The sequence below is a fragment of the Ruegeria alba genome, assembly GCF_022321465.1.
In the GTDB taxonomy this organism is placed as follows: Bacteria; Pseudomonadota; Alphaproteobacteria; order Rhodobacterales; family Rhodobacteraceae; genus Ruegeria_B; species Ruegeria_B alba.
Genome location: NZ_JAKOEM010000021.1, coordinates 1 through 57,274, shown reverse-complemented (window position 1 = coordinate 57,274; position 57,274 = coordinate 1). Strand labels below are relative to the sequence as shown.

Below are 57,274 nucleotides of genomic sequence, written 5' to 3'. Positions count from 1 at the left end.
TCGAGAGCGGTTCGTCCAGCAGGAAAATTCGCGGCTCGACTATGGCAGAGCGGCCGATGGCCAGTTTCTGCATTTCGTTCACCGACAAGCTCGAGGCCGGTTGGTCCAGCCTGTGCGAAATGCTCATCCGGTCGGCCATAGCTTTCACCCGGCGCTCGATTTCGGATTTTCCGACCTTTTTCACCTCAAGCCCATAGGACAGATTCTTGTAGACGCTCAGATGCGTGAAGATCGCGTAGTTCTGGAACACGAAACCGATATTGCGGTCTTGCATCCGCACGTGGCCCAGGTCCTGGTTGTCGAACAGGATCGCGCCTTCGGTGGCGTCTTCCAATCCGGCTATCATGTTCATCGTCGTGGTTTTGCCACAGCCCGATGGGCCCAGCAGGGCAACAAATTCACCCTCCTCGATGTCAATGGAGATGTTGTCGACGGCGGTGAAATCGCCAAAGCGTTTGGTAACGTTCTGAATCTGGATAGATGACATTCCCTGCCCCCCTTATTTCTTGGCCATGTAGGACAGGCCCTTGACCGCAAGAATGCTGAGCGCGATCAGGATCGACAGGCCGATGGTGGCCACATAGGCCCACTCCAGATCACCGAAGGTCTGTTTGTAGAGAAAGACCGAGATGGTTTCCGTCTGCACACCCGGTCCGCCCTTGGTCATGATGAAAACAAGATCGAAGATCTTGAAACATTCGACTGCGCGCAGCACGAGCGCGATAATGATGACAGTCTTCATGCGCGGCAGGATGATCTTGACGAAGTTCTGCCAGTTCGACCCGCCAAGAAGCTTTGCCGCCAAGAGCTGATCCGAGGGCACGCCCAACATCCCTGCCAATAGGATCAGGAACATCAAAGGCGTCCACTGCCAGATATCGGCAATGATGACCGAAATCATCGCGCGGTTCACATCCGTGAGCCACGAAAACTCTGCCGGCAGGCCAAGATGGTCATTGACTGGCCCAGTGCCCTGGAACAGCAGGAAGAACATCAGGCCGACGACGGCGGGCACGATCATCATCGGGGTCAGCATGATCGAGTAAAAGATCTTGCGCCCCGGAAACTTGTCGATGAAGAGATAGGCAAGCGCCATGCCTAGGAAGAATTGCGCGGGCACCGCTACGATCATGATGAGAACCGTGCGCCAGAGCGCCCCCCAGAAACGGGGATCGGTTATCATGAACCAGTAGTTTTCGCCCCAGTTGAAGACTTCCCATGCCTGATACCAGGGGATGCCTTCCAACGGAGTCCACCAGGTGAAGGACAGGTAAAGCTGCATCAGGAGCGGAAAGACCACGATGAACAGCAACAGCAGCAAGGTCGGCAAAACGAACCAGAAGCCCATGCGCGGCCCGTCGCGGGCGACCTTTTGCCAGTAGCCCATGGTGTCGGCATTTCCCGTGGTGTCAGTGAGGGTTTGATCGGTCATTGTTTCAGTGCTCCGAAGGTTAGGCCACGCACTAGGTGCTTCTGAATCATCAGGCCGAAGACGACAGGAGGAATGGCAGCGATCACGCCGAGGGCGGCTTTCATGCCGTACATCTGACCGCCCATCGCTGAGGTCAGAGTTGCCATGTAGACTGGCAAGGTGACCCATTCCTTCTGGGTCAAAAGCAGCGCCAGCAGGTAGTCCGACCAGTTGAGGATGAAGACAAACAATGCGCAGGTCGCCAGACCCGGTTTCACAATCGGTAGCGTGATCCGATAGAAGACCCGCCAGTACGAACAGCCCGCCACGCGCGCCGCGTCTTCGATCTCGACTGGCACTTCCTCGAAGAAGGTCTTCATAAGCCAGAAGGCGAAAGGCAGGGTGACGATCCCGTAGATCAGGCTCAGGCCCCACCAGGTATCCACAGCGCCGATAAAGGCCCACATCACCATGACAGGGATCATGACCGCCAGGGGCGGGAAAAGTCGCAATTGCAATACCGACAACGGCAGGGATTGCGCCAGGCCGAACCGTACGACTGCGTATGAAGACAGCGTGCCGCACACGACCGCGATAAGCGTGCCACAGATCGAGGTCACGAGGCTTGCGATCAACGGGCCTGAGATCGTTCGGTCGAGACTGACGACCAAACCCTCGGCATGACCGTAGAAGATAAACTCAAAATTCTGCCAGGTCGGGTTTTGGGGGAACCACGTCAGGCCAGAAACCGTTGTCCATTCCGGGTAGGGTTTGAAGGCCATCGTGACCATCCAAAGCAGTGGATAGAGCACGACTGCGCTTGCGAGCAAAACAAAGAAGTATTTCAGCGCCATGGCGCTTGCCGAGGTTTTCACGGGCCCACCCCCTATCATTTCAAGTGTTTTGATGTTCGGGGCCCGGGCATGTTTCCGGGCCCCGAAGACTTCCGACGCAGGACTATGCGTCGTCGACGATGGTAGGCCAGGTTTCGCGGCTCGCCTTGATGGCATCCACGATGCCGTTGCGACGCTGACGTTTGATGATCCGCTCCCATTTGCCTTGGGCGGCGTCCATTGCCTCGCGTGCCGTTTTCTGACCGGTGATCGCGGCCTGGATCTCCTCATCCAGGGCGTTGTCCAGCGCGGTCTGCCCGGCGAAGTTGATCGACGGAACCGACCGCGCAATCGTCGCCGGGATCGTCTCCATCGAGTACGGGTGGTAGGTCGACGCCACGAGCGGTTCCCTGAAGTTCGCCTGCTGGAACGGGTCGAAATATCCGCCCGGGTTGCCGGCCATCCAGGTGTAGGTACGAGTCGAGCTGAGCCACTGCAGGAAGAGATAGGCGGCCTCGGGATGGCTCGACTGTGACGAGATCCACGCGGTGATGTTGTAGTAGAGCACCGAGCGGCGGTTGATCTTATCACCGAAGCGTCGCCCGACAGGCAGGTGGCTTCCGATCATGCCGGTGGCCTTCGATTTCGGAGTGCCGTCGGCATTGAACCCGTCACCGAACTTCACCAGGTTGGTGTAGATCGCGGTGTGAGGGATCAGCAGGTTCCACATGGTGGCGTAGGCCTCGGCCCATGTGAAGGTCAGCGAGTCCGGCGGCGACCACTCGAAGGACCGCACGTGTTCTTCGGCGCATTGGATCCCCAGCTCGGTGTTCAGCTGCGGATTGGCTTCCGCATCGAAGAAGTGGAAGTTCGGGAAATCCATCGAGGCGAAGCGGGCATAGAAGGTCGCAAGACCCCAGAACGGGCTCATCAGGTTGCCGTTGCCATACATCGTGCCGTTGCCGAAATCCTTGCCTGTGAAGAATTTCGAGATGCGATCGACCTCGTCCCACGTGTCAGGTGTTTTCAGCTCTGCCCCGGTCTCGCTTAGGAAGGCCTCCTGCACACGCGGGTCTTCGTAAAGACCCTTGAGGTAGAACCAGGTCTGATAATCGCCGTCGAGCGAGACGGAATAGTAATCGCCGGCGTAGGTATAGAGCAGCTTCTCGTTTTCGGGTGTCGTCGTTCCGCGTTCGCGATCACCCCAATCGGGCTGATACCGCGTGACGAAATCAGAACAGTTGACCGCCCCGCCCGACGACACCAGATCGCCGGTCGAGTTCCACGGCCCGGTGTAGATGTCGAAAGACCCGCCGCCGGTTGTGACATCCTGCATCACCTTCTTGAAGATGTCTTCGGCGGGCGCGCCGATGATGTCGATCTCGATGCCGGTCTCGCGCTCCCAGACCTCCTTGGCTGACGGTGCCCCATCCGGGAAAGGTTTGGTGATCTGTCCGATCGCCCCGTCGGTCAGAAGCATGGTGATCTTCTGCGGCACGTTGCCGGCTTCGCGCAGCGCCTTGATGCCTTCAATGGCGCGCCCTTCCGACATGGTACTGTTGTACTGAAAGCGTTCGGCGCCATCAAAACCGGTCGGGCCGCCGGTCATGCCTGCGGCATAACCATTGGCAAAGGCCGGGGCAGCCATGAAATTCCCCAGCATTCCCATGCCGCCTGCCGCAGCCAGCGTTGCCGTGGAGCTCTTCAGGAACTCGCGGCGAGATGGTTGAATCACATTTGGTGTCTTAGATGACATTTTTCCCTCCCATTTGGACATCCAATGTTGTCAGGGAGAGATAAGCAACAAGTGTGCCAAGTCCTAACCGGGAGTGATCTATGGCTCGTCCAGACAGATCTAGCCGAGAATTTGCTCTGGCAAATCAGGTAGTTCGACCGTGTCACCATCGTAGAGTGCAAGGCAGACTTCTAGCGTGGTTATCAACTCGCGGATGTTCCCGGGCCAGTCGTAGCCAAGCAGCGCCTGCCTGGCTTCCTTCGAGAAATGCAGCGGTGCATCGGGCGAGACGACACGAGCGACCTGATCGATCACCCATGACTTGTCCTGGCGTTCGCGCAAGGCGGGGATTTGCAGGACGACGCCGTTGAGGCGGTAGAAGAGATCCTGGCGGAACTGTCCGGCATCGACCAGAGCCTTGAGATTTCGGTGCGACGCCGACACGACGCGCACGTCCACCGGCACCGGTTTTGTCGCGCCGACCGCCATGACCTCTTTTTCGGCCAGCACGCGCAGCAACCGCGCCTGCAGCGCCAGAGGCATATCACCGATTTCATCGAGAAAGAGCGTGCCGCCATTGGCCTGTTCGATCAGGCCCTTCTTGCCTTTGGCATGGGCGCCGGTAAAGGAATTGGGCGCGTAGCCGAAAAGCTCGCTTTCAATCAATGCTTCAGGCAATGCCGCGCAATTGATGGCCACGAACGGCCCCTTCTTCTTGCGCGCCTTGTGAAGCGCCTTGGCGACGAACTCTTTCCCGACCCCGGTTTCACCCTCAAGAATGATACTGATGTGCTTGTCCACGATCCGGGCAGCTTTTCCGGCCAGTGCAAGCATCTTGCCATCACCGCCGTGAATACGGGTCAGCGCATCGGGCATCGCCGGCTTCGACGCGACGCTGACCGATTTCACCGGCGCGCGCACATCGGCGAACATGATCTGACCGTCGGACATTTCCAACGCCTGCTCACCCGGGGTCTCTGCCCCCAGCAGACGGGGAATATCGTTGAAATCGAAGTCGAAGACATCCTCGAATGGTTTCCCGACGAAACCCTGGCGCGTTTTCCAATTCTGACCGAGCGTCTTGGCGAAAAGGCGGTGAGCGCCGTGCGTCAGGCCGGAAATCGTGCCGTCCGAGGCAACCGACACCGCGCAATTCGGGTCGACGCCCAGGAACTCCGAGGTCGTATTCAACCGCATGATCCAGTCGGACTTGCGGGAATTCATGAGGTTCGCAAGCTCAATTCGGCGCACACACGATTTCACAACTTCAAGTGTCAGCGCCTGACTATACTTTTCTGAAGGCGACATCAGCAAAGAAACATCTAGTACCCCGATCAGCGCGCCATCGACATGATAGATCGGGGCCGCTGTGCAACTCAGCGGCGTATGTGCCATGTCGAAATGATCCGTTTGATGGATCGTCAACGCTTCGCCAGAGGCAAGGCAAGCCCCAACGCCGCAGGTGCCGGCATTCGCTTCCGACCATTCCGAACCGATATATAGCCCCGCCCGCTTAAGTTCACGATCAACTTTTTCGTCGCCGATGAAATCGACTGTGACGCCCTTAGCATCGGTCAAGAGCAGGACGTAGCCCATCGAATTCACACGCCGGTAGAGATCCTCCATGCCGAAGCGCGCAATGGACAGTAGGTCCTCGGCCTCCTGACGGTGCTGGCGCAACGTGGTTTCCGGCAGGATCCGTGCTTCGCCTCTGTGTTCCGGATCGAGTTCGTGGTCGTTAAGGCAGCGAAGCCAGGATTGCACGACCTCGGGGTCGCGCTCGGTTGCTCTGCCTTCCGCGGCATCAACAATTTCCTGGACGTGCTTTTCAAACACGATTGTCTGGTTCATTTCGCCACCCCTCCCAAAGTGTCGAATGACAACCTACTGGGAATGTATCCCCGTAGGCGCAAATATCGTTATCATGCTTCGCAAAATAAGGCGACTCCTTACCGTAGAAGACTAGTTTCGTGGGGCGCGTGACCGTCATGCGAGCCCGTCGCATTTGAGACGGATTCGTCAGAGACCCCCCAAAACGGCTTCTGCGCCGGACACCGTGACTGCGGTTGCATCCGGCTCGACGGCAATACTCTCAATGTTGCTGTTCCGTACCAAAGCAGCGTACCGCTGGGTGCGCATACCAAGACCAAGTTCCGTTAGATCAAGCAATTGGTCCGCGGCCTTGGCAAAGACCTGACTTCCATCTGCCATGAAATGTACGTTCGCCGGTGGGTTCAGGCTGTCCGCCCAAGCTTTTACGACGAAGAAATCGCTTGTCGCCAGAATAACGATGTCGTCGACGCCCTTTGACAGGAACTTGTCAGCGTTTTGCAGATAACCCGGAACATGGTCATCTGCGCAGGTGGGCGTGAATGCGCCCGGCATCGCGACCACCAGAACCGTCTTGCCTTTCGAGAATTCTGAAAGGTCGATTTGCTTGATTTCGCCGCCTTCGAACTGCTGAACCGGCGTGGAAGGAATGCTCGATCCGACTTCCATGGAAACCTCCTGAAAATGTTGGATGTCGTCAAAGGTGATCATAGGCATCAAGGGCCTTGGCGGCGTAGACCGTGCCCGGCCCGCCCGACATTTCGACTGCTACAGCCAAGACTTCGACCAATGTGTCACGGTCGGCCCCATGGGATTTGGCTTCGTTCACATGGTAGAGGATGCAATCCTCGCATCCGCGTGCGGCTGCGATCGCAACGGCAATGGTCTCTTTCATCGCCGTGGAAATCTTCCCTTCCCTAGCAGCGGTATCTGCGAGCCCTTTGAAGGCCATCATGGTTTTCTGATCGGCTTTGAACAAACCCATCAGTCGTTTGTTGACCTCGGCCAGCTTTTCGTTATGTGCGCTCATGTTCTTTACTTTCTGTCATTGGATGTTCCCGTCCGGCGGGGAGGTCACCGGACGGGACTTGAGATGTGCTCGCTTACGGCCAGTCCGACGAGACACATCGACCGCACTTTTGCGCAGATGCGCCAGTGCGACAGGAGCAATCAGAGCTGAGCCTTGATCAGCTCGTTCACGCGTGCGGCATTCTCCATCATGACCATGTGCCCGGCATCCGCGATCACTTCGACCTTGGCGCCGCTGATTGCGCTGGCATGGCTTGGCGGAATAACGGCGTCCTCCGCCCCCCAGATCACGGTCGTCGGCACGCCCGACGCGGCGACTCCCGCAGCGATGCTCGCGCCCTGCTTTCCTTGTGAAAACAGATTGCCTTTGAGCGCGTCCAGGAACGCCTGGACACCATCGAGGCGCTTGTACTTCAGCAGATCATCCACCATCGAGCGGCTGACGAGGCTGTCATCGGCAAAGAGGTGTTTCAGCACCGGCTTCAACTCCTTGCGGGACGCCGCCGAAACAAATCCACCGATATAGTCTGGGTTGATTTCATCCCCCAGACCCGCCGAGCAGATCAGCGTCAGCGATGCCACTCGCCCCACATGGTCAATCGCCGTCTGTCCCGAAACCAGCCCCCCCATCGAATGGCCAACCAAATGTGCCTTTTCGATGGACAAGTGATCCATCAATTGAATGACGGCCGTCACCATCGTGCCAAGACCGGGGTTGTCGATGGACTTTACCGACCCGCCATGACCAGGCAAGTCAAGTGCATAGACCGGCGCATCGGCCGCAACCGCGTCCACGTTGAAAAGCCAGTTGTCGCTGTCGCCGCCAAACCCGTGAATGAAAATGACCGGGGTGCCTTCGCCCTCCCGCGTCAAATAGCGGATACGGCCGATTTCAAGGTCGGCTGTCTGATGGCTGGGAACTTCCTCTCCGTCTTCCTCGACCTCGGGCATCTCGAAGGCCGCAACATAGGCGTCGATCTCGGCATCCGAGACCGACGCCGGCGCCAGGACACCCAAAAGAGCCTGAACCGGATAAATCTCTCCGGCTGTCCCGACGCATCTGCGCAGGAGGCCACCGTCGGCGGCCTCCACGACATTTGCGATCTTATCGGTCTCGACATCCATGATCTCGTCGCCAGGGTTGATCTGAGTTCCTTCTTCCACATGCCAGGCGGCAAGGGTGCCCACTTTCATGGAAAGCCCCCATTTCGGCATCAGGATCGGTACGATTTGATCGCTCATTTGAGTTACGCCCCCATCGTCTTGCGCACGGCCTCTGCGATCCGGTCGGGCGACGGGATATAGAGGTCTTCGAGCGACGGTGAGAATGGCACGGGCGTATGCGGCGCGGTGACCATCTCGATCGGGGCTTTCAGCGCCTTGAACGCATCCCGCGCAACCGTCGCCGAGACGTCCGTCGCGATCGAACAGCGCGGGTTGGCTTCGTCCACGCAGACCAGTCGCCCGGTTTCCTCGACGCTCTCGATCACCGTGTCCATGTCGATGGGCGAAAGCGTGCGCAGGTCGATCACTTCGCAGTCGATGCCCTCCTTCTTCAGTGTTTCCGCCGCCGCCAGCGAATTCGGCACCATCAGGCCATAGGCCACAATGGTCACGTCGCTGCCTTCGCGGGCGATATTGGCCTCGCCAAAGGGGATCGCATAAGGCTCTTCCGGCACATCGCATTCGGAGGCGTAGAGGTTCTTGTGCTCCAGGAAGATGACCGGATCATTGTCGCGGATCGCCTGGATCAAAAGACCCTTGGTGTCATAGGCGTTCGAGGGGCAGACCACCTTGAGACCCGGAATGTGGGTGAAGATCGGTGTCAGCATCTGACTGTGCTGGGCCGCCGCGCGGAAGCCCGCGCCGCACATCGCACGGATCACCACCGGCGTTTCGGCCTTGCCGCCGAACATGTAGCGGAACTTGGCCGCCTGGTTGTAGATCTGGTCCAGGCAGACGCCCATGAAGTCGATGAACATAAGTTCCGCAATCGGACGGAGCCCGCAGGTCGCGGCGCCGATGGCCGCCCCCACATAGGCGCTTTCCGACAAAGGCGTGTCGATCATCTGCTTGGGGTGCTTGTGGTAGAGCCCTTTGGAGACCCCAAGAACCCCGCCCCAGGCGTCATCTTCGCCTGCGGCGCCCGCGCCGCCCACGATGTCTTCGCCCATCATGATGACGGTCTTGTCGCGGGCCATTTCCTGATCAATCGCTTCGTTGATCGCGTCTTTCATGCTCAGTGTACGAGCCATTTCTCAATCCTCCTTGTCTTGTCGTTAATAGGCGACGTACACGTCGGTGGTCAGTTCTGCGGGGCCAGGCAGCGGCGCGGCTTTTGCCTCTTTGACGGCCTCGTCGATCAAGGCGAGGACCTCGGCATCGATCGCGTCCAGTTCGGCATCGGTCAAAACCCCGGCCTCGGTCACTTTCGCGCGGAAGATCTTCAGACAGTCGCGGTTCTTGCGGTTGTCTTCGTTTTCGCCCGGCGCACGATAGGTCTGCGCATCGCCTTCGAAGTGACCAAAGAACCGGATCATCTTGCACTCAAGAAGCGTTGGGCCAGCCCCTTCGCGGGCGCGCTTGATGACCTCGCCCGCCGCCTCGTAGACGGCAAAGAAGTCGGTGCCATCGACGGTGATGCCCGGCATACCGAAGCCAGTTGCGCGATCGACGTAGGAGTCGGAGGCGACAGCGTAATCGACGGAGGTCGATTCAGCATAGCCGTTGTTCTCCACCACGAAGATCGCAGGCAAGTTCCAGATGGCGGCCAGGTTCATCGATTCCAGAACGGTACCCTGGTTCGACGCGCCGTCCCCGAAGAAGGTAATGCCGACCCCGTCGTGGCCAAGCTTTTGCGCCGCCAGTGCGGCTCCGCAGACCAGCGGTGCCCCCGCACCCAGAATACCGTTCGCACCCATCATGCCCTTGGACAGGTCGGCAATATGCATCGAGCCGCCCTTGCCCGCGCACGACCCGGTGGCCTTGCCATAAATTTCGGCCATCATGGCTTTGACATCGACGCCCTTGGCAATGCAGTGGCCGTGCCCGCGGTGGGTTGATGCTATGCGGTCATGGTCTTGCAAATGCATCATGATGCCGACGCCGGCGGCTTCTTCGCCGGCATACAGGTGCACAAAGCCCGGAATGTCGCCGCGGCCGAAATCGACATGCAAGCGCTCCTCGAATTCCCGGATCGTCTTCATCCGGCGATAGGCGTCCAAGAGCCCATCTTTCTCCAGTGGGAATGGGTTGCTCATGAGGTCCTCCCTTTTGTTACTGAGCGACATGAAGCGAACCATTCGCTTCCTTGGTGAGAAGCCCGTGCTTGGCGGCGTAGGCCATGCAATCGGGCACGTTAATCGTGCGGAAGGCATCGGCCTGAAGCCGGATGCTCACATCGTCGATTTCGCTGAAGGTCAGTTCACGCTCACCATCGAGCGCAAAGGAACCGGCCGAGACGCTGGGCAGGTAGACATCGTCCGGGACGATCGTTTCCACGGCGCCGATCCCGACCTCTTCGATCAGCCCCGGCGCGATAGGGGCGGTCAGGCGGGTCTTGGCCGTCTCAAGTGGGAGCAGGCGGACACGGCGTCCCTTTGGTGTTTCGCGATCCAGCGGTGCCAAAAGGCCAATAATCGAAGACATGCCGATCCCATCCGGTCGGCCAAATGTCACAAAAAGATCCCGAAAGCTTTCGGTCTTCCAGATCGCCCGCGCGCCGATGAATCTCTCCGAGACGACGGCGACATCGACCAGGGCAATCTCGCGCTGATCGTTGACGCGGACTTCCAGCCTCTTGTTGTAGGAAAATGCGTGGTCGCACGGCACCTGCCCTGTCACGGCAAGTCCGACAGCAAGGCCGGTGATCGTCGGCTCGCGTAGCTCAGGGAATGCGTTGTTGGTTCCCGTCGATACCCCCGCAATTGGGGTGTTACCGCACCTGGAGACAACGACGCGATTGGTTCCGTCGCCGCCCAGAACCACGATGGCACCAACGCCCTGATCATGCATCTGGCGCGCGGCTTCGGCGCTGTCGTCCGATGTGCAGGTCACCGGCATATCAAGGTAGGTGACCTTCGGAAAGCGCTGTCGGCCTGTCTTGCTTTCGCGCTCGATCGTGCGCATTAGCTGGGTCCGGATGCCGCCATTCTCGGGCATAATCACAACCTCGTCGACCCCAGTGGCCGAGAGCCCCGTCAGCATACGCAGAACGATATTGGCCCTGTCGTTGATCGGAAGATTGCCCGCGTGACTGACAATCCTGCGAATGTCACGGGCAGAAACCGGATTTGCAATGATGCCGACTTTGGTCACGGGCGACGCCTCCATTTACCCAGATAAAGCAACAAGTGTGCCAAGCGCCGGCCCGCGCCCTCCGCCCGTATCGAGTCAGTGCGGTGAGATAGGAAAAGCGAGGCACAGGACGGTCGGGCGCTTGGCGTCCCCGCAGTTGTCAGACCCAAGATCCGGACGTTGCCGACGAGCGTTGTCAGGCGGCTTCGGGCTCGACCTTGTATGGCATAATTTCAGGCAGACTGAGGCGCGCAACTCAGTACACGACCAAAATTACCGTCGTATGAGAGTGGCCAACGGCCGGGCGTCACCAACAAAATGGAGCCGCGGACCGATCGGACGGCTCCACGGCTTGCCTCATGATGGTCAGGGCACATGATCGCGTCGACCAGACAGCGGTCGCCAATGAGACGGAAACAGGGCGAACCCGGACGCCCGAGGCAGCACGGCCCCGGCGGCGTCCAGGTCCGGCCGACGTCAGCCAGCGGCTGTGACAGCGCGTCCGGTCAGCACCTTCACGAGGTTCGCCCGGTAAGCGCCATCCCCGTGCAAATCCGAAATTAGACCGTCGGCGGAGACCGCCAGGTCGGCAACCGCCTCTGCCGCGAAGCTGTCACTCAGGGCAACCTCGGCTTCCGTCCAGCGATGAACTCCGTCCTCGGATGCGCCCGTGACAGCGACCCTGACGCCGTCGGCGTATTTCGCGACGAACACACCCACCAGAGCAAAACGCGAAGCAGGCTGCGCAAACTTCTGGTAATGCGCAGCTTGCGGAATGGGCAGTGTCACCGAGGTGATGATCTCTCCCTCTTTCAGCGCGGTGGTGAACATTCCTTGAAAGTAATCGTCCGCCGCGATGTCGCGCGTGTTGGTTGAGATGGTTGCACCAGTGGCCAGTACAGCCGCCGGATAACAGGCCGCCGGGTCGTTGTTTGCCAGGCTTCCGCCAATGGTGCCGCGATGACGCACAGCCGGATCGCCGATGCGGCCCGCCAGCGAGCAAAGTGCCGGGAATGCGGTTTGCAGGTCCGAATTGCTGGCCACTTCCGAATGGGTCGTCATCGCACCAATCGTGACAGCTCCATCTGCGATCGAAATGCCGCGCAGCTCTTCTGCCCGAGAGATATCGACAAGGTCCGACGGGGCTGCCAATCGGGCCTTCATGGTCGGCAAGAGTGTCTGCCCGCCCGCCAGCAAGACACCATCTTCGGCCGAAGCCAAAAGCGATGCCGCGTCTGCAGTCGTGTGCGCGGCGTGATAATTTGCGTTGTGCATATCCTGACCTCCTCTATTCCGCTGCGATCCTGGCTGCGTTGATAGCCGCCCAGACCTTTGCGGGCGTCGCAGGCATGTTCAGATCATTGTTTCCGATTGCGCTGGTAATCGCGTTGATGACCGCAGGCGGTGTGCCGATGGCACCTGCCTCTCCGCACCCCTTCATCCCCAACGGGTTCGTAGTGCAGGTCGTGCCGTGATGAAGAACTTCGAAGTTGGGCAGATCATCGGCGCGGGGCATGGCGTAATCCATGTAAGAGGCTGACAATTGCTGGCCGTCTTCGCTGTATCTGACCTCCTCCAGCATGGCCTGCCCAACGCCCTGCGCGATACCGCCATGCACCTGGCCTTCGACAATCATCGGGTTGATGATCGTGCCAAAATCGTCCGATGCGACAAAGCTGACGATCTCGGTCTTGCCGGTCTGCGGGTCAACCTCGACCTCGCAGATGAAGCAGCCCATTGGGAAGGTGAAGTTCAGCGGGTCATAGAACGCCCCCTCCTTCAAACCCGGCTCCATCCCCTCGGGCAGGTTGTGGCCGGTATAGGCCGCCAGTCCGATCTCGTGCCATGCCAGTGACTTGTTGGTGCCGACGACCTTGGCCTGGGCGTCTTCGATGACAATGTCGGCCTCGGATACTTCCAGCAGGTGTGCGGCCAGTTTCCTGATCTTGGCCTCGACCTTGTCGAGCGCCTTGACTATGGCCGACATGCCGACCGGACCCGAGCGCGAGCCATAGGTCCCCATGCCAAACTGCACCTTGTCGGTGTCGCCATGCACGATCTGCACGCTGTCGATCGGCACGCCGAACCGGTCCGCCACCACCTGCGCAAAGGTTGTCTCGTGCCCCTGGCCATGGCTGTGCGATCCGGTGAGCACCTCGATCGTGCCGACGGGATTCATTCGCACCTCGGCGCTTTCCCAAAGCCCGACACCCGCACCCAGCGACCCGACCGCTGCCGAAGGCGCAATCCCGCAAGCTTCGATATAGCACGACATGCCGATGCCCCGTAGTTTACCGCGCGCCCTGCTTTCGGCCTTGCGCGCGGCGAACCCCGCCCAGTCCGTGGCCTCCATCGCCTGACGCATGTTGCCTTCGAAATCGCCGCTGTCGTAGTTCATGATGACCGGCGTCTGATGCGGAAATTCACGGATGAAGTTGATGTTGCGCAGCTCGGCTGGGTCCTTGCCCAACTCGCGCGCTGCGGTCTCCATCATGCGTTCGACGAGATAGGACGCCTCGGGCCGCCCTGCCCCGCGATAAGCATCGACCGGCACGGTGTTGGTATAGACCCCCAGCACCTCGCAATAGATGTTGGGAATGTTGTATGTGCCCGATAACAGCGTAGCATAGAGATAGGTGGGTACTGCGCTGGAAAAGAGCGACATATAGGCGCCGAAATTGGCCTTGGTCGACACCTTGAACCCGACGATCCGTCCTTCGGCGTCGAACCCCATCCTGGCCTTGGTCAAATGATCGCGGCCATGGGCATCGGTCAGAAACGCCTCGGTCCGGTCAGACGTCCACTTCACCGAACGATTGGTTTTCATCGACGCCCAAAGGCAAGCAATCTCTTCGGGGTAGATGTAGATTTTCGAGCCGAACCCGCCGCCCACATCCGGTGCGATCACGCGCAGCTTGTGTTCGGGTGCGACCTGATAGAACGCGCTGAGGACAAGACGCGCCACGTGCGGATTCTGGCTGGTTGTGTACAGCGTATAGTGATCCTCGGCCTCGTCAAAAGTGGCGATTGCCGAGCGCGGCTCCATCGGATTGGGGCTGAGCCGGTTGTTGGTGATATCCATCTCGGTGACATGAGCGGCATTGGCAAGCGCCTTGTCCGTCGCGTCCCTTTCACCGATTTCCCAGTCATAGACGATGTTGCCCGCAGCGTTCTCGTGGATCTGTGGCGCATCATCGGCCAGCGCCGCCGCGATGGTCGCGGCCACCGGAAGCTCCTCATAATCGACATCGACCGCCTCTGCGGCCGCGCGGGCCTGGGCCTTTGTCTCGGCGATGACGATGGCCACCGCGTCGCCGACATAGCGGGTCTTTTCGGTCGCCAGCGCCGACCAGGCGCCCATATTCATGGGGCTGCCATCCTTTGAGGTGATCGCCCAGCCGCAAATGATGTTGCCGATACCGTCACCGGTCAGTTCCGCGCCATTATGGATGGCAATGACACCGTCCATGACCATGGCAGCGCTGGTGTCGATATTCCTTACGCGGGCGTGCGCGAAAGGTGACCGCACAAAAGCGGCGTAGGCCTGGTTCTCCATTCGGATGTCGTCGGTGTATTTACCTTTGCCGGTGGTGAAGCGCTTATCTTCCTTGCGCTTTACCGGCGCGCCTATTCCCTGGCTCATTCGATTTCCTCCCCTTACATCTCGCCAGCGGCCTGGGCGATGGATTTCACGATGTTGTGGTAGCCGGTGCAGCGGCAGATATTGCCTTCGAGCTCATGGCGGATGGCGGCTTCATCGAGCGTTTTGCCCGCCGACTTGTAGCGCTGGACCATATCGATCCCGCTCATGATCATCCCCGGAGTGCAAAAGCCACATTGCAGCCCGTGATTGTCGTTGAACGCCTTTTGCATCGGATGCAGATCACCATTGGCCACACCTTCGATTGTTGTCACCTCGGCGCCATCGGCTGATGCCGCCAGCATCGTGCAGGACTTGATCGCCTTGCCATTGACATGCACAACACAAGCGCCGCATTGCGACGTGTCACATCCCACATGGGTTCCGGTCAGGCGCAGGTGTTCGCGGATAAATTCCACGAGCAAAGTGTTATCCTTCACATCACCGCGCACGGGCTTGCCGTTCACGGTCATCTTGATCTCAGACATTCATTCCTCCCTTGAGTTTTGCCTGGGCCGGGTTCTCAGCTGACCAGCTTTTTGAACCACCCCTTCTTTGCTGTTTCGTTGCCATCGCCCTCGGAAGGCCCTTCGATCTGCTTCTGAAGGTTCTCGAAGAACTGATCGGCCATCTTCCTGGCAAAGCCGTCGATGATCCGTGACCCGAGCTGTGCCAACTTGCCGCCAACCTTGGCTTCCACGTTGTAATGGAGCACGGTCCCTGAGCCCTCGGCCTCCAGATGAACCTTCGCACCGCCCCTGGCGAAGCCGGCGGCGCCACCCTTGCCCTCACCGCTCAACATAAGACTCGTGCGGGGCACCATGTTGGAGAGCGTTACCACTCCCTTGAATGTTGCTTTGACGGGCCCAACCTTCTGCACCACCGTCGCCTCAAACCCATCCTCGGGAGAGCCGGACATTTCGGTGCATCCCGGCACGCAGGCCTGCAGAACATCCGCGGACAGGATCGCCTGCCACACCACGTCCGTTGATGCGGCGATTGTTCTTGAACCAATAAGATCCATAAATCCCCCTGACCTTTTCGTTGATAGCAAGCAACAGGTATGCCAAACCGGTTGGGGGACATCGGTTATGGAGCCGCAATGCGACAGACACAAAGACAGGCGCAGACGCAGAAGCTGGCGCTGACGCAAACCATGCGCAACTCCCTGGCCCTGCTCGAGATGGGGCCTGACGAAGCCATCCGGGTCATATCGCGCGAAAGACGCCGGAACGCCTTTCTTGTCGCCATCCCGACCGGCGCACCGGGCGGCGGCAGTCCGGCCTATGATCTCGACGGGCCGTCGCAGGAAACCGCGCTCGACGACATCGGCAAGCAGATCGGACTGATCCGCTTGACCCGGCAAGAGTCCGAGCTGGCAATCGGGCTTTTGCACAGTCTGGACGACCGGGGTTTTCTTGCTGACAGCTTTGACGACATGGCAGGCTACCTTGGCGTTTCAGTGAACGACATCGCTCGGCTGGTCCCCCTCCTGCAAGAGCACGTCGATCCCCCCGGTCTTTTTGCCACCTCGCTTGCCGAGTGTTTCCGGCTCCAGCTTGAAGCCAAGAACCGGTTCGACCCCTTGATCGAGACACTTTTGGGCCGGCTCGACCTCGTGGCCAAACAGGACGTTCCGAACATATGCGCGCTGTGCGGGGTTGACGAGGAGGATGCTATCGACATGCTCAAAGACATCCGCAGCCTGGATCCCGCTCCGCTGGTCGACAAGCAAGACGTGGGGCACGTGCAGGGCGCACCGGAAATCATTATCCGGACCGGCGCCGACGGTGGCTTGCAGGCCGAACTGAACCAAGACGCCCTGCCCTCGATCCTGACCGACGACGGGCTGTTTTCAACGACGTTAAACACCGAAACAGACGGCAATGCCCAAAGCTACTATCGGGATTGCTACAGAAGTGCCGCGAACATGGTGCGCGCGATGCAGAAGCGTGCCAACACGCTGCTGGCGACGGGCAACGCGATCGCGCAGCGACAGGAGAAATTCATTAAATCTGGGCGCAGTCGGAACAAGCTGCCGCTCACCGTCGAACAGCTCGCATCCGAAGTGGGCGTCCACAAAAGCACCATCAGCCGCGCCTTGAGGTCTTGCCGCATCATGACGGATATCGGCACGTTTGCCGCCAAAGAGTTCCTGGCGCTCGGCCTTGCGTCGGACCAGGCTGCAGGCAAGACACGAGAGCAGGCACTACAGCGGTTGTCTCTTCTGATCATGACTGAGGACCAAAAACGCCCAAGTTCAGATGATCAATTGATGCGGCAACTGGAGACAGCTGGTTTCAAATTGTCACGCCGTACCGTGGCCAAGTACCGCAAGATGCTTGCCATTCCAGGGGCACATGCCCGCAAGGTCCTGTAGCATCTTCTTGAAAATGCCTGTCGCGCATTTCTGGTTTAGTGCGGCTTAGTCTAGAGAACCGCACAACAATGCTTCTCGGATACCTTCTCTGAGTTTCTGCTCTAAAGTTCGGGGCTTTTAGCTTGCGCCGCACCATCCAATTTCAATTGCTTGATCTTGTCCGTGACGATGTCGCTTAGCACATGAAGCGCGGCATTCCATTGAGGTGATATAAAACGATATGGCTGGGAAATACCAATTTCTGCAAAACCTTGGTGGTCAAGCAGATAATATGAAACGGCAGAACAGGTGTTGGGTAGCGAAAAAAGCATCCCTGATTTGTGCGTCAGTTGCGTGCTACCATACTCGAAACCAACGGCACAATCCCGGCCGGTCGACATGTTTTCCTTGAATTGCTCAACAACTTCCGGGGCAAGTTTCTCTCCTAAAGTGGAATAACTTGCGGCACCCCAACCCGCACCATGGCCGAATTCTGTAAATCCAAAGGCTCTATCTGAGGTTAACCCTGTGCCGAAGTAGTGCGTCGGCCTGATGAACTGTTTTAGAGGAAACGACCCGTAGACGTGAGCCGAGATTGGCTCGATGTTCATTGCCTTCCGGAAGGTCAGCGCCACCGTATGCCCAATGATGACGACGGTCATGTTGCCGTGGCCAATCTGGCCCGACACCGCGAGGCCATCGTGTGCTTCGAGGCGACGGGCGGGCAGGAATGGCGGCTCTGGTTCTATCTGGAGGACGCAGGCGTCGAGGCCCGCCCGGTGCCGCCGGCCCAGGTCAAGGTATTCGCGCGTAGTCTTGGAACCCGCGCAAAGACCGACAGTATCGATGCTGAACTCATTGCCCGATTCATGATCTTCAGACCCGACGCTGGACGAGCACTTCCGGCGGAACATCTGCGTCTTCTCAGGGCTTTGACCACCAGGCGGGCACAGGTGGTCGAGATGCGAAAGCGGCTTCTGGCGCAGATCCGGGCGCATCGGAAATCCGGAACTGCGGAGCTTCTCGAGGATATCGATTTGGAGCTGAAAGAGCGGCTGAATGTAGCAATCACCGAGCTGGAAAGCCGAGTTTCAGAGCTTCTCGGTCACGACAGGCGTCTCGTGGACACCACGCGGATCCTCCGTTCCGTGCCCGGCATCGGACCGGCAGCCAGTTCGACGCTGATCGCCGAACTTCCCGGACGCGGCGCGCTCACCGGTAAAAAGGTTGCGGCGCTGAACGGTCTGGCGCCAGTGGAGCAGGACAGCGGAACGCTGCGCGGCAAGCGCACCATCGTCGGTGGCAGGCGCGCCCTGCGGTATGTCCTGTTCCAGGCAGCACTGGTCGCCTCGCATCACAACCCGGCGCTTAAAGCCTTCGCAGATCGGCTCCGTAAAGCCGGGAAACCACACAAGGTCATCGTCACGGCCGTCGCGCGCAAGCTCGTCATCATCGCCAATGCTCTGTGCAAAAGACGGCGGGAATGCGAGCCCCGCCACCCCTGACAGATACAGTTGCTAAGCCCCTTTGCCGACCAGCCCCCTCGCCATCCAATCGTCAAAGATCGCCAGCGCCCGGTCCGAGAACGCGGCGTCGTTGATATGGGCATCGAGTTCGACCAGGTCGGCATTGGCCGGACAAGTGCTGCGGATCTCCTCGCAAAAGGCCGCCAGCCCGTCCGCATCATGCAGCGGCGCACCGGGGCGGTCCCATTCGTTGCAGCCCCCGGTGGGCAGCATCAACGCCACCGGACCCTTGGCGCCCGCCAGCTTGCCACAAATGGCGCGTGCGACATCGCGGCGCTCGTCCGCCTCCAGCACTGCCGAGGTCAACAGACGGTTATGGGCGTGGTTGGGCCGGTCGGCCAGCGCCGGGGGCGGCGCCTGCCAGCCGACATAATCGACCAGATCGTAACAACCCGGCGCCACCAGCTGCGGGATGCCCTGCCTGCCCGCATTGGTCATCCTGTCAGCCCCCGCCGAGAGGCCGCCGTAAAGGTGGTTTGCCACCTCTTGCGGCGCGAAATCGAACACCGCGGCAAAGGCGCCCTCGGCCGCAAGGCTCTCGAACGCGCGCCCGCCCATGCCGGTGGCGTGGAACACCGCCACCTCGTATCCGCGCGCCTCAAGCGCCGGTTTCAGGCTGACCATATAGCGCAGCACCGTCTTGCCAAAGCTGGTCATGCCGATCAGCGGCCGGTCGCGATGCGGCGCCTCGACCGCGCGCGCGGCCCCCAGCACCGCCCCCGCGGCCTGGCTGAGCGAGGCCTTGCAGATCGAATTCAGCCCATAGAGCCCCCCCGCCCAGAGGATCATCTGCACATCCGCCGGGATCCGCTCGGGCGGCAGCAAGGGTGAGAACGAGACGGTCGAGACGATGTATTTCGGCACCCCAAGCGGCAGTGCCGCGCACAGGTCCAGCGCCAGATCGGTGCCCATGGTGCCGCCCAGCACGATCACCCCGTGAATCCGGCCCGCACGATACAGCTCCAATGCCTTGGCCGCCGCACCGGCGGCCATGATCTGCATCGCGGCATTCTCGTCACCGCTGTCGATGGCCGCCTGTATGGAACTGCCGCCGGCCTCGGCCACCTCATGCTTGGAGACATCCGTGGGACGGGACGGATCGCCCAGCACGCTGACATCCATCGACAGCACGTCCCCCCCCTGCGCCGCGATCACGCCGGCGAGGTAATTCAGCTCGTCATCCTTGGTGTCATAGGTGCCCGCGATCAGGATCGTCTTGTCGCTCATCTCAGCCTCTCCTCCATGAAATCTCCGGCCAGCCGCAGCGCGGTGTCCAGCATGCGTGTCGATCTTTGCCGCCCGCCCGGTTCGTCCAGCCGCGACAGGATCCAGCCCGGATAGGTCAGCGCCCGCAGCAGCAGCATGAAATCGAGCGTGCCGGGGTCGACCTTGCGGCGCACGGCATAGCCCGCGCACAGACCCGCCCTCAGCCGGCCGTATTCGGGCTGGCCGATGAACTTGACCAGAACCGTCGCAAGGTCGAAATCCCGGTATCCCCAGGCGCTATCGTCGAAATCTATGAACGCCACGCGATCGTGGTCGACCAGCACATTCTCGGCGACCAGATCGGCATGGATCAAGCCCTGATCGGCATCGGGGGCGAACCCTTCGAACCCGGCCAACGCCCGCTGGCGGGTTGCGATCATCAACTGCCGCTGCTCGGGGTCGAGGTCAGGGTGTTCCCAGAACCGACCCCAGAGCGGGTCCGGCCCCAGCAACCCCGACCGCCGCCAGTCGGGACGCTGGAATCCGCTGGGCAGTGTCCAGCGGTCCGTCAGATCGTGCATCCGGGCCATCTGTGCCCCGATGGTGTGGCCCATGGCCTCGGCATCCAGTCCCGGCGCCAAGCGCCCCATTTCGCCCAGTGGACGGCCATCCAGCCATTCCAGCAGGCTGACATGCCGACCCTCGACCCGGCCCAACAAGGTGCCATCCACCTGACGCACCGGTTGCGGAACCAACAGTTCCGCCTTGCCCAGCATCTCCATCCAGGCAAGCTCCGAGTGCAACTCGGCCTCGCTCCGGTAGCCGGGACGGTGAAAGCGCAACGCATAGTGGCGCGTGCCGTCCGACACCTTCCAGACCTCGTTTTCCCGCTGCGCGGCCAGCTCATGACGGGCCCCGTCGAGGCCCCAGAGTCTCAAGGCATGGGCGAGGGCAAAGGTCACGGCACTAACGGCGTTTCGGACAGGACGGTGTCCAGTGTTTCGATCAACTGGTCTGCATTGGCACGGCTGAACGGCATCGGTGGGCGGATCTTCAGCGTGTTGTAATGGATGCCCAGGAAATTCAGCAGCACACCCCGTTGCCGCATCGCGTTGGCGACCCGCTTGGCAAAGGCGGTGGCGGGGGTCTTGTCGGCCCGGTCCAGCACCATCTCGGCCCCGAAGAACAGCCCCGATCCGCGCAGATCGCCGATGCATTCATGCCTCGCCGCAAGTTCGCGCAATCCCTCGCGGGCATACTCACCCACCGCGCGCGCGTTCTCCATCAACCCTTCGTCCTGCACCACCTTCAGGGTTGCAAGCGCGGCGGCCGCCGAAACCGGGTTTCCGCCGAAGGTGTTGAAATAGCGGAACCGCTCGCGAAACGCGGCCATGATCCCGGGGCTGGTCACCACCCCGCCCACCGGATGGCCGTTGGCCATCGGCTTGCCCAGGGTCACCACGTCAGGCAGAAAGCCCGCCTTCTGGTGACCCCAGAAATGGCTGCCCAGGCGGCCAAAACCGGGCTGCACCTCATCCGCGATCACGGTGCCACCGGCGCGGCGCACGGCCTCGATTGCGGGGGCGAGCCATCCGGTCTCCAGCGTGGGAAAGCCTTCATTGGCAAAATAGGGGCAGATGATCAGGCAGGCGAGCTTGTGCCCGCGCGCGGCCAGTGCCGCGATCTGCCCCTGCACGGCGGCGGCAAACGCTTGTGCATGCGCCGGACCGGGAACGCCGCCCAGGGGGCGATAGCTGTCGGGTGCGGGCACAAAGGCCATGTTGTCCCAATACCCGCCGGGCGGCGGATTGGTGCGCGACAGTTGCGATACCGCCGTCGTGTTGCCGTGATAGGTGTGATCGGTCGCGATCACCCCGGTGTTGCCGGTAACCGCCTGCGCCATGCGCAGCGCGATATCGTTCGCCTCAGAGCCTGTGCAGGTCAGGATCGCGGTGTCCAACGGCGCATCGAATGTCGCGGTCAGCGCCTCGACATAGTCGAGGATACCCTCATGCAGATAGCGGGTATGGGTGTTCAGCGTCGCGGCCTGCGTCGCAATGGCCTCGACCACGCGGGGGTGACAATGCCCCACATGCGGCACGTTGTTATAGCAATCGAGATAGGTGTTGCCGTCGCTGTCCCACAGCCAGACCCCCTGCCCGCGGACCACATGCACCGGTTCGTCATAGAACAGGCTGACATTCGGCCCCAACAGGCGCGCGCGCCGGTCTAGAAGGGCCTGGGTCTCTGGCGTCATAGCTGCATCCAGGCGGTTTTCAGATCCACGTATTTGTCCAGCGCATGCAAGCTCTTGTCATGGCCGTTACCCGACTGGCCGACGCCGCCCAAAGGCACGGTGCCGTCAGCGCCGCCATAGGTGTTCACATGCACCACACCGGCGCGGATGGCGCGCACCATCCGATGCGCGCGGCTGAGGTCCGAGGTCCACAGGCCGGAGGCCAGACCATAGACGGTGGAATTGGCCAGATCGACCGCCTCTGCCTCGGTGTCAAAGGCGCTGACCGCCAGCACCGGGCCAAACACCTCCTGCTGGTTCAGCGTCGCGTCGCGCGCCACACCGGTCATCACCGTGGGCTGCATGTAATATCCGCCCGTCACCTCCAGAATGCGCTGGCCGCCGAGCGCGCAATCGGCGCCCTCGGCCAAGGCGGTCTCGACAAAACGCAGGTTCTGCTCCAGCTGCGCCTCCGAATGCACCGCCCCCACGGTCGAGCCCAGATCGAGCGGGTCGCCCACCCTCAGCGCGCTGGCATGGCGGCAGAGCGCATCGACGAATTCGTCATGGATCGACCGTTCGACGATCAGACGCGAACCCGCGACACAGACCTGCCCCGAATTGCGAAAAATGCCCGCCGCCGAAACCTTGGCCGCATGATCCAGATCGGCCACATCACCAAAGACCACATTGGGCGACTTGCCGCCCAGCTCAAGGTAACAGCGTTTCAGGTTCGAACGGGCGGAGTACTCCAACAACCGCCGCCCGACCGCGCCCGAGCCGGTAAAGACCAGAATGTCGATCTCCATCGACAGGCCCATCGCCTCGCCCACTTCGGATCCCTTGCCGGTGACCACGTTGAACACACCCTCGGGCAGCCCCGCCTCCAGCGCCAGTTCCGCCAGCCGCAGGATCGAGAGCGAGGCGCTCTCGGCCGGTTTGACCACGATGGAATTGCCCATGGCCAGCGCCGGCGCGATCTTCCACGCGCCGATCATCAGGGGGAAATTCCACGGCAGGATGGCGCCCACCACCCCCACGGGTTCCTTGTGCACGAGGCCGAGGATATCGCCCCCCGTTGGCGCGATCTCGCCATAGACCTTGTCCAGCGCCTCGGCGTAGTAACGAAAGGTCCCGGCGGCCGAGCCGCTTTCGGCCTTGAAGGCCATCGAGATCTCGGTGCCGTTGTCGCGCACCCCCTGCACCGCAAGGTCCAGCGCCTCACCCTCGATCAGCTCTGCCAGGCGGGTCAGCACCTTCTTGCGGGCGGCGGGCGGCTGCCCCGCCCAGACACGGGCGTTGAACGCATGGCGCGCGGCGGCCGTAGCCCGTTCAACCTCGCGAGAACCGCCCCGCGCGATCTGCGTCAGAACGCTCCCGTCGATGGGCGAGATCACGTCAAGCGTCTCGCCCCCAGTCTCGACCCTGCCACCGATCACATGGCCGCGCGGGGGGATCACACGGGTCCGCAGGGCGTCGATAGCTGCCTGATCCATGGCGGGGTCCTCCATCCCAATCGGTTCATTATTCAAACCATCGTTTCATAAAATGCTTGTCATAGAGAAATCCCTGTGTCAAGCATGAGCCAAAGAGACCTGCCGCGACACGAGGGAGAGGACCCGATGAAAACCGCCAATTTCATCAAGGAGAACAACGCCCGCCAGTTCTGGCAGCCGATGACTCATCCCGCCGATGCCCAGGCCAATCCGCCCAAGATCATCACCGGCGCCTCCGGTGTCCGCATCCGCGATATCGACGGGCACGAGACGATCGACGCGGTCGGCGGGCTGTGGAATGTCAACCTGGGCTATTCCAACGACGCGGTGAAACAGGCGATTGCCGGGCAGCTCGACAGCCTGCCCTATTACTCGACCTTCCGCGGCACCACCAACGATGCCGCCATCGAACTGGCCTATGACCTGTGCGACTTTTTCGCCCCCGAGGGCATCCAGCGCGCGTTCTATACCTCGGGCGGCTCGGACAGTGTCGAGACCGCGCTGCGGCTGGCGCGGCAGTATCACAAGCTGCGCGGACAGCCCCAGCGCACCAAGTTCCTGTCGCTGAAAAAGGGCTATCACGGCACCCATTTCGGCGGCGCCTCGGTCAATGGCAACAACAAGTTCCGCACCGATTACGAACCGCTGCTGCCGGGCTGTTTCCATATTCCCGCCCCCTATACCTATCGCAACCCGTTCAACGAGACCGATCCGGCGCGGCTGGCGCAGCTGTGCGCGCAGGCGCTGGAGGACGAGATCGCCTTTCAGGGGGCCGAGACGATCGCCGCCTTCATCATGGAGCCGATCCTGGGCGCGGGCGGGGTGATCCCGCCGCATGAAAGCTTCATGCCGATGGTACGCGAAATCTGTGACCGCAACGGCATCCTGCTGATCGCCGACGAGGTGATCACCGCGTTCGGCCGCACCGGCGCCTGGTCGGGGTCGCGCCTGTGGGGGGTGCAGCCGGACATGATGTGCACCGCCAAGGCGATCACCAACGGCTATTTCCCATTTGGCGCGGTGCTGATCGGCGCGCGGATGACCGAGGTGTTCGAGGGCGACACCAGCGGCAAGGGCGCAATCAGCCACGGCTATACCTATTCCGGCCACCCGGTGGGCGCGGCTGCGGCGGTGGTCTGCCTGAAGGAAACACTGAAAGCGGATGTCGCCAGCAATGCCGCCGCGCGGGGGGCCGAGCTGTATTCCGGCCTGCAAGCGCTGGCCGCGAAACACGAAATGATCGGCGATGTACGCGGCGGTCATGGTCTAATGGCGGCACTCGAGGTGGTCGCCGACCGCGCCAGCAAGGCCCCCGCCAACGCCGCCACGATGAACACCGTCTACGAGACGGCGTACAGGGCCGGGGTGATGCTGCGGATCTCGGGCCCCAATATCATCCTGTCGCCGCCGCTGGTGCTGAGCGAACAGGATGTCGCGGACATCCTGTCGGCGCTCGATGCGGGCTTTACCGCGCTGGGTTGAGCACCGCGCCCCATCGATCGCAACAAAGGTTGTCCGGGCGGCATCCTCGACAAGACGGTTCAGGCAAAACCGTTCTCGCGCGCAAGCATCGCGGCATGGGTGCGGTTCTTGGCATTCATCTTCTTCGTCAGGGCCCGGACATGCATCTTGACGGTGGTCTCGTGCACGGCCAGTTCACGCGCGATTTCCTTGTTGGACCACCCGTTGCAGATGCCTTGCAAAACATCCTTTTCCCGGCCCGTCAGTTCCCATGGCGTTTCCTCTGCCTCACCGAACAGGAAATCGAACGGCGCGAATACCTCGCCCTCGACCATGAACCGGACCGCCAGCACCATTGAACGCGCGTTCATGGTTTTCGGAATGAATCCCGCAGCGCCAAGCGCCAAGGCATTCTCGGCAATCCGTCGGGACGCCGCGCCCGACAGCAGCGCCACGGGACGATCCGCGTTTAGCGAGATCATTCGCTTGAGACCGTTCAACCCATCCATCCCTGGCATGTCATAGTCGAGCAAGACCAGATCGAATGCACCGTCCCGTTCGACGATGTCACAGGCCTCACTCAGGTTGTCCGCCTTCTCCACCCGAACATCCATCTTTGCCTCGATAAAGGCACCGATGGTCTCGCGTACCAGATGGTGGTCGTCAGCAATCAGTATCCGCATGGGTATCTTGAATTCTTCAAAGCCTGTTCAACCGAGTTGTCCGATCGTATTCGCCCTTCCCTTTGGTCAATTCATATCAAAATGGGCAAACCCAAAGAAGCGCGTTGGATCACCGCCCCCCGTTTCATTGGCGTGTGCGCGCAAACCTTCGATCCCAGAATACGTCCTAAAGTATAGGATCATACGCTAACGATAAGCTGCTTTACCGTCTTTTTTCTGCAATCACTGTGTCACTTACCCAGCATCCCAACACGGACAAAAGAAAGGAAGTGGACGTGATCAGAGCTATCGCCGCATATCTTGCCGTTCTGATGATGTCTGTGCTTCCCGCAGGGGCGGGAACGCTTTCCGATCCGACCGGACCAGTCGTTCTGACGGTCACGGGTAGGATCGGAAACGGCAATACATCGGGGGTGGCTGCCTTCGACCTTGAGATGCTCGAGGCGATGGGCACCGCCGAGATCACGACATCGACAATCTGGACCTCGGGTCTCGTGACATTCACCGGAGTGCGTCTGGCCAAGCTGCTCGAACATGTCGACGCCCAGGGCAGCACCCTTGAGGCGACAGCCATCAACAACTACTCCATCGCAATACCGATTTCCGATGCCACGGACGATGGACCGATCATCGCCTATCTGCGCGACGGCAAGCACATGAGCATCCGGGACAAGGGGCCGCTCTGGATCATCTATCCCTATGACCAGTCGGCTGCGTATCAGACCGAACTGATCTACTCTCGCAGTATCTGGCAACTCGACCGTATCGTCGTGGCCGACTGATCCCGGCCGTGACCGGCGGAGTGGCCAGCCTTGACGCGCATGACATTGAAAAAAAACCTCAGGAGCGGCGCCACCGGCGCTGTCTTGACGTTGCTGCTCGGCATGGTCGTGGTCAGCACGGTCAGCGTGGTGAACCAGTTCGCTGCGTTTCGGCGCGCGGATTCCGACAATATCCCCTGGAACCTGGCCCAGGCCGAAGTCGAATACCTGCAATTCCGGCTCGAGGTCGAAACCCTGCTCACCCAGGGTGCAGCACCTGGGGCACAGGACAGCATCGACGCGGTAAGACGCAATTTCGACGTGCTCTACAGCCGGATCGCAACCATATCCGAAAGCCCGCTCTATTCAGAGGTCCGCGAAAACCCCCGATCCGCGGGTTCCTTTGACGCAATCCAACGCTATTTCGACTGGGCCGTCCCGATCATCGACGCAAGCGATGTAGAGTTGCTTGACCGATGGGCGGAATTCACCCGTGAAACGCGAACGATCGGCGCGCATCTGCGCAATCTCTCCCTCTCCGGGGTTGCGGTTTCGACACTGCAATCGGATCGTGGCCGGCGCGACGTCCTGTCGGCGCTGTCCATCGCCGGTCTTTCCACCCTGTTGCTGTTCCTGCTGCTTGCGGGCGTGATCCTGATAGTCTGGAACACGAGCCGAAAGCTGCGCCGCTCGATGTACGAGGCCGAGATGACGGGCGCCCGGCTTTCCTCGGTCATTTCGACATCGCCGGTTCCGATTGTCGTCAGCGACAAGAAAATGCGCATCATCGAATACAACATGGCAGCCGAAGCGTCATTCGGCTTTTCCAGGGCCGAGGCGATCGGCGCCGATGTCGGCACGCTGCTTGTACCGCGCGATCTGCGCAAGGCACACAAGGCCGGCGTGCACCGGTACTTTGCAACCGGGCATGCCACGCTCATCGGACGCAAGGGCAACCGGTCACGCGCCTTGCGCAGCGACGGGACCGAGGTTCCGGTCGAGATCTCGCTTTCCAGCGGCAACGGTCCCGATGGCCGCATCTTCGTGGCTTACATCCGTGACCTTACCCTCGACCTGGAAAAGGAAGGCGAACTGAGAGAGGCGCACCACATCGCATTGGCCGGGGAACGCGCCAAGGAGCGGCTGTTGAACACCATGAGCCACGAGATGCGCACGCCCCTGCACGGTATCATGGCGGCGCTCGAACTGCTCGGGAACACCAGACTGACCGAAACCCAACTGCGCTACATGCGGGTCACCAAGAACGCCGCCGCGACATTGCTTCATCACGTCAACAACGTTCTTCAGGTGGCCAGCGACACCTCGAAACACCTGCGCATCGAAGCCGCGGTCTGCGACCTGCACGAACTGGTCTCGGGCGTGATCGACCAGCAGCGCATTCTCGCAGCAAAGAACGGCAACACCTTGTCTCTGTCCGCTTTCCCGGCAGAATTGGGATATGTCGAAGTCGACGCGCATCACCTGCGGCAGGTGCTGGTCAACCTGCTGAACAATGCGGCCAAGTTCACCCATAACGGCACGATATCCCTCAGGGTTCTCGTTCACTCCGCCACCGGCGAGCTGGAGTTTCGCGTGCAGGATGACGGTATCGGCATCGCGCAGGACGACCAGGTTCGCATCTTCGACGATTTCTTTACACAAGACGCGTCCTTTTCGCATCTCAGTTCCGGCACCGGTCTGGGGCTGGGCATCACGCGTCGGATCATCGCTGCCATGAACGGCAGTATCGGGGTCACAAGCAGTCCCGGTGAGGGCAGTACGTTCTGGTTCCGAATCCCTCTGATCCGTGCGCGGGAACCGGCGCCAGACACGGAAAATCCGGCACGCGACGACATCGCCGAGCCTGCCGACGGCGCCTCTCTCGGGGCGCTCGACGTTCTTGTGGTCGAAGACAACGAGATCAACCGGATGGTGATCGGCGAGGCGCTGGCGGCATCCAACATCAAGGTGACGATGGCCAGCGATGGCCTCGAGGGGGTCGAACTGGCAGCTCAGCAGCGTTTCGACTGCATCCTGATGGATATCAGCATGCCGGGCATCAGCGGCGTCGACGCCTTGCACCTGATCCACAAGGGAAATGGCCTTTCAAAGGATACGCCGGTCTTTGCGGTCACCGCCCATGTGCTTGCCGACGACCGGAAACGCTTTGTCGAGGCGGGTTTCGACCGCGTCATCGCCAAACCGTTTTCGTTCAAGGCGCTGGTTGAAGAGATCGCCGCAGCCGCAAGCGGGCAGGCCCCCGCCCCCTCTGCGCCTGATACAAACGAGGCCGCGCTGATCAATCCGGCGAACATCGAAGAGATGCGGCTGACTTTTGGTCGCGACAAGACAGCCGATCTTCTTGCCGCCTTTCTCGGCGATGGCCGAAAAAGCCTGGACCGGGTAACCAATCTGGCACAGCGCAGGGAACAGGATCTGGCGGCAGTCGCATCGGAATTGCATCGGTTCAAGGGGACCGCCGCCATTCTCGGTGCCGAAGAATTGGTCGCGCGTCTGCAGGACCTCGAACTTCAGGCCGCCCGTCACAACTCTCCGCCGTCCGCGGAACAGCTTGCGGAACTGGGCCGATTGCTGGATCGCTCCGTCGTGTCGTTGCAGGAGGTCATTGCCGATGCGGATTGATCATTTCTTTCGGAACCACGAGCTCCCCTTAAGGTCTTCACAGTGAGGTTGTCGGCATGCGTCGAAGTGACATCAACGATGTACGCGGCGAAGCACAGGGCAAGGCAGGTCAGAACGACAAATTCGACAGACGCGAACCCATCTTGCTTGCGCAAGAATGACTTGAGCATTTGGGTTTATTTCCTCTCTGAGATCAGGATGCGCGATACATCCGGAATGCCCAACCACTCGAAACAATTGTTGCGCGGTCAACGCTCTAGGGCAAACCGTCATTGGGATGACAATGGCTGTCTTTCAGACATCGGCCCTATCGCAAGATAGCTGTCTTACGGTATTGAAATCCCCGGCCTGCCGCTTTCGATACCATGTGATCTTTTGAACGTAATCATCCTGATCCTTCGATCTGCCTTCGATGCGCATCAGGGGGTAACGCGTCGAAAACCTTAACGCCGCGACATCCTCCGCCGGTAGTCTGACTAAAAAATGAGGCAGAGCAAATGTTGCAAGACCGTTCCTTTACCGGGGATCCGTTGTCGCATGGCAGCGGCCCGTTCGACTGTACCGCACGGCGTGAACCCCTGCGGGTCGATGGATTGTCGATTGTCCGGCGTCTGGGCGAATTCCTCGGGTTCGATCAGGACGCGGTCGACCGCACCCTCTCGTATGATCCCGATGTTTTCACCGGCTTTCTGCCCGGCACGCGGATTGCGACCAACCTTGGCTGGCGCCCGGTCGAGGCAATCGCCGCCGGCGATCTGGTCGCAACCTTTGACAGCGGGCCAAGACCGGTCACGGCCGTGACCAGAGAGCGCATCGCGATGTCCAGATCGGCACCCCTTCTGGCCATCGCACCGGGGGTGATCGGTAACACGCGTGAGATGGTCATGCTGCCCAATCAACCGGTGATGATCGAAAGCGACACCGCCGAATTGCTGCTCGGGGACCCGTTTGCCGTTGTTCCCGCGATTACCTTGGACGGCGTAGAAGGTGTAACGCGCCTGACGCCGACCACCTATGCCGAGGTGATAAAGCTGCATTTCAACGATGACGAGATCATCTATGTAGAGGGCGGGGCGCTGTTGCTGTCCTTTGCCCATTTGCCCGGAACGCTGGACCTGGGTCTGATGAACCCCGTCTCGACAGAGCGCTATTGCGTCCAGCGCGGGGCGTTGCTCGAATACCTGCTGCACGGGTTCAATCAGAACCAGCCGTCCAGACAGGCCTGCGAAATCAGACGATGAAACCGGTTCAATGATGATCCCGGCCCCGCGTTCCACCCTCAGCCCGCCATGCGGATCGGCGGGTCGCGCGTCAGCGCCTCCAGAAACGCCCGTTGCGCGGGCGAGACATAGGCGGATTTGCGGCGAATGAAATCGGTGGTCACCTCGGCCTCGCCCGGCTCCAGCGGGTGCAGGGCCAGCCCCGCCTCGCCCCAGACACGGGTAACCAGCCGGCGCGGCATCAGGGTAATCCCGACCCCCGCCGCAACACCCGCGCGAATGGCGTCGAGCGTGCCGAATTCCAGCGTCCGCACCCCCACCACACCGCGCCGCGCCAGCACATCCTCCAGCCGCTGACGATAGGAACAGCCCAGCCGCAGCACCAGCTGGCGCACCCCCGGCGCGCCCAGAACCTGACCCAGGCTGCGCCCGTCGCGCCGGGCCACGATGCACAAATCCTCGCGAAACACCGGCGTTGCCTCAAGATCGGGATGCGCCACCGGCCCGCAGACCAGCGCCCCCTCGACCCCATGGGCCAGCACCATCTCGACCAGTTCGCGGCTGGTGCCGGTCTGGATCGACATGTCCACCGCCGGATGCGCCCCGGCGAACTCGGACAGGACCGGCGCCAGATGCAGCGCCAGCACCGTTTCCAACGCCCCCAGGTTCAGCGGCCCCTCGGGCGCGCCATCCTGGGTCACCGCCTTTCGGGCATCACCCAGCAGGGTCATGACCTGACGCGCATAGGGTAACAGAACCTCGCCCGCCGCCGTCACCGCGACCCCGCGGCTGTGGCGATGAAACAGCACCACCCCCAGATCATGTTCAAGATTGCGGATGCGGGTGGTGACATTCGACTGCACCGTGTTCAGCTCGGCCGCCGCGCGGTTCATGTTCCCCACGCGCGCCACACAGTCGAAGAAACGGAGATCGGCAATATCCATGCGCTCACTTTTCCAGATTGATCGTGGCTCTTGGCATTCAAACGAAAGATAGCACAGCCGCCGTTTCATGCCAATGATATCTCGATCCCCGATAGCTCCGATCGCAGCTCTTCATTGGGTTCCGGCAACAATCGGGCCTAGTATCGGGGCAACACCAGCAAGGCAGGGTCCGACATGTACCGAAACAGCTTGATGGAGCGTCTGGCGCTCGACCATCCAATCATCCAGGCTCCGATGGCAGGCGGCGGCGACACGCCCGAGATGGTGATGGCGGTGGGCAAGGCCGGCGGGCTGGGCAGCATGGGGGTGTCCTATCTGCAACCCGACCGGATCACCGCCAATGCCGCCCGCGTGCGCGAGGGCAGCAATGCGGGTTTTGCCGTCAACCTGTTCGCGCCGCTCGATCCGCCACCCTTTCCCGCCAATCCAGGCCCCGCGCTCGACTTCGTGCGTCCGCATTACCAGGCGCTGGGGATCACCCCGCCCGGCACGATCAACGGGGCCGAATTCGATTTCGAGGCGCAGGTGGAGCAGGTGCTGGACAGCGGCGCCTCGGTCTTCAGTTTTGCCTTTGGCATCATGCCCGACCATGTTATCGACCACGCCCGGCAGCGTGGCATGCTGGTGATGGGCACCGCCACCAGCGTCGCCGAGGCGCAGGCGCTCGAGGCGGCGGGGGTGGACGCGGTGATCGCACAGGGGTCCGAGGCGGGTGGCCACCGGGCCGGGTTCGGCGCCGATCTGACCCGCACGATGGTGGGCACCATGGCGTTGGTGCCGCAGGTGGTCTCGGCTGTCGGCGTGCCGGTGGTCGCCTCGGGCGGCATCACCGACGGGCGCGGCATCGCCGCCGCGCTGGCGCTGGGGGCAAGCGCGGCACAGATCGGCACCGCCTTTCTGACCACGACCGAGGCGGGTATCCCTGAGGCGCACAAACAGGCGATCCTGACCGCCAAAGAAACCGACACCACCCTCACCCGCGCCTTTTCCGGGCGCCCCGCGCGCGGCATCCGCAACCGTGTCATCGCCGATGGCGAGGCGATGCCCGACCGCCTGCTCGACTTTCCCTATCAGAACGCGCTGACCCGCGCCCTGCGCGCCGAGGCCGCCAAGCAGCAGAACCCGGATTTCCTGTCACTCTGGGCCGGTCAGGGGCTGGGTCTGGCGCGGCGCCTGTCGGCGGCCGAGCTGATGCAACGTCTGGTCGAAGAGATGCAGGCCGCTCTGGCCAGCGCGGCGCGCTACGGCTGAGGCCCAGCTCAGCCCGTGAACGCGGCGGCCAGATCGGCGGGCAGGTCGAATTCCTCCAGTACCCTCGCGCGCGCGGGCGCCGACATCTTGCGCGCGGTCTTTTCGACGATGTCCTGCACCTTCTCCGGGCTGTGCTTGGCCGCGAAGGGTGCGAAATACCAGCGCAGGAAGACGAAACAGATCACATCCTCCAGCGCCTGCACCAGCGCGTCGCGCTTGATGCCTTCCTTGCGCAGCATCCGGCCCGCTGCCGCGATTTCTTCGGCGCCGTATCCGGCCTCGGACATCAGCCCACTCACCACCTCGGCATGATGCACCGCCTGCGCCCGGCGCCAGGCCAGGTATCCGGCGCGGCCCTCGGGATATGTGGCGCGCGCCAGTTTCCAACGCTCCACATGCTGTCCCCGCGCCGCGATCTGCAACACATCCGGCGCATCGGGCACCAGCCGCGCCAGCTCGGCGCTCATTCGCTCGCCGTAAAGCAGCGCCTCGGGCCGCCCCTCGTCCAGCCGGGGATCGGCGCTGTTGGCGCTGTCGATGGCGGCCAGAACCGCCTGCAACCGGGTCGTCATGACTTGCTCCAGCTATCGGCCGGATCGCTTTCGGCATAGTCGCGCAACATCGCCACATCCTCGATATCGGCATGGTTGCGCTGAACGGTCACCCCCGCCGCCTTGAGCCGCGAGAAGGCGCGGCTCAGGCTTTCGGGCTTCATGCCCAGACGGCCCGCGATCAGCATCTTGTCATAAGGCAGCGTCACCTCGCATGGACCCTGCTCGCAATCGCACAGTTCCAGCAGGAACTCGGCCACCCGCTGCGCGCCGGTCTGCGCCTTGAGCTGTTCCAGCTGCGCCACCAGCGAATGCAGATGGCCGAACGTGGTGGCCAGGATCGAGATACAGATCTCGGGGTCGCGCCGCATCAGCGAGACAAAGACGGGGCTGGGGATATGCATCACGTCGCAGGGGGTCACTGCCTCGGCCGAGACCGGATAGGGCATGTTGCGCAGCGCCACCGCCTCGCCAAAACTTTCGCCGCGGGTGAACACGCTCACCACCGCCTCGGACCCGGTCGGCGTCATCCGGAACAGCTTGACCCAGCCGTCGATCACAACATGAATCGCCTGCGCCTTTTCCTCTTGCAGGAACAGCGTCTCGCCCCGGTCATAGCTGCGCCAGACCGCCTGATTCAACAAGGCGTCCACATGCTGTTCCGGCAACGACCGGATCAGCAGCGAATTGCGCGCGATGGCTTTCTGCGCCTCGTGGGCCACGGGTCTCTCCTGTCTCGGGCGACTTGGGGTCAGACTAGACCGGTTGCCCGCGCGACGCATCTGCCTTTTGTCCCCGCGCGCGTCAAGCAGCTTTGTCAGCGCTATCAGCGCAGCCGGGCCGACTGGTAAAGCCGCACCTTGATGCCACCATGATCGACCACCGGGCCGGGCGCCTGAAACGGCAGCCGGGTCGCCCGCGCCAGGCTCATCTCCGAGGTGATCAGCCCGACACGCCAACCGCTGAAACGCTCCATCAGCACCTTGCCCAGACTGCCGTAAAGTGAACGCAACCGCGCCTGATCGCCGATCCGCGCGCCATAGGGCGGGTTGACGATGACCAGTCCGGGCCGCCCCTCGGGCGGGCGGATATCGCTGACCGGGCGCTGATGAAACGCGCAGAAATCGCTGACGCCCGCGCGGGTCGCATTGGCGCGGCTGGCCTCGATGGCGCCGGCGTTGCGGTCCGAACCGCAATACAGGCTCTCGGGCCTGCCACCCGCGCCCGCCGCGGCGCGCAGCGCCTGCCACCGGGCGGCATCGAACCCCGCCAGCTGTTCAAAGGCAAAGCTGCGCGTGCGCCCCGGCGCCAGCCCGGCCGCCCATTCCGCGGCCTCGATCACGAATGAGCCCGAGCCGCACATCGGGTCGAGCACCGGCTCGGCCCCGTCGAACCCGCATTGGCGCAGGAACAGCGCCGCCATGGTCTCGCGCATGGGGGCCTTGCCCACCGCCTCCTTGTGGCCGCGCTTGTGCAGCGCCTCGCCCGAGGTGTCGATGGAAAAGGTGCAGAAATCGCGCTCGATCCGCAGCATCAGGCGAATATCGGCCTCATCCGAGATCGGGGCGCCCAACTCTTCGGTGATGGCGCGTTCGATCCGCTGCTTGGCGGCGCCTGCGTGATAGATCTTGGACTTGCGGCTGACCGCCTCGACCCGAACAGGCACATCCGCGCGCAGGAAATCGCCCCAGGCAAACTTGCGCGCCCGCTTGTCGAGCTGCGCCAGATGCACCGCCGGAAAGCCGCCAATCCGCACCAGCACCCGGCCCGCACCGCGCAAGACCAGATTGGCGCGCATCACTTCGGACCAAGGCCCGCGCGTCTCGACCCCGCCGGGCACCACGCGCGGTTCGGCAAAACCGCACTCGGATGCCTCTTCGGCCAGAGGCTGTTCCAGCCCCGGCGGCGCCATCAGGAAAATGTCATAGCTTTGCGTCTTGTCCATCCCCGGCAATTACAGCGGATCGCACAGAGGGGCTAGGGCAATCTCTGAACCGGGTTCAGAGGTGATCGCGGATCGAGCCGGTCTTGGGCGACAGGTCCGGGTCGATATCACGCATTTCCAGCGACAGGGCCAGCGAGCGCTGTGCCATGACCGGGGCAACAAAGGCGCGGACCGCTTCGAAGACCTTGTTGGCAGCGGCCTGTTTCACCTCGGGCGCGCGGCCCGCGCGCAGGCGGATCGAAATGTCGATGAACCCGTGCTTGGGATCACCATCGGCAATAGCCCAGTGATCGGCACGAAAGGCGCGCACCCGGATGCCCGGCATGGGAAAGGTGTCGATCCCCGCGGCGGTGGCGCGGATCACCTCGCAAAGCGCACCGATATCCAGCGCGTCCTCGAGGTTGCCGGAATACTCGACGATGAAATGCGGCATGGCCTCCTCCTCGCACCAGGGTCAGGCGGCGCGGTGGCACAGGATTTCAAGTGAAATCCGTGAGCAGGGATTTCCTTAAATCCCTGCCCCCTTGACCCGCGACCCGAGCCTGTAACAGGTTAACCACTCTCCCGCAGGCGGGGGCAAGCCCTATCCGACCAGCCGCGCGGGTTGGCCCGGACGACCGGCGGTCAGCCCCTCGACCCGCCCGACAATCGCGCCTGCGTCGATGCCGAAATGGCGGTAGAGATCGCCGATGGTGCCGGTCTGGCCGAAATGCTCGACCCCCAGCGGGATGGTCCGGTGCCCGGCCACCGATCCCAGCCAGCCCAGCGTTGCCGGATGCCCGTCGATCACCGTCACCAGATGGCAATGCGGTGGCAATTCGCCCATCAGCCGTTCGATATGCGACAGCGCCGCCGGGTTGCCGCGTGCCCGTGCCCGTTGCGCGGCGGTCCAACCGGCGTTCAGCCGGTCCGCCGAGGTCACCGCCAGCACACCGACATCGCGCCGTGCCTCACCCAGCAGGCCGGCGGCGCGGATCGCCTCGGGTGCCACCGCGCCCTGATAGGCGATCACCACCTCGGCATTGGGCCCCGGCTTGCGCAGCCAATAGGCACCGTCGATGGCGCCCTGGCGAAAGGCATCGTCCACCCGCTTGCCCGGCTGCTCGATCGGATTGGTCGAAAGCCTGAGATAGACGCTGCCCCCGGTCTCGTCGCGCAGCCAGGTGCGCTCGTCCGGGTCGCCCTCGCCATCGCGTTGCAGATAGTCGAACGCCCATTCCATGATCACCGCCAACTCGTCGGCAAAGGCGGGTTCGAACGCGGCCAACCCGTCCTGGCTCATCCCGATGAGCGGCGAGCCGATGGATTGATGCGCCCCGCCTTCGGGCGCCAGCGTCACACCCGAGGGCGTGCCCACCAGCATAAACCGCGCATCCTGATAACAGGCATAGTTCAGCGCATCGAGGCCGCGCGCCACAAACGGGTCATAGACCGTGCCCACCGGGATCAGCCGCTTGCCGAACAGCGAATGGCTCAGCCCCGCCGCCCCCAACAGCAGCATCAGGTTCATCTCGGCGATGCCCAGCTCGATATGCTGACCCTTGGGCGTGAACTCCCATTTCGCGGTCGAAGGGATCTTGTGCTCGATAAACGCGTCAGCCTGATCCTTGCGCGCGAACAGCTTGCGCCGGTTCACCCAGGGGCCGAGGTTGGTGGTGCCGGTCACATCGGGCGAGGTGGTGACGATGCGCGCCGCAAGCTCGCTGTCGCCCTTGCTGAGATCATCCAGCACCTTGCCAAAGGCGGCCTGGGTCGAGATCTCGCGGTCGCTCGCAATCTCGATCCCCGGCACCGCAAGGCGCGCATCGGAGAACCGCCGCCGCCCCTTGGCGAAAAACGGCACACCGTCCAGAAAGGCGCGCAGCGCACCGGGGTCGGCGACGGTGGCCAGCGGCTCCCATTCCTGCCCCTCGGGCACGCCCATATGGGCCTGCCAGGCGGCAAACTGGGTCTTGTTCATCAGCCCGCCATGATTGTCCTTGTGGCCCGCGATCGGCGTGCCCCAGCCCTTGACCGTATAGGCCAGGAAACAGGTGGGGCGGTCATGGTCGATGCCGGCGAATGTCTCGGCCATGGTGGCCACGCAATTGCCGCCGAGATTTTCCATCAACTCGGCCAGTTCCTCATCGCTGCGCCGGTCGAGCAAGGCAGAGACGTCGCCCTGATCGCCCAGTTCCTCCATCAGCCGCTTGCGCCAGACCGCACCACCCATGAAGGTCAGCGCCGAATATTGCTGGTTCGGACAGGCGTCGATCCAGTCGCGCAGCTTGTAACCGCCCGGTTCGGCAAACGCGGCCCGTTGCAGCGCGCCATACTTGATCCGCACCACGTCCCAGCCGAAGGCGTCGAAAATCTTCTCGACCCGTTCGAACAGACCCTCGCGCACGATCCCGTCCAGCGACTGGCGGTTATAGTCGATGATCCACCAGCAATTGCGCAGGTCGTTCTTCCACCCCTCTTGCAGGGTCTCGTAAACATTGCCCTCGTCCAGCTCGGCATCGCCCACCAGCGCCACCATCCGGCCCATGGGTGCGCCCTGCCCCCAGTCCTTGGCGGCGATATAGTCCTGCACCAGCGCGGCAAAGGCGGTCACGGCCACGCCCAGCCCGACCGAACCGGTCGAGAAATCGACGTCATCCACATCCTTGGTGCGGCTGGGATAGGATTGCACCCCGCCATAACCGCGAAAGTTCTCCATCCGCGCGCGGTCCAGATTGCCCATCAGATACTGGATGGCATGGAACACCGGGCTGGCATGGGGTTTCACCGCCACCCGGTCCTCGGGCCTCAGCGCACTGAAATAGAGTGCCGTCATGATCGACACCATCGAGGCCGAGCTGGCCTGATGGCCGCCGATCTTGATCCCGTCCACCTTGGGGCGGATGTGATTGGCGTGGTGGATCATCCAGTGCGACAGCCACAGGATGCGCTGTTCGATGGTCTTGAGGTGGCTAAGGTCCTGCGGCGTGCTCATCGGCGCTCTCCTTGCAATGCGGGATCAGACCCGTCCGGCGAAGTCTATCATCTCCCTGCCCCGGTCGCTCGGGATTTCAACGCCGGGTTTGCCCCGCGCATCGGTCCGGTCAGGGGTATCCGGGGGCCGCGCACCCCTCCCCGAGGCGCGCGGCCGCCACCGCCCTCAGGCGGCGGCCTGAACCTGGGGCGCGTCCAGCGACTGCGCCAGATCGGCCAGAATGTCCTCGACCTCTTCCAGACCGACCGACAGGCGGACCAGCCCGTCGCTGATGCCATGCTCGGCCCGTTCTTCGGGCGTATAGGTGGAATGGGTCATCGAGGCCGGGTGCTGGATCAGCGTCTCGGCATCGCCAAGCGACACCGCGCGGGCGATCATGTTGAGCCGGTTCATCATCGCCCGGCCTGCATCCATGCCGCCCTTGAGCTCGAACGCGATCATCGCGCCGGGCTGGGCCATCTGCCGGTTTGCCAGCTCGTGCTGGGCAAAGGAGGGCAGACCGGGGAAATAGACCTCGCCCACCGCCGGATGCGCGGCCAGCCATTCGGCCACCACCTGCGCCGAGGCGCAATGCCGGTCCATCCGCAGCGCCAGCGTTTTCAGCCCGCGCAGGATCAGCATCGCGTTGAACGGGGCCATGACGGCGCCGGTCATGTCCTTCATGCCATAGAGGCGGATCTCGGCGATCTGCTCGGCACCGCCCACCACAAGGCCCGCCACCACATCGCCATGGCCGCCCAGATATTTGGTGGCCGAATGCAGCACGATATCGGCGCCCATCTCGATGGGCCGGGTCAGGTAGGGCGTGGCATAGGTGTTGTCGACCACGACCGAGGCACCGGCGCCATGCGCAATCTCGCTCACCGTCGCGATATCGACCAGCCGCATGTTCGGGTTGGCGGGCGTCTCGAAATAGACCACGCGGGTCTTGTCGCTGATCGCGGTTTTCAGGTTCTCGGGGTCGGTCAGGTCCACATGGGTGATGGTCACCCCCCATTTCGCCAGCCCGTGCCGCATGTAAGAGAAGGTGCAGCCATAGAGCGTCTTGTCCACGATCACCTCATCCCCCGGCGACAACAGCGTCCACAGAACGGCGGTGATCGCGCCCATGCCTGAGGACAGCGCCAGCCCGGCCTCGGCCCCTTCGAGCGTGGCGATACGCTGTTCCAGCAGGTCGAGCGTCGGGTTAGAGATACGCGAATAGATATGCCCCTGACGCTCGCCCGCGAACATCTCGCCCCCGGCTTCGGCGGTCTCGAACGCAAAGGTCGAGGTCAGATGCAAGGGCGGCGTCAGCGCGCCCTCGTGGTCCAGCGGGTCATAGGCGTGGTGGATGGCGCGGCTGGCAAAGCCCTTGGCATGGGTCATGGCGGGATCTCCTGATCTGGTTTTGCGGTCAGGATAGCCAAGCCAAACAGCGATGAGATTGCTATTTCTGCCAATCTGATATTCAATATTGGCAGTTTCTGCCAAGAAAGACGAAAATGGATAGCAAAGATCGCCAGATCATCCGCGCCCTGCAACAGGACGGACGCATGACCAACCAGGACCTGGCCGAAAAGGTGAGTCTCTCGCCCTCGCCCTGCCTGCGCCGCCTGCGCAATCTTGAAAAGAGCGGCGCCATCCGTGGCTTTGCCGTCGATGTGGATCCGGCCGCCTATGGGCTGCCGATCACCGTCTTTGTCCGCATCCGGCTGGAACGTCACAATCAGGAGGACGTGCAGCGGTTCGAAACCCGCGTGCGCCAGATCGACGAAGTGCTGGAATGCCACATCATGACCGGCGCGATGGATTACCAGCTGCGGGTGGTGGTGTCGGGGCTGGACGCTTACGAACAGTTCATCCGCACCCGCATCCACCCCATCGGCGGCATCGCCTCGATCGACACCAGTTTCGTTTACAGTACTGTGAAGAAAACCGCCGTGTTTCCGCGCCTAGGTTAGACCCGGGATATCGTACATGATACGGCGCCGAAAAGGCGCCTCCTCACTTTCGTTTCCTGCCCCTCAGCACCCTTTCCAGACCGGATCGCGCTTCTCGGCAAAGGCGCGGGCGCCCTCCAGCTGGTCCTCGGACGAATAGAGCACATCCACCGTGCGCAGCTGCCGTTTGGTGATCTTGTTCATCGTGTCCTGGAACTTGGCATCCTCGGCCTCGCGCACGATCTCCTTGATCGCGGCATAGACAAGCGGCGGGCCACTTGCCAGCAGGCGCGCCAGTTCCCAGGCGCGGTCCATCAGCTGCGCGCCCGGCACGATCTCGTTCACCAGCCCCCAGCGATGCGCCTCCTCGGCATCGAACCAGCGCCCGGTCAGCAAAAGCTCCATCGCGATGTGATAGGGGATGCGCTTGGGCAGCTTCACGCTGGCCGCATCGGCCACCGTGCCCGAGCGAATCTCGGGCAGCGCGAACGTGGCGTGATCGGCGGCGATGATCATGTCCGCCGACAGCGCCAGTTCCAGCCCGCCGCCGCAGGCGATGCCGTTGACGGCGGCAATCACCGGCTTGTTCATGTCGCGCAGCTCCTGCAAACCGCCGAAACCGCCGACGCCATAATCCCCATCCACCGCATCGCCATCAGCCGCCGCCTTCAGGTCCCAGCCGGGGCAAAAGAACTTTTCGCCGCCGCCGGTCAGGATCGCCACACGCAATTCGGGGTCGTCGCGGAACGCGCGGAACACCTCGCCCATGATCCGGCTGGTGGCCAGGTCGATCGCATTGGCCTTGGGCCGGTCCAGCGTCACCTCGAAAATGGCGCCGTCACGGCGCGTCTTGATGGGGGTCATCGGTCAGCCCTTTCTGATCAGTGCATCTACCGCCACCGCCCGGTCCGGCGTGGCAAGGAGCGGGTTGATCTCAACCTCGCCCAGTGTGTCGGCATGGGCAAGCACATAGTCCTGCACCGCCGCAACCGCCTCCAGGATCGCATCCATATCGGCCCCCGGCTTGCCGCGATAGCCCGCCAGCAGGGGCGCGATGCGCAGCTGCTCCAGCCCGGCGCGGATAGCCTCGGGCGCGGCAGGCACCAGCAGCGACACGGTATCCCGCATCAACTCGGTCAGCACCCCGCCCGCGCCCAGCGTCAGCACGAAGCCATGCGCCGGGTCGCGGACGACGCCCACCAGCAATTCGGCCACCGTGTCGCTCACCATCTCCTCGACCAGCACCTCGGGTGTGCCGATCTCGGATGCAACACGCGCGATATCCGCCGCCGCCACGCCCAGCCGTACCGCGCCATGGTCCGATTTATGCGCCAACCCGACGCCCTTTACCGCAAAGGGCCCGCGCAGCCCATCCACCGCCTGCGCCATCCCGTCAGCGCGCGCGGTCCGGTTGCGCGGCACCGTCAGCCCATGCGCCGCCAGCGCCGCCTTGGCCGCACCCTCGTCCAACAACCGCTCCGCCGCGCCCAGCCCCGGCAGGCACAGCGGCACCGGATCGGGCGCGCGCAGGCTGGCCGCCGCCTCGGCCGCCGCCAGTGCCTCGCGCAGGCCCATCAGGGGCACCACGCCACCCGCCATCAGCTCGGCCGCCACATCAGGCGGCATCAGTTCCGGCAGCGTTGCCACCACGGCAAAGGGCGCCCCGGTCTCGGCCCGCACCCGCAGCGCCGCCTGGGTGGCGCAGGCCCAGTCGCTGGCATCGGTCACCGGATAATCGACAATCGAAACGGTCAAGGCGATGCCCTCACCGGTCATCCCGGACCAGGCCGCCGCCATCGCATCGGTGTCGCGCCAGATATAGGTGTGGTAATCCAGCGGATTGCTCAGCGCCACCATCGGCCCCAGCGCCGCGCGCAAGCGCAGCCGCTGGTCCCCGCTCAGCGGTGGAAAGCGCAGCCCGCCGCCCTCGGCCATATCCGCGATCAGGCTCGCCTCGCCTCCCGAACAGCTGATCGAGGCAATGCCCCGCCCGGCAAGCGGCCCGCAGCAATGCAACAGTTTCAGCGTCTCCAGCAGGTCGGGCAGCGCCCGTAGGCGCGGGATGCCCAGACGGTCCAGCAGCGCCTGCGCCCCCGCATCGCTGCCCGCCAGGGACGCCGTATGCGACACCGTCGCCTGCCGCGCCTGTTCCGAGGCCCCGACCTTGAGCGCCACCAGCGGCACGCCCCGCGCATCGGCCTTGGCCGCCAGCGCCTCCCAGTCGCGCAGATCGCCGAACCCCTCGATATGCAGGCCGATGGCGGTCACCCGGGGGTCGTCCAGCAACCCCATGGCAATCCGCGCCTGACCGGTCTGCGCCATGTTCCCGCAGGTCACCACATAGGCGATGGGCAGGCCGCGCTGCTGCATGGTCAGGTTGATCGCGATGTTCGAACTTTGCGTCAGGATGGCCACGCCGCGTTCGACCCGGCTGCACCCATGCTGATCGGGCCAGAGTAGCGCCCCATCGAGCGCATTGACGAAGCCATAGCAATTTGGGCCCAGGATCGGCATGTCACCCGCCGCCGCCACCAGCGCGGCCTGCAACTCGCTCCCGGTCTCGTCCTCGGCCAAAGCCTCGGAAAAGCCGCTGGCGAAACAGACCGCCCCGCCCGCCCCCATGGCCGAGAGCAGCGCCACCGCCTCGACGGTGGCATGCCGGTTGATGCCGATAAAGGCCGCATCGGGCGCGCCCGGCAGATCCTCCAGCCGGGCAAAGGCCGGATATCCCTCGACCTCCGCCGCCTTGGGATGCACCGGCCAGATGGCACCGCCGTAACCCATGCGCCGGCACTGCACGATCACCTGACGACACCAGGCGCCGCCCCCGATCACCGCGATCGAGCGCGGCTGGAACATGCGCGACAAGCCCTTGCTCATGACAGGCCCCCTGCCCTTTCACTTTGCCGAAAATACTCCCGCCGGAGGCGTCGCGCTTCAGCGCGAACCCGACCGCGCGCCATCACGCCCCCAGCGGACGCAGCAGGTCACGGCTGATGATATGGCGCTGGATCTCGCTGGTGCCGTCCCAGATCCGCTCGACCCGCGCATCGCGCCAGAACCGCTCGATCGGGAAATCGTCCATCAGCCCCATGCCACCAAAAATCTGCAGCGTGGCGTCGGTCACCCGCGCCAGCATCTCGCTGGCATAGACCTTGGCGCTGGCGATCTCGCGATTGGCGGGCAGACCCTGGTCCAGCCGCCAGGCCGCCGCCAGCGTCAGCCAGTCGGCGGCGTCGATCTCGGTGATCATGTCGGCGATCTGAAAGCTGACGCCCTGGAACTTGCCGATGGCCTGCCCGAACTGTTCCCGCTCTGCCGCGTAGTTCAGCGCATAGTCGAACACCCGCCGCGCGCGACCCACGCTCATGGTGGCCACGGTGATCCGGGTGGCATAGAGCCATTCGTTCATCACCGCGAACCCGCCATCGACCTCGCCCAGAACCTGCGCATCCGGCAGGCGGCAATCGTCGAATTCCAGCACCATGTTCTTGTAGCCGCGGTGGCTGACCGAGCGGTATCCATCGCGGATGGTGAAACCGGGCGTGCCCCGGTCGACCAGAAACGCCGTGATACGCTTCTTTGGTCCCTTGGGTGTCATGTCCTCGCCGGTCGCGATGAAGACGATGATGAAATCGGCATGATCGGCGCCCGAGATGAAATGCTTGGTCCCGTTCACGACCCAATCGCCGCCATCGCGCACGGCCGAACATTTCATCCCCCGCACATCCGACCCGGCGCCGGGTTCGGTCATCGCCAGCGCATCCATCCGCTCGCCGCGCACGGCGGGCAGCAGATAGCGCTCGCGCTGCTCGCCCTCGCAGGCCATCAGGATGTTCTGCGGCCGCCCGAAGAAGTGGTTGAGCGCCATCGAACCCCGCCCCAGCTCCCGCTCGACCAGTGCGAATTCCAGATGCGACAGGCCCGCGCCACCCACCTCCTCGGGAAAGTTGCAGGCATAAAAGCCCAGCTCGATCGTCTTGCGCTTGATCTCGTCGGCGATCTCCTTGGGCACCTCGCCGGTGCGCTCCACCAAATCCTCGTGCGGATAGATCTCCTTCTCCACAAAGCTGCGAACGGTAGAGACGATCATCTCCTGCTCTTCGCTCAATCCGAAATGCATGGCACGGGCTCCTGTTGCGGTTTGAAACAGGAAATCCCGGCTTGCGCGCCGCTATCGTGCAGGGTTAGTCATTCATCATGCAAGATAGGACAAATACTTCGGTACAGACTCAGGTTTACGATGTGCTGTTGTTCGACAATTTCTCGAACCACTGCCTGGCCAACACGGTCGAACCGATGCGCGCCGCCAACATGCTGTCGCGCCAGCCGCTCTATGCCTGGCGGTTCCTGACCCCGGACGGGGCCGCGGTGCACAGCTCCTCGGGCCTGCAGGTGGCGCCGCATGACCGGCTGGATGCGGGCCGGGGCGCGATGCTGCTGGTGATGCCCTCCTATGGGTTTCGCGACCTCGAGGGCTGGGCCACCCAGCGCGCGCTGCGGGCGGCGGCGCGGCGCTATCCGGTGCTGGCCGGGCTCGATACCGGCAGCTGGCTGCTGGCGCGGGCGGGGCTGCTGGACGGGCACCGGGCCACCATCCACTGGGAGGAGCTGACCCGCTTTGCCGAGACCTTTCCCCAGGTCGAGACCCTGCGCGAACGCTTCGTTCTGGACGGGCCGCGCATCACCTGTTCCGGGGCGATGGCGGCCTTTGACCTGATCCTGCACCTGATCGGGCGCGACCACGGCCAGTTGCTGGCGCTGGAGGTGGCGCAGCTGTTCATGACACGGGATTCGGCGCGTTCCCATGCCGCCCCCGCCGGGGGCGGCACCCGGCAGGTGAACCGGGCGGTGATGGTGATGCAGGACACGCTGGAACAGCCCCTGCCCATCGCCGAGATCGCCCGGCGCGCGGGCTGTACGCAAAAGACGCTGGAAACCCGGATGCGCGCGGCCTTCGACGCGACGCCGCAAACGGTCTATCGCCGGCTGCGCCTGAACCTGGCGCGCAAGCTGGTGACCGAGACCGACCTGCCGGTCTCCGAGATCGCGACCCGCTGCGGCTATGACAATGCCAGCGCGCTGACCCGCGCCTTTCGCGCCCGCTTCGGTCAGGCTCCCAGAGGTTTGCGCGCAAACGGCTGAGGGGGGGCCGGAAAACGACACGTTTTCCGGGCCGTTTTCCGGATCGGAAAACGGCTCACACCGCAGCCGTCCAAACCCGGTAACGGCCTTGTCCCGTGACCTCGCGCACCAATCCCCGGCGCGCGAACAGGTCGAGATTGCGTTGAACCGCCGCGCGCGAGGCGCCGGTCTGGGCCTCGGCCAGCGGCGCGGTCACCATCGGCCAGGCGGTCAGCACCTCGATCAGCGCGGGCGGCGTCCGCCCGCTCAGATCGCCTGTCTTCTCGATTGCCCGCACGCTCCAGGCCGCCACCCGATCCAGATGCAACAGCGCCGCCGTCACCGCCTGCGCCGCCCCGCGCAACCAGACGGTCAGCTTCTGCTCCGCCGGACCTGCACCGCGCAACGCGCCCGGCCCCGACAACGCCAGCGGCAGGAACAGCGCCCCACCGCGCCCCATCGCGGCGCCATGGCGCGCCGCCATCACCGCCGCTTCGAGCCCGACCGACGGCCCCTGTCCCAGCATGATCCAGCAATGAAACAGCATTGCCGCCCGCGTCGCCGGATGCAGCGCCGCTGCCTGCGCCATCACGTCGCCCAGATCGGCCACCGCCTCGGGCACCGTGTCGCCCTCGGCGCCAGCGCGGTCCAGGAACCCGGCCAGCCCCTCGGCCCAGCCGCCCGCGTCCGGCGCGGGGCCTCCGCTCAACCGGCGCACCGCCCAACCGGCGCGGGCCAGCGCCTGCGCATCCTCACCCGTCGCGCCCAGCCGCAACCCGGTCCACAGCGCCAGGCGCTCGGCCCCGATGCGGTCGCCTGCCCACCATCCCAGATCGGCCACTTCGAGCAACGCCAGCCGATGCACCCACTGGCGCGGCCCGGCGCGCAGCCGCTCGTCCAGCGCCCCGAATCCCAGCGCAAGATCGGCCAGATCACCCGACAGCACATCCTGCGCTGCGCGCCACTCGACCGGATCGAACAGGGGTCTGGGCGCGGCACGCGGCGTGGGAAACAGCGGCTCGGTCTCCGCTTCACCCGGCTCCTGCGCGGGCAGGAACCACAGGTCGTCCTCCTCGACCGGGTCGCCGTCATAGGGGCCGGGGATCCCCTCGGCCGCGTCATATGGGTCGGGCTTGCGTGTCATGCCCAGATCATAGCGCCGCGCGATACGCCCGCAAAGCGGTGCTCATCCGCGCCGGGCCTTCTGCTCGGCCACGTTCTGCGCCACCATCGCCTTGTAAAGCGCCCGGATCCGCCGGGTCACCGGCCCCGCGCCACCGCCCGCGCCGATCACCCGCCCGTCGATTTCGGCCACCGGGGTCTGGGCGCCAAAGGTACCGGTCAGAAACGCCTCGTCCGCGCCATAGGCCTCGTAAAGCGAGAAGTTCCTTTCGAACACCGGGATCCCCGCCTCGCGGCACAGCGTGATCACATTGGCCCGCGTTACCCCGTTCATGCAGTAATCCCCGGTCGAGGTCCAAACCTCGCCCCGCCGCACGATGAAGAAGTTGCAGGCATTGGTGGTGTTCACGAACCCATGCGGGTCCAGCATCAGCGCCTCGTCCGCGCCCGCCTGCTCGGCCTGCAAACAGGCGATCACGCAGTTCAGCTTGGAATGGCTGTTGAACTTTGGGTCCTGGCTGTGCGGCAGCCCGCGCACCTGCGGCACCGAGGCAAGCCGGATCCCCGTTCCCTGCACCCGCTCGGAGGGCACCGAATGTTCGACGATCGCCACGATGGTCGGCCCCCATTTCGACAGGCCCGGATGCTGGAACGGTTTCGCCTTGCGCCCGCGCGTGATCATCAGCCGGCAATGGGCATCGCCAGTCATGCCATTGGCCGCCGCCGTGCGGTCCAGGATGGCGCGGATCTCCTCAGGCGTTTTGCCGATCTCCAGTGCCACCGCCTTGCACGAGTTGAAGAGGCGATCCATATGCGCGTCGAAAAACGCCCATTCCCCGTCATAGAGCCGCATCCCCTCCCACATGCCGTCGCCCAGCATGAAGCCGCTGTCATAGACCGAGACCTTGGCCTGGTCCCGGTGCACCAGATCGCCATCCACATAGATCAGGATATCGCTGTTGCGCGCATCGGCCTCGGCATCATGGGTGGTGCGGGCGGCCGTGTCTGGTTGGGGGGTCGTCATCTGATGGTCCTGACTGCTGTATCCGGCCCCGACCCTAGGCGCAGCGCGCATCGTTGGAAAGCGTCAGTTGCCCGCAGGCCGATGATGCACCGGTAAGAAACACCCGATGTGATCAGGGCCGCGCGGTCACGGCATCCGAAGGTGGAGATGCACCGGATCATCTGACGCGGGCCTCAGAACGACAAACAGGTTGGCGAAGGCGCTCTGATCAATGCTCACGTCGTCAGACAGACCAAGCTTCGCCAGAATGCGCGGAATGGTCTCGGCATGGCCGACGATCAAGACGGTATCCGCCTCGTGATCGAATTCCAGAACGTCCAGCAGGCCGGCAATATCCTCTCTGGGCAATGCGGCCGCCTCAAGCCCGAGCGCATCCGCAATGATCCCGCCGGTCTGTCGGGTCCGAAGCGCGTCCGAGGTGATGATCGCATCCAGACCCGCATGGCGCAGCATCTCAGCCCAATCCGAGGCGCGCTGCCGTCCCTCTGGTATCAGCGCGGGATCGGTTCCGGACAATTCCTTTTCCGCATGTCTGATCAGATAGACGGCTTCCTGAGCAGCGGCAGGCAGTCCCGTCAGGGCAAGCAGCAGAGCGACTAGGAACATGCGCATCGATCGGTCCCCCTCGGTTTTCCATCGTCGAGCCTATGCCCAAGCATAGGCCCCAGGGGTCATGCGACGCCACCCCTCGCCCGACGCCGGGGGACATGATCACAGGGACGCCGCCGAGCGCGACGCCTGATCATAAAGCCCCGAGACGCTGCGCAGCACCCGTGCGACATGGCTGATCTCGTCATAGTCGCGGTCGGTCGCCTCGGCCGCGTCCAGCAGACAGGCCTTGCGCACGTCGCGGTAAGCCTCGCAGACCTGCCGCCCCTGATCGGTGGTGGAATAGAACATCTCCTTGCCCACCTTGCGGCCCGTCACCAGATCCGCCTTGGCCAGTTTCTTGAGCGCGTAATTGACGGTGTGATTGTCCTCGACATTCAGCATGAAGGCGATGTCGGACAGCCGCTTCTCCTTGCCGCGGTGGTTGACATTGTGCAGCACCAGAATGTCGAGCGGGTTGAAATCCTTGTACCCCACCGCCTTCATGCAATGGGTCATCCAGCGCGAGAACGCGTTATAGGTCATCGTCATCGCGTATTCGAGTTCGCTGAACTGCCAGCCCTGATCGGTCCCCGCCAGGTGATCGGACGAGACGATGGGGGTCGAGGTCGGCTTTGCGGGGCCGGAGGGCTGGGATTTCTGGCTCAAGGTCAGGGTCCAATCGGCTTGAAAACATCCGTCTCAGCCTACGAAACCCTGACAATATCCACAAGAAACGGCGTCAAGATTACAGCAAATCGGCGCCATTCTCGGCAGCAGCACCGGATTGGCAAAACCTGCGGTATCCCCGACCGCGTCGCCATACCGTTGGTTATGACGCAACCCGGTTTCTTCTTTCGATACATGACACCTCTGCTTCTTGCGCTCAAAAATGATACTTTTTGCACACTACTTGGAGAGGCGTGGATCCGATCCATTATACTTGATAACTTTCTATTATCATGTCTCTTGGCAGACAGGCCGGAATCTGCCACCCTCGCCCCCATGAAACCCGCGACACCTCAGCCTTTGACGCCCCCTTCCCTCGCCGACAGCGACCGAAAGGCACTCAACGATCTCTACGTGCGCGGCACGCCGGAAAACACGCTGCGCGCTTACGAGCGGGACCTGCTCTATCTCACCGCCTGGAAACAGCTCAGCTTTGGCGCGCCTCTTGTCTGGCCCGAACAGCATGAATGCGCGCTGCGCTTCATCCTCGATCACAGCCGCGACCTGAGCGACGCGACCGGCCCCGCCCGAGAAGTGGCCGAGGCGCTGATCGCGCGCGGCCTGCGCCGCTCGCTGACCTGTCCGGCCCCCGCGACGCTGAACCGGCGCATCGCCTCGTGGCAGGCCTTTCACCGGATGAAGAACCTCGACAGCCCGTTTGACAGCCCGCTGCTGAAACAGGCCCGCGCCAAGGCCCGGCGCGCGGCGGCGCGGCCCGCTGCGCCCAAGTCGCGCAACCCGATCACCCGGCCGGTTCTGGAACAGTTGCTCGCCACCTGCCGGGGCTCGCGTCGTGACTGCCGGGACCGCGCGCTGTTGATGCTGGGCTGGGCCAGTGGCGGCCGCCGCCGTTCCGAGATCACCGCGATCCGGGTCGAGGATGTCTCGCTCAAGGATTTCGCGGTCTCGGGTATCGCCTGGTTGTCACTGGTCGAAACCAAAACCACCCGGCGTGGCGCAACGCCCCGGCTGGTGCTCAAGGGCCGCGCCGCGCAAGCGCTGGTGCATTGGCTCGAGGTTTCGGGCATCACCGACGGCCCGCTGTTCCGCCCCGTGTCGAAATCCGACCGAGTGCTGTCCCGTCGCCTGACCCCTGACGCCGTCTATCAAATCCTGCGCCACCGGTTACAGCTTGCCGGGCTGCCACCGGATTTCGCCACACCACACGGGTTGCGCTCGGGTTTTCTGACCCAGGCGGCGCTGGACGGTGCGCCGATCCAGGCGGCGATGCGGCTTAGCCTGCATCGCTCGGTAGCACAGGCGCAGCGCTATTACGACGATGTGGAGATTGTCGAAAACCCCGCAACCGATCTGCTGGGGTAAGGCGGTCTTACCCGTGGGTAAGACCGCGTGGTGTCAGTCCTCTTGCAGACTGTCGATCAGTTTCGCCACCGCCTGTTCCAGCTTTTGCCGGTCGATGCGGGTGAAATCCAGATTGTACCGCAGGTCGATCCGCCCGTTCGAGGCCGAGCATTTCGCGATCCCGCTCGGGCGGCTGATCTGAAAGGTGGTCTTGGCCCGGCGGGTCTTGTCGCCGCTGGGCGCGGGCGCAGGTGTCTGCGGTTCCGGCGCCCCTGCCCCGTCGGCAAAGCCGCGCAGGATCGCCACCTCGTCCGCCGCGCTCCGCCCCGGCTGCGCCAGCAAGGCAGAACTGACCGCCCGGACCAACCCCGGATCGCCATCCAGTTTGCGCTTGAGATCGACACCCACATTGCGCGGGATTTCGTTCGGGTGCTCCAGCGACTTGCCCAGCATCATCAGCAGGCTGGCAAAGGCCCGGATATAGCTGCGCTTGGTGTAGCTGGCGGATTTGAACAGGACCGACACCGCCTTGTCCACATCGGCGCAATCATTGGTCGGGTCCTCGGCATAGGCACGCGCCAGCGCGCCCATTTCGGCGAATGAGATATCCTTGCGGATCAGGTTTTCATCCACCATCCGGCGGTATTGATCATCCGTCGGCGCAACCGCCAGGATGCCCGCCGGGATGCGCGCGAACCGTTCATCCCCGGTTTCCTCGTAAAGCGCGCGATAGGCCGACAGGCGCCGCATGCCCTGAACCAGCTCGTACCCGCCATCGGCGCGCTTCTCGACCCGGATCGGGTTCGACAACCCGATTTCGCGGATCGAGGTTTTCAGCTCGTCCAGCTCCGGGTCCGGTCCGGTGGCGCGGTCGCGGGTCAGCCGTTCGGCATGGACCGCATCAAGCGGCACAAGGTCAGTGATCAGCCCTTCTTTCTTCAGCCGCACCAGCTCATGCGCAAGCTGGTCGTTTTCGGCGCGGATGCGGTCTTCGGTCTCTTGCCGGTCGCGCAGCGCATCGGCATTTTCCGAGATCGCGGTCGCCATCGGGCCGCGCCGGTGTTTGTCCAGCACCTTGTCGGGCACCTTGCCGACCGGGATGTCCTCCATCGCCGGCATGTCGATATCGAAGATTCTGCGCTTGCGGGTCATGCGTCATCCTCCAGCTTGGACCAGGCCGACAACATCACTTCGCGGAACTCGCGATAGGCGTTGTCGAAAGTACCGCGCGCGCGGCGCCAGGTTTCCCGCGTCATCTCGCGGTAGTCCATTTCGTAGACCGAATTGAGGAAGCGGCCGGATTGTTCCACCGCCCGCGTCATCTCGACCGGGTGGTCGGTGACGTGATGGCCGAACACCTTGCGGAATGCCTCGTACATCGCCTGATGCAGGGCATTGCCCGGTTCATAGCGGGTCAGGATAAAGCGGATCTCGGCAAAGGTCTTGGGCAGGCCGATCTTACCCGTGGGTAAGACGCCATCGAACCCGTGCGACAGATCCTCCAACGCCTCGGCCAACTGACCGATGAACGAGGTTGTGGAATCGTATTCCCAATAGCCCGGCCCCGAGGGGATATAGAGCATGTCGGCGGCGAACACCGCATTCATCGACTGGTATCCGATGGCGGGTGGGCAATCGAACAGGATCAGGTCATAGGAGTCATCGGGAATCTGATCGAGATAGCGCGACACCGCGGCAAAGAAGGACCACTCCGGGTTCAGATGCCGGTATTGCGCGCTGGCGAATTCGACAAAGGCCGCGTTGGCGCAAGAGGGGATCGCGTCGATCGTCGACCAGGAGCTGGGCTTGATGAAATCGCCCACCCGCAGATCGCCCAGACCCATGCCGGTGATCGACGCAGGCAGTTGGCGGCGGGGCAGGGTGGTGCCGCTTTCGGCGGCGGCGGCGCGGTTGTTCATCCGCTCGGTCTCGCGGATCAGGTCGCGCGCCATGATGCCCCAAACGGTGTAATCCTCGGCCACGTCGGTCAGACCCATGGAATGGCTCAGCGTCGCCTGCGGGTCGAAATCAACCACCAGCACACGATAGCCATCCAGTGCGGCGGCATGGGCCAGATGCAGGGCGACTGTGGATTTACCCGCACCGCCCTTGAAATTGGCCACCGCCGCGCGGATCGCGCGCTTGCCCGCCGGGCGTGGGGGCATCAGCGACTTGCGGTTGATCCTGAGCCGGCGGCGCAGCTCGTTCACCTCTTCCAGACTGAACCAGCGCTGGCGGCCATCGGGTTCGACCTCGCCACCGGGCAGGGTGGGATCGGCGACCAGCTTGCCGCGAAAGGTCGACTGGTTGACGTTGAAGATCAGCTCGCTCACCTCCCAGCTGGAAAAGCGGCGCAAGGTCTTCTCCATCTCGGGGCTGAAGGTCTGCTGCCGGATCCAGCCTTGCAGCTTCAGCGACTGGTTGCGCAGGTGACTCAGGTCTTCGTGCGTATACATGCCTCGGGCTTCCTTTTCTCAGGACGCTAATTATCTGTGGTTACCCATTTACGCTGTATTTGCATTTATGGCAAAAGGAAATATCATGAGAATGCGACCTTACCCACGGGTAAGAAAGCCCTTGAAAACAGGGGGCTCCCGATTCGGGTCCAGGGCCGACAGAGCATCGCGATTCGGCCGCGTGTCTCTGGTAACGCTCCGCAAGATATGGGGTCACATAGGCACCGGAATACTGCCATTAGGGGGACAGAAGGGGCCGATACGGGGACAGACAGGATGTCCCCCCTCACCATAACTTCACCCTTTTTCTTTCTTTGAAAAGGGGAAGGGGAGGGGCCCTTGGGCCAAGCCGCTTGACAGAATCGAAGCTTTGGACGCTAATTGCTCCAAGATCGGGAAAAGCGTTGAGAAGACGCCGGACCGGCAGCAAGGGACAGCAGATCCCATCGTCGAGGCAGACGGGCAGAGAGTTGGATGATGCAGATCGCAAAACCGGTCGGGCGCAATGCGTCGGCCCTGAAATACGATATTCTTTCGGCGCTGGCGGTGCATGCGCTGGCTGGCGACAAGCATCGGCAGCGGCTGATCCTGCGGCTTTCGGCACTGATCACCACCCGGTACAACTGGCAACGCAACGAGCTGTCCATGGGCCGTGACGAGATCGCGCGACTGTGGTCGGTGGACGAACGTACCGTGAAACGCGAGATGGCGCGGCTGCGGACACTGGGCTGGGTCACGGTGAAACGTCCGGGCGTGCGGGGCCGGGTCAGTGTCTATGAGCTGGACCTGAAACAGATGCTGCTGGACACGCGCGACAGCTGGGCCGTGATCGGGCCGGATTTCGAGGCGCGATTGGACGAGACGCCGCAAACCGAAACCGCGGGCAATGTGGTGCCCCTTCATGTACCGCCCCCTCGGGCCGAGGCCAGCGACGATCCGGTCTGGGCGCAGGTTCAGGCGGCGCTTCATGGGCGCGACCCGGAACTGTGGTCAAGCTGGTTCCAACACCTGAGCGAGGTGGAACGCGGCAACGGGCGCGCGGTGCTGATGGCGCCCAGCCGGTTCATGGCCGATTACATCACCGCAAAATGGAGCGGGCGATTGCTGGCTGTCTATTCCCGCCTCGACCCCTCGATCCGGTCAATCCGGATCGAGGCGGCGGGGTAGGGGGCCTTAGCGTTTGCGCAGCGCGTCCTGAAGCGCGGCACCCAACGCGCCGGTATTGCCACTGCTCTTGGGCCCTGATTGCATCGGCCCGCGCGGGTTCCGGTCCTTGGGGCCGCCAGAGCGCGCGGGCTTCTCCTGCCGGGCCGAGGCGCCGCCATCCTTGCGCATCGTCAGGCCGATCCGCTTGCGGGGGACATCAATCTCGGTGACCGTGACCTTGACCACCTGGCCGGTCTTGACCACCTCATGCGGGTCCTTGACGAAACGGTCGGCCAGCTGGCTGACATGCACCAGCCCGTCCTGATGCACCCCGATATCGACAAAGGCGCCAAAGGCCGCGACGTTGGTCACGGTGCCTTCCAGCACCATGCCGGGGCGCAGGTCGGTGATATCCTCGACCCCGTCGGCAAAAGAGGCGGTCACGAAACTGGGACGCGGGTCGCGGCCGGGTTTCTCCAGCTCGGCCAGGATATCACGCACGGTGGGCAGGCCGAATGTATCTGTCACGAACTGTTCCGCCCGCAGGCCTTTCAAAGCGCCCTCATGCCCCATGATCTGGCGAATATCGCGGCCGCAGGCGCTGACGATGCGGCGGGCGACCTCATAGGCCTCGGGGTGCACGGCGCTGGCGTCCAGCGGCTCCTTGCCGTCGCGGATGCGCAGAAAGCCTGCGCATTGCTCGAACGCGCGGGGGCCAAGGCGGGCCACCTTGAGCAGGTCGCGCCGCGCGGCAAAGGCGCCGTTCACGTCGCGATGGGCGACGATCGCCTCGGCCAGACCAGGTCCCAGCCCCGAGACATGCGCCAGCAGCGGCGCCGAGGCGGTGTTGAGGTCGACGCCGACCGCGTTCACCACATCCTCGATCACTGCCTCCAGCATCTGGCCCAGCCGGTGCTGGTCGACATCGTGCTGATATTGGCCGACGCCAATGCTCTTGGGTTCGATCTTGACCAGTTCGGCCAGCGGATCCTGCAGCCGCCGGGCGATCGACACCGCGCCGCGCAAGCTGACGTCCAGGCCCGGGAATTCGCGTGCCGCAAGTTCCGAGGCGGAATAGACCGAGGCGCCGGCCTCGCTCACCACCACCTTGGTGGGCGCCTTGACCGATTTCGGCAGCAGCTTCAGCGTGTCGGCCACCATGCGCTCGGTCTCGCGGCTGGCGGTGCCGTTGCCGATGGCGATCAGTTCGATGCCGTGTTGGGCGATCATCCGGGCGATGCTGGCCTGCGACCCGCGCAGGTCGTTCTTGGGCTGGAACGGATAGAGCGTGTCGGTCGCCACCAGCTTGCCGGTGGCATCGACCACCGCTGCCTTGACCCCGGTGCGGATGCCGGGATCAAGCCCCAGAGTGGGCCGCGCCCCGGCCGGGGCGGCAAAGAGCAAGTCCTTGAGATTGCGGGCAAAGACCTGGATCGCCTCTTCCTGCGCGCGGGCGCGCAGATCGCCCATCAGGTCGACCATCATCGACAGCGACAGTTTCACCCGCCAGGTCCAGCCGGCCACCTTGCGCAGCCATTCGTCACCGGGGCCAGAGCCACGGGTTTCCAGCCGCGAGGCCACCATGATTTCGGCCCGCGCCGCGCCCTCGGCATCGGGGGCGATATCCAGCGTCACGACGCCCTCTTTCTGGGCGCGCAGCATGGCCAGCGCCCGGTGCGACGGCGTGGTGGCCCATTTCTCGGAATGGGCGAAATAGTCGGAGAACTTGGCGCCCGCCTGTTCCTGCCCCTCGATCACCTTGGCGCTCAGCATCGCCTCGCGGTGGAGAAAGGCGCGCAACTCGCCCAGCAGGGTGGCATCCTCGGTCAGGCGCTCGGCCAGGATGTCGCGGGCGCCGTTCAGCGCGTCCTTGGTCGTGGGCACCGCCTCGGAGAGATAGCCCTCGGCCAGCGCCTCGGGTTCGGCACGACGGTCGGCCAGAATGGCCTCGACCAGCGGTTCCAGCCCGTTTTCGCGGGCGATCATAGCCTTGGTGCGGCGTTTGGGCTTGTAAGGCAGATAGATGTCTTCAAGCTGCGCCTTGGTCTCGGCCCGGGCAATCGACAGCGATAGGTCGTCGGTCAGCTTGCCCTGATCGCGGATCGAGCCCAGGATCGTCTCGCGCCGCGCCTCAAGCTCGCGCAGATAGGTCAGCCGGTCGGCCAGCGTGCGCAGCTGGGTGTCGTCCAGCCCCCCGGTCGCCTCTTTGCGGTAGCGGGCGACAAAGGGCACGGTGGCGCCTTCGTCCAGCAGCTTGACCGCGGCATCCACCTGTTCGGGGCGGGCATTGATTTCGGCGGCGATGGTGCGGGCGATACGGTCCAAGAAAACTTCTCCCAGATAGGTTGGAGATCCTATCTAGCCAGCGGGGCAGGGGAGGGGAAGAGGGAGGGCGGGTCGATGCGCTGCCCAATGTGGGGAGTGGGGTATCCAATGATCGGGCCGTGCAAATGCGGAGAATGTCGGTGTTGAGCCCTAGGTGCAGAATTCTGCGCAGTTCACGAATGTCGGGTTTCTTAACAAGGCATCGGTTGTCTGACTACTCTGACCGGACGCGCCCAACCTCTGGAACTGCGAATTCCCGGATAATGCGAACCGGCAACTGCCATGAATCAAAGTCATTGTACCGACCTGCATAAGTGGCGACGACAAATTCGACCGAAGGCTGCACGGTCAATCGCTGCCCACCATTGCCAGATGCAATGATGAGCTGATCACCATTGGGTCCCGAGGCGAGATACCAGAGGTACCCGTAGTTGAAGCCCTCCATGATCGGCGCCCGCGTCTGAAATGAGGCATCAAGCCAGGATGCGGGCACGATCTGACGGCCGTTATACGTTCCATTTCGGGCGACCATAGCGCCGATTTTCGCAAGATCTCGGGCCGTGAGACGCAAACCCGACGCCGCCGAAGGCACACCGTCGGCACCCGCCACCCATTCGATTTCCGAAATGCCCAAGGGATCGAAAAGACGGGTCTGTGCATAGGCGTCGATTCCCGTGCGCGCGCCTTCGGATATCAGATGCGCCAGCAGCGCGACAGCGCCGCCGTTGTACGTCCAGACCGTCCCGGGCTCTGCCACCATCGGCCGGTCGAGGACAAAGCGATAGCGATCGTCGGCCAACTCCATCGCGATCTCGCTATTCCGCGGGTCCGAATAAGGAAGGCTTTCATCCCATTCGGTTCCCATTTGCATCGTCAGTACATTTTCAATTGTGATGGCTTCACGCGCAGACCCATCGCGGAGATCCGAGTATTCTGGAAAGACATCCAGCAGTAGCGTTCCGAGGTCCGGGACCACGCCTTCATCAAGAGCGATCCCGTACAGCAGGCCAATGATGGACTTGGTGATCGAGCGTGTGTCATGCAGTGTGTCTGGGCCATGTTCGACAACGCCGATTGGCGCGCCCCAGCGTTCATCTTCACCGGTGAAATAGGCTTCGGCGATTTGCTCACCGCCGAACATGACAACGGTTGCATGCAACCCTGACAGCTCACCTGCATCCATAGCGGTGCTCATGCGTTCCTGCATCGTTTGTCCCATGACCATCGTAGTGAATGCGCCTGTGATGACCGCAAACCATGTGAAGAAGCGTGATATTTTCCGTGGTAACATTTTTCAGGTCACTCATTTCTGAACGTCAAGATATTACCGATATGCCTGTTCGGCGCTCTCACCAAATTCGGTCGATGGTACCCGCAAGCACCATATCCGCAAAGCAGACTTTCCCAGGAATAGGCCGGATGACAGCTCCGTCCGGATACTGTTGAAAAACTCTGCTTGAGCGATGCTTTGGCTGCTGATTCAATTCTCTTGATTTGCAGGAGAGT

50 protein-coding genes (1 of these 50 cut by a window edge) are annotated in these 57,274 nt (G+C 62.9%); 11 read left to right on the top strand and 39 right to left on the bottom strand.

The window, feature by feature from the left end:
* From MB818_RS18195 to MB818_RS18125, 15 genes are all read right to left on the bottom strand, one after another.
* Positions 1 to 487 carry the beginning of an ABC transporter ATP-binding protein gene (locus MB818_RS18195; protein WP_234168267.1) on the bottom strand. Its footprint begins 617 nt before the window's first position, so 487 of the gene's 1,104 nt are visible here — the first part of the coding sequence; the start codon lies at positions 485 to 487; its stop codon lies beyond the left edge, outside the window.
* A 12-nt stretch (positions 488 to 499) separates the two neighbouring features.
* Positions 500 to 1,432: a carbohydrate ABC transporter permease gene (locus tag MB818_RS18190; protein WP_234168269.1), complete on the bottom strand. Its 933-nt coding sequence runs from the start codon at positions 1,430 to 1,432 to the stop codon at positions 500 to 502.
* The gene (locus tag MB818_RS18185; RefSeq protein WP_234168270.1) at positions 1,429 to 2,286 is read right to left on the bottom strand and encodes a carbohydrate ABC transporter permease; all 858 of its coding nucleotides are present in this window, start codon (positions 2,284 to 2,286) and stop codon (positions 1,429 to 1,431) included. The genes MB818_RS18190 and MB818_RS18185 overlap by 4 nt, the downstream gene beginning before the upstream one ends.
* An 82-nt stretch (positions 2,287 to 2,368) precedes the next feature.
* Complete coding sequence (locus MB818_RS18180) at positions 2,369 to 4,021, bottom strand: ABC transporter substrate-binding protein (RefSeq protein WP_238905964.1); 1,653 nt, start codon at positions 4,019 to 4,021, stop codon at positions 2,369 to 2,371.
* Between the two features lie 78 nt (positions 4,022 to 4,099).
* Complete coding sequence (locus MB818_RS18175; RefSeq protein WP_238905962.1) at positions 4,100 to 5,830, bottom strand: sigma-54-dependent Fis family transcriptional regulator; 1,731 nt, start codon at positions 5,828 to 5,830, stop codon at positions 4,100 to 4,102.
* Between the two features lie 168 nt (positions 5,831 to 5,998).
* A complete protein-coding gene (locus MB818_RS18170; RefSeq protein ID WP_238905960.1) occupies positions 5,999 to 6,478 on the bottom strand; it encodes a peroxiredoxin family protein in 480 nt (159 codons plus the stop codon).
* Between the two features lie 28 nt (positions 6,479 to 6,506).
* Entirely contained in the window at positions 6,507 to 6,839 is a 333-nt protein-coding gene (locus MB818_RS18165) for a carboxymuconolactone decarboxylase family protein (protein ID WP_238905958.1), read from the bottom strand.
* Between the two features lie 140 nt (positions 6,840 to 6,979).
* Positions 6,980 to 8,080 (bottom strand): acetoin dehydrogenase dihydrolipoyllysine-residue acetyltransferase subunit, encoded by a 1,101-nt coding sequence (locus MB818_RS18160; RefSeq protein ID WP_255700180.1) that lies wholly within the window; start codon positions 8,078 to 8,080, stop codon positions 6,980 to 6,982.
* A gap of 5 nt (positions 8,081 to 8,085) precedes the next feature.
* A complete protein-coding gene (locus tag MB818_RS18155; protein ID WP_234168286.1) occupies positions 8,086 to 9,093 on the bottom strand; it encodes an alpha-ketoacid dehydrogenase subunit beta in 1,008 nt (335 codons plus the stop codon).
* 24 nt (positions 9,094 to 9,117) lie between these two features.
* Complete coding sequence (locus tag MB818_RS18150) at positions 9,118 to 10,098, bottom strand: thiamine pyrophosphate-dependent dehydrogenase E1 component subunit alpha (RefSeq protein WP_234168288.1); 981 nt, start codon at positions 10,096 to 10,098, stop codon at positions 9,118 to 9,120.
* A 16-nt stretch (positions 10,099 to 10,114) separates the two neighbouring features.
* Entirely contained in the window at positions 10,115 to 11,155 is a 1,041-nt protein-coding gene (locus MB818_RS18145; protein WP_234168290.1) for an ATP-NAD kinase family protein, read from the bottom strand.
* 456 nt (positions 11,156 to 11,611) lie between these two features.
* The gene (locus tag MB818_RS18140; RefSeq protein WP_234168291.1) at positions 11,612 to 12,409 is read right to left on the bottom strand and encodes an FAD binding domain-containing protein; all 798 of its coding nucleotides are present in this window, start codon (positions 12,407 to 12,409) and stop codon (positions 11,612 to 11,614) included.
* A 13-nt stretch (positions 12,410 to 12,422) separates the two neighbouring features.
* Positions 12,423 to 14,777 carry a xanthine dehydrogenase family protein molybdopterin-binding subunit gene (locus MB818_RS18135; protein ID WP_238905955.1) on the bottom strand — a complete coding sequence of 785 codons (2,355 nt, stop codon included), beginning with the start codon at positions 14,775 to 14,777 and terminating at the stop codon, positions 12,423 to 12,425.
* Positions 14,778 to 14,791: 14 nt separating this feature from the next.
* Entirely contained in the window at positions 14,792 to 15,262 is a 471-nt protein-coding gene (locus tag MB818_RS18130) for a (2Fe-2S)-binding protein (RefSeq protein WP_234168295.1), read from the bottom strand.
* 35 nt (positions 15,263 to 15,297) lie between these two features.
* Positions 15,298 to 15,798, bottom strand: coding sequence for an SRPBCC family protein (locus MB818_RS18125; protein WP_234168297.1), 501 nt, complete (start codon positions 15,796 to 15,798; stop codon positions 15,298 to 15,300).
* Between the two features lie 78 nt (positions 15,799 to 15,876).
* On the opposite strand from MB818_RS18125, the gene MB818_RS18120 reads away from it, so the two are divergent.
* Complete coding sequence (locus MB818_RS18120; protein ID WP_234176972.1) at positions 15,877 to 17,154, top strand: RNA polymerase factor sigma-54; 1,278 nt, start codon at positions 15,877 to 15,879, stop codon at positions 17,152 to 17,154.
* A 101-nt stretch (positions 17,155 to 17,255) separates the two neighbouring features.
* Here MB818_RS18120 and MB818_RS18115 read toward each other — a convergent pair whose 3' ends face one another.
* The gene (locus tag MB818_RS18115; RefSeq protein ID WP_238905954.1) at positions 17,256 to 17,795 is read right to left on the bottom strand and encodes a hypothetical protein; all 540 of its coding nucleotides are present in this window, start codon (positions 17,793 to 17,795) and stop codon (positions 17,256 to 17,258) included.
* Here MB818_RS18115 and MB818_RS18110 point away from each other — a divergent pair.
* Complete coding sequence (locus MB818_RS18110) at positions 17,772 to 18,638, top strand: IS110 family RNA-guided transposase (RefSeq protein WP_238905953.1); 867 nt, start codon at positions 17,772 to 17,774, stop codon at positions 18,636 to 18,638. The genes MB818_RS18115 and MB818_RS18110 overlap by 24 nt on opposite strands.
* 12 nt (positions 18,639 to 18,650) lie before the next feature.
* Here MB818_RS18110 and MB818_RS18105 read toward each other — a convergent pair whose 3' ends face one another.
* The 4 genes from MB818_RS18105 to MB818_RS18090 are packed head-to-tail and all read right to left on the bottom strand — an operon-like array spanning position 18,651 to position 23,597.
* Positions 18,651 to 19,886, bottom strand: a complete 1,236-nt coding sequence (locus MB818_RS18105; protein WP_234140641.1) for a Tm-1-like ATP-binding domain-containing protein — start codon at positions 19,884 to 19,886, stop codon at positions 18,651 to 18,653.
* Positions 19,883 to 20,827, bottom strand: coding sequence for a homoserine kinase (locus MB818_RS18100; RefSeq protein ID WP_234140640.1), 945 nt, complete (start codon positions 20,825 to 20,827; stop codon positions 19,883 to 19,885). The genes MB818_RS18105 and MB818_RS18100 overlap by 4 nt, the downstream gene beginning before the upstream one ends.
* Positions 20,824 to 22,122: an aspartate aminotransferase family protein gene (locus MB818_RS18095; RefSeq protein ID WP_238905952.1), complete on the bottom strand. Its 1,299-nt coding sequence runs from the start codon at positions 22,120 to 22,122 to the stop codon at positions 20,824 to 20,826. Before MB818_RS18095 ends, MB818_RS18100 begins: the two co-directional genes overlap by 4 nt.
* On the bottom strand, positions 22,119 to 23,597 hold the full coding sequence (locus MB818_RS18090) for an aldehyde dehydrogenase (RefSeq protein WP_238905951.1): 1,479 nt from the start codon (positions 23,595 to 23,597) through the stop codon (positions 22,119 to 22,121). Before MB818_RS18090 ends, MB818_RS18095 begins: the two co-directional genes overlap by 4 nt.
* Positions 23,598 to 23,723: 126 nt before the next feature.
* Here MB818_RS18090 and MB818_RS18085 point away from each other — a divergent pair, with 126 nt between their 5' ends.
* The gene (locus MB818_RS18085) at positions 23,724 to 25,079 is read left to right on the top strand and encodes an aspartate aminotransferase family protein (RefSeq protein ID WP_238905974.1); all 1,356 of its coding nucleotides are present in this window, start codon (positions 23,724 to 23,726) and stop codon (positions 25,077 to 25,079) included.
* Positions 25,080 to 25,138: 59 nt separating this feature from the next.
* Here MB818_RS18085 and MB818_RS18080 read toward each other — a convergent pair whose 3' ends face one another.
* On the bottom strand, positions 25,139 to 25,741 hold the full coding sequence (locus tag MB818_RS18080) for a response regulator transcription factor (protein WP_238905950.1): 603 nt from the start codon (positions 25,739 to 25,741) through the stop codon (positions 25,139 to 25,141).
* 311 nt (positions 25,742 to 26,052) lie between these two features.
* On the opposite strand from MB818_RS18080, the gene MB818_RS18075 reads away from it, so the two are divergent.
* The 3 genes from MB818_RS18075 to MB818_RS18065 all read left to right on the top strand — a co-directional run bounded on the left by MB818_RS18075 (position 26,053) and on the right by MB818_RS18065 (position 30,386).
* Entirely contained in the window at positions 26,053 to 26,523 is a 471-nt protein-coding gene (locus tag MB818_RS18075) for a putative pterin-binding protein (protein ID WP_235789612.1), read from the top strand.
* Between the two features lie 39 nt (positions 26,524 to 26,562).
* On the top strand, positions 26,563 to 29,145 hold the full coding sequence (locus tag MB818_RS18070) for a hybrid sensor histidine kinase/response regulator (protein WP_238905949.1): 2,583 nt from the start codon (positions 26,563 to 26,565) through the stop codon (positions 29,143 to 29,145).
* A gap of 497 nt (positions 29,146 to 29,642) precedes the next feature.
* Positions 29,643 to 30,386, top strand: a complete 744-nt coding sequence (locus tag MB818_RS18065; RefSeq protein ID WP_238905948.1) for a Hint domain-containing protein — start codon at positions 29,643 to 29,645, stop codon at positions 30,384 to 30,386.
* A gap of 38 nt (positions 30,387 to 30,424) precedes the next feature.
* On the opposite strand, the gene MB818_RS18060 is transcribed toward MB818_RS18065, so the two are convergent.
* Positions 30,425 to 31,309: a LysR family transcriptional regulator gene (locus tag MB818_RS18060; protein WP_234140630.1), complete on the bottom strand. Its 885-nt coding sequence runs from the start codon at positions 31,307 to 31,309 to the stop codon at positions 30,425 to 30,427.
* A gap of 174 nt (positions 31,310 to 31,483) precedes the next feature.
* Between MB818_RS18060 and MB818_RS18055 the strand changes: the two genes are divergently transcribed.
* On the top strand, positions 31,484 to 32,560 hold the full coding sequence (locus MB818_RS18055; RefSeq protein ID WP_234140628.1) for an NAD(P)H-dependent flavin oxidoreductase: 1,077 nt from the start codon (positions 31,484 to 31,486) through the stop codon (positions 32,558 to 32,560).
* 8 nt (positions 32,561 to 32,568) lie between these two features.
* Here the strand turns inward: MB818_RS18055 and MB818_RS18050 are convergent, their stop codons facing one another.
* The 6 genes from MB818_RS18050 to MB818_RS18025 form a co-directional block, all read right to left on the bottom strand.
* Positions 32,569 to 33,132 (bottom strand): DUF4202 domain-containing protein, encoded by a 564-nt coding sequence (locus MB818_RS18050; RefSeq protein ID WP_234140627.1) that lies wholly within the window; start codon positions 33,130 to 33,132, stop codon positions 32,569 to 32,571.
* On the bottom strand, positions 33,129 to 33,833 hold the full coding sequence (locus MB818_RS18045; RefSeq protein WP_234140625.1) for a Crp/Fnr family transcriptional regulator: 705 nt from the start codon (positions 33,831 to 33,833) through the stop codon (positions 33,129 to 33,131). Before MB818_RS18045 ends, MB818_RS18050 begins: the two co-directional genes overlap by 4 nt.
* A 104-nt stretch (positions 33,834 to 33,937) precedes the next feature.
* Positions 33,938 to 35,056, bottom strand: coding sequence for a THUMP domain-containing class I SAM-dependent RNA methyltransferase (locus tag MB818_RS18040; RefSeq protein ID WP_234163261.1), 1,119 nt, complete (start codon positions 35,054 to 35,056; stop codon positions 33,938 to 33,940).
* A 55-nt stretch (positions 35,057 to 35,111) separates the two neighbouring features.
* A complete protein-coding gene (locus tag MB818_RS18035) occupies positions 35,112 to 35,489 on the bottom strand; it encodes a 5-carboxymethyl-2-hydroxymuconate Delta-isomerase (RefSeq protein ID WP_238905946.1) in 378 nt (125 codons plus the stop codon).
* 150 nt (positions 35,490 to 35,639) lie between these two features.
* Positions 35,640 to 38,030, bottom strand: a complete 2,391-nt coding sequence (locus MB818_RS18030) for a thiamine pyrophosphate-binding protein (protein ID WP_238905945.1) — start codon at positions 38,028 to 38,030, stop codon at positions 35,640 to 35,642.
* 165 nt (positions 38,031 to 38,195) lie between these two features.
* On the bottom strand, positions 38,196 to 39,398 hold the full coding sequence (locus tag MB818_RS18025; protein WP_238905944.1) for a methionine gamma-lyase: 1,203 nt from the start codon (positions 39,396 to 39,398) through the stop codon (positions 38,196 to 38,198).
* Between the two features lie 116 nt (positions 39,399 to 39,514).
* Here MB818_RS18025 and MB818_RS18020 point away from each other — a divergent pair, with 116 nt between their 5' ends.
* Complete coding sequence (locus tag MB818_RS18020) at positions 39,515 to 39,973, top strand: Lrp/AsnC family transcriptional regulator (RefSeq protein WP_234140617.1); 459 nt, start codon at positions 39,515 to 39,517, stop codon at positions 39,971 to 39,973.
* A 63-nt stretch (positions 39,974 to 40,036) separates the two neighbouring features.
* Here the strand turns inward: MB818_RS18020 and MB818_RS18015 are convergent, their stop codons facing one another.
* The 3 genes from MB818_RS18015 to MB818_RS18005 form a co-directional block, all read right to left on the bottom strand.
* Positions 40,037 to 40,816, bottom strand: coding sequence for a carnitinyl-CoA dehydratase (locus tag MB818_RS18015; RefSeq protein WP_238905943.1), 780 nt, complete (start codon positions 40,814 to 40,816; stop codon positions 40,037 to 40,039).
* A gap of 3 nt (positions 40,817 to 40,819) precedes the next feature.
* A complete protein-coding gene (locus MB818_RS18010) occupies positions 40,820 to 42,832 on the bottom strand; it encodes an acetate--CoA ligase family protein (protein WP_238905942.1) in 2,013 nt (670 codons plus the stop codon).
* A gap of 82 nt (positions 42,833 to 42,914) precedes the next feature.
* The gene (locus MB818_RS18005; protein ID WP_234143687.1) at positions 42,915 to 44,075 is read right to left on the bottom strand and encodes an acyl-CoA dehydrogenase family protein; all 1,161 of its coding nucleotides are present in this window, start codon (positions 44,073 to 44,075) and stop codon (positions 42,915 to 42,917) included.
* A gap of 77 nt (positions 44,076 to 44,152) precedes the next feature.
* On the opposite strand from MB818_RS18005, the gene MB818_RS18000 reads away from it, so the two are divergent.
* Positions 44,153 to 45,097 (top strand): GlxA family transcriptional regulator, encoded by a 945-nt coding sequence (locus MB818_RS18000; protein ID WP_234163259.1) that lies wholly within the window; start codon positions 44,153 to 44,155, stop codon positions 45,095 to 45,097.
* Positions 45,098 to 45,152: 55 nt separating this feature from the next.
* Here the strand turns inward: MB818_RS18000 and MB818_RS17995 are convergent, their stop codons facing one another.
* The 4 genes from MB818_RS17995 to MB818_RS17980 form a co-directional block, all read right to left on the bottom strand.
* Entirely contained in the window at positions 45,153 to 46,220 is a 1,068-nt protein-coding gene (locus MB818_RS17995; protein WP_238905941.1) for a helix-turn-helix domain-containing protein, read from the bottom strand.
* 42 nt (positions 46,221 to 46,262) lie between these two features.
* Positions 46,263 to 47,222 (bottom strand): aminotransferase class IV, encoded by a 960-nt coding sequence (locus MB818_RS17990; protein ID WP_238905940.1) that lies wholly within the window; start codon positions 47,220 to 47,222, stop codon positions 46,263 to 46,265.
* Between the two features lie 126 nt (positions 47,223 to 47,348).
* Positions 47,349 to 47,828, bottom strand: coding sequence for a SixA phosphatase family protein (locus tag MB818_RS17985; RefSeq protein ID WP_234176938.1), 480 nt, complete (start codon positions 47,826 to 47,828; stop codon positions 47,349 to 47,351).
* A 105-nt stretch (positions 47,829 to 47,933) separates the two neighbouring features.
* On the bottom strand, positions 47,934 to 48,479 hold the full coding sequence (locus tag MB818_RS17980) for a winged helix DNA-binding protein (protein ID WP_234140599.1): 546 nt from the start codon (positions 48,477 to 48,479) through the stop codon (positions 47,934 to 47,936).
* Between the two features lie 336 nt (positions 48,480 to 48,815).
* On the opposite strand from MB818_RS17980, the gene MB818_RS17975 reads away from it, so the two are divergent.
* Complete coding sequence (locus MB818_RS17975; RefSeq protein WP_238905938.1) at positions 48,816 to 49,862, top strand: tyrosine-type recombinase/integrase; 1,047 nt, start codon at positions 48,816 to 48,818, stop codon at positions 49,860 to 49,862.
* Positions 49,863 to 49,895: 33 nt separating this feature from the next.
* Here MB818_RS17975 and MB818_RS17970 read toward each other — a convergent pair whose 3' ends face one another.
* A complete protein-coding gene (locus tag MB818_RS17970; RefSeq protein ID WP_238905936.1) occupies positions 49,896 to 50,993 on the bottom strand; it encodes a ParB/RepB/Spo0J family partition protein in 1,098 nt (365 codons plus the stop codon).
* On the bottom strand, positions 50,990 to 52,297 hold the full coding sequence (locus MB818_RS17965) for an AAA family ATPase (protein WP_238905934.1): 1,308 nt from the start codon (positions 52,295 to 52,297) through the stop codon (positions 50,990 to 50,992). The genes MB818_RS17970 and MB818_RS17965 overlap by 4 nt, the downstream gene beginning before the upstream one ends.
* A 474-nt stretch (positions 52,298 to 52,771) precedes the next feature.
* On the opposite strand from MB818_RS17965, the gene MB818_RS17960 reads away from it, so the two are divergent.
* Positions 52,772 to 53,464: a DnaA N-terminal domain-containing protein gene (locus MB818_RS17960; RefSeq protein ID WP_238905932.1), complete on the top strand. Its 693-nt coding sequence runs from the start codon at positions 52,772 to 52,774 to the stop codon at positions 53,462 to 53,464.
* 6 nt (positions 53,465 to 53,470) lie between these two features.
* On the opposite strand, the gene MB818_RS17955 is transcribed toward MB818_RS17960, so the two are convergent.
* Positions 53,471 to 55,768 (bottom strand): Tex family protein, encoded by a 2,298-nt coding sequence (locus tag MB818_RS17955; protein ID WP_238905929.1) that lies wholly within the window; start codon positions 55,766 to 55,768, stop codon positions 53,471 to 53,473.
* Between the two features lie 214 nt (positions 55,769 to 55,982).
* On the bottom strand, positions 55,983 to 56,987 hold the full coding sequence (locus tag MB818_RS17950; protein ID WP_238905927.1) for a serine hydrolase domain-containing protein: 1,005 nt from the start codon (positions 56,985 to 56,987) through the stop codon (positions 55,983 to 55,985).
* Positions 56,988 to 57,274: the final 287 nt, after the last annotated feature.

What these genes read in the sequence shown, in the direction of transcription:
- MB818_RS18180 (WP_238905964.1), bottom strand. Translation starts at nt 4,021, where the DNA reads ATGTCCAAATGGGAGGGAAAAATGTCATCTAAGACACCAAATGTGATT.
- MB818_RS17970 (WP_238905936.1), bottom strand. Translation starts at nt 50,993, where the DNA reads ATGACCCGCAAGCGCAGAATCTTCGATATCGACATGCCGGCGATGGAG.
- MB818_RS18150 (WP_234168288.1), bottom strand. Translation starts at nt 10,098, where the DNA reads ATGAGCAACCCATTCCCACTGGAGAAAGATGGGCTCTTGGACGCCTAT.
- MB818_RS17965 (WP_238905934.1), bottom strand. Translation starts at nt 52,297, where the DNA reads ATGTATACGCACGAAGACCTGAGTCACCTGCGCAACCAGTCGCTGAAG.
- MB818_RS18025 (WP_238905944.1), bottom strand. Translation starts at nt 39,398, where the DNA reads ATGACCCATGCCAAGGGCTTTGCCAGCCGCGCCATCCACCACGCCTAT.
- MB818_RS18010 (WP_238905942.1), bottom strand. Translation starts at nt 42,832, where the DNA reads ATGAGCAAGGGCTTGTCGCGCATGTTCCAGCCGCGCTCGATCGCGGTG.
- MB818_RS18005 (WP_234143687.1), bottom strand. Translation starts at nt 44,075, where the DNA reads ATGCATTTCGGATTGAGCGAAGAGCAGGAGATGATCGTCTCTACCGTT.
- MB818_RS18175 (WP_238905962.1), bottom strand. Translation starts at nt 5,830, where the DNA reads ATGAACCAGACAATCGTGTTTGAAAAGCACGTCCAGGAAATTGTTGAT.
- MB818_RS18160 (WP_255700180.1), bottom strand. Translation starts at nt 8,080, where the DNA reads ATGAGCGATCAAATCGTACCGATCCTGATGCCGAAATGGGGGCTTTCC.
- MB818_RS17985 (WP_234176938.1), bottom strand. Translation starts at nt 47,828, where the DNA reads ATGTTCCTAGTCGCTCTGCTGCTTGCCCTGACGGGACTGCCTGCCGCT.
- MB818_RS18130 (WP_234168295.1), bottom strand. Translation starts at nt 15,262, where the DNA reads ATGTCTGAGATCAAGATGACCGTGAACGGCAAGCCCGTGCGCGGTGAT.
- MB818_RS17995 (WP_238905941.1), bottom strand. Translation starts at nt 46,220, where the DNA reads ATGACACGCAAGCCCGACCCATATGACGCGGCCGAGGGGATCCCCGGC.
- MB818_RS18095 (WP_238905952.1), bottom strand. Translation starts at nt 22,122, where the DNA reads ATGACGCCAGAGACCCAGGCCCTTCTAGACCGGCGCGCGCGCCTGTTG.
- MB818_RS18115 (WP_238905954.1), bottom strand. Translation starts at nt 17,795, where the DNA reads ATGACCGTCGTCATCATTGGGCATACGGTGGCGCTGACCTTCCGGAAG.
- MB818_RS18135 (WP_238905955.1), bottom strand. Translation starts at nt 14,777, where the DNA reads ATGAGCCAGGGAATAGGCGCGCCGGTAAAGCGCAAGGAAGATAAGCGC.
- MB818_RS17990 (WP_238905940.1), bottom strand. Translation starts at nt 47,222, where the DNA reads ATGACGACCCCCCAACCAGACACGGCCGCCCGCACCACCCATGATGCC.
- MB818_RS18075 (WP_235789612.1), top strand. Translation starts at nt 26,053, where the DNA reads ATGATGTCTGTGCTTCCCGCAGGGGCGGGAACGCTTTCCGATCCGACC.
- MB818_RS18015 (WP_238905943.1), bottom strand. Translation starts at nt 40,816, where the DNA reads ATGACCCCCATCAAGACGCGCCGTGACGGCGCCATTTTCGAGGTGACG.
- MB818_RS18060 (WP_234140630.1), bottom strand. Translation starts at nt 31,309, where the DNA reads ATGGATATTGCCGATCTCCGTTTCTTCGACTGTGTGGCGCGCGTGGGG.
- MB818_RS18125 (WP_234168297.1), bottom strand. Translation starts at nt 15,798, where the DNA reads ATGGATCTTATTGGTTCAAGAACAATCGCCGCATCAACGGACGTGGTG.
- MB818_RS17950 (WP_238905927.1), bottom strand. Translation starts at nt 56,987, where the DNA reads ATGGGACAAACGATGCAGGAACGCATGAGCACCGCTATGGATGCAGGT.
- MB818_RS18020 (WP_234140617.1), top strand. Translation starts at nt 39,515, where the DNA reads ATGGATAGCAAAGATCGCCAGATCATCCGCGCCCTGCAACAGGACGGA.
- MB818_RS18065 (WP_238905948.1), top strand. Translation starts at nt 29,643, where the DNA reads ATGTTGCAAGACCGTTCCTTTACCGGGGATCCGTTGTCGCATGGCAGC.
- MB818_RS18080 (WP_238905950.1), bottom strand. Translation starts at nt 25,741, where the DNA reads ATGCGGATACTGATTGCTGACGACCACCATCTGGTACGCGAGACCATC.
- MB818_RS18105 (WP_234140641.1), bottom strand. Translation starts at nt 19,886, where the DNA reads ATGAGCGACAAGACGATCCTGATCGCGGGCACCTATGACACCAAGGAT.
- MB818_RS18055 (WP_234140628.1), top strand. Translation starts at nt 31,484, where the DNA reads ATGTACCGAAACAGCTTGATGGAGCGTCTGGCGCTCGACCATCCAATC.
- MB818_RS18190 (WP_234168269.1), bottom strand. Translation starts at nt 1,432, where the DNA reads ATGACCGATCAAACCCTCACTGACACCACGGGAAATGCCGACACCATG.
- MB818_RS17975 (WP_238905938.1), top strand. Translation starts at nt 48,816, where the DNA reads ATGAAACCCGCGACACCTCAGCCTTTGACGCCCCCTTCCCTCGCCGAC.
- MB818_RS17960 (WP_238905932.1), top strand. Translation starts at nt 52,772, where the DNA reads ATGATGCAGATCGCAAAACCGGTCGGGCGCAATGCGTCGGCCCTGAAA.
- MB818_RS18140 (WP_234168291.1), bottom strand. Translation starts at nt 12,409, where the DNA reads ATGCACAACGCAAATTATCACGCCGCGCACACGACTGCAGACGCGGCA.
- MB818_RS18155 (WP_234168286.1), bottom strand. Translation starts at nt 9,093, where the DNA reads ATGGCTCGTACACTGAGCATGAAAGACGCGATCAACGAAGCGATTGAT.
- MB818_RS18165 (WP_238905958.1), bottom strand. Translation starts at nt 6,839, where the DNA reads ATGAGCGCACATAACGAAAAGCTGGCCGAGGTCAACAAACGACTGATG.
- MB818_RS18050 (WP_234140627.1), bottom strand. Translation starts at nt 33,132, where the DNA reads ATGACGACCCGGTTGCAGGCGGTTCTGGCCGCCATCGACAGCGCCAAC.
- MB818_RS18090 (WP_238905951.1), bottom strand. Translation starts at nt 23,597, where the DNA reads ATGGATCAGGCAGCTATCGACGCCCTGCGGACCCGTGTGATCCCCCCG.
- MB818_RS18035 (WP_238905946.1), bottom strand. Translation starts at nt 35,489, where the DNA reads ATGCCGCATTTCATCGTCGAGTATTCCGGCAACCTCGAGGACGCGCTG.
- MB818_RS18110 (WP_238905953.1), top strand. Translation starts at nt 17,772, where the DNA reads ATGCCCAATGATGACGACGGTCATGTTGCCGTGGCCAATCTGGCCCGA.
- MB818_RS18040 (WP_234163261.1), bottom strand. Translation starts at nt 35,056, where the DNA reads ATGGACAAGACGCAAAGCTATGACATTTTCCTGATGGCGCCGCCGGGG.
- MB818_RS18000 (WP_234163259.1), top strand. Translation starts at nt 44,153, where the DNA reads ATGCAAGATAGGACAAATACTTCGGTACAGACTCAGGTTTACGATGTG.
- MB818_RS18120 (WP_234176972.1), top strand. Translation starts at nt 15,877, where the DNA reads ATGCGACAGACACAAAGACAGGCGCAGACGCAGAAGCTGGCGCTGACG.
- MB818_RS18085 (WP_238905974.1), top strand. Translation starts at nt 23,724, where the DNA reads ATGAAAACCGCCAATTTCATCAAGGAGAACAACGCCCGCCAGTTCTGG.
- MB818_RS18030 (WP_238905945.1), bottom strand. Translation starts at nt 38,030, where the DNA reads ATGAGCACGCCGCAGGACCTTAGCCACCTCAAGACCATCGAACAGCGC.
- MB818_RS18070 (WP_238905949.1), top strand. Translation starts at nt 26,563, where the DNA reads ATGACATTGAAAAAAAACCTCAGGAGCGGCGCCACCGGCGCTGTCTTG.
- MB818_RS18170 (WP_238905960.1), bottom strand. Translation starts at nt 6,478, where the DNA reads ATGGAAGTCGGATCGAGCATTCCTTCCACGCCGGTTCAGCAGTTCGAA.